Below are 57671 nucleotides of genomic sequence, written 5' to 3'. Positions count from 1 at the left end.
GCACCGTCGGTGGCCGCCGAGCGCGGCATGTGGAAGGAGGTCGGCAACGTCGTCTTCCACCTGGCCCTGCTGGGCGTGCTGGTGTCCGTGGCCGTCGGCTCCCTCTTCGGCTACAAGGGCCAAAAAATCCTCGTGGAGGGCGAGTCGTTTGCCAACACCCTGATCAACTACGACTCCTTCACCCCCGGCACCAACTACAACCCCGACTGGCTCGAGCCCTTCTCGATCCGGCTCGACCGCTTCGAGGCCGTGTTCAACCGGGACACCACGAACCCGCGCAGCTACGGGGCACCCCTGGACTTCACCGCGGAGATCACCGTCCAGGAACCGGGTACGGAGCCGCAGCCGGAGACCCTGAAGGTCAATGCACCGGTGAACGTCAACGGCGTGAAGTCTTTCCTCATTGGTAACGGCTACGCCCCGGTGATCCGGGTCACCGACGGCAACGGGGACGTCGCCTTCGAAGGCCCCGTGGTGACCATCCCCTCCGACGGGGTCTACACGTCCTCGCTGGTGCTGAAGGTCCCGGACGCGCGACCTGACCAGCTCGGCTTCACCGGGTTGCTGCTACCCACCGCGGTCACCGGACCGGACGGGATGCCGCGATCAGTGGACCCGGGTCTGGCCAACCCACAACTGATCTTGTCCTCCTACTACGGGGACCTGGGGCTGGACAACGGGGTCCCGCAGAACGTGTACGTCCTCGACGTCGAGGAACTCACCGAGCTCAACGGCATGCTCAGCCAGAGCGGACCGATCGCCATAGACGCCGCGAACCCCGTGCACGAGCTGCCCGAGGGCAAAGGCACGATCGAGTTCCTGGACGTCAAGCGTTACGTGGGCCTGGACATCGTCTACGACCCCGGCCGATTCGGGGCCTTCATCTCCTTCGTCCTGGCGTTCACGGGCCTGCTGATGTCCATGTTCATCTCCCGCCGCCGCGTCTGGGTGCGCGCGGGGCAGGGCGTCGACAGGAACGGCGGGGCCTGCACGGTCCTGGAGTACGGATTGCTGGCCCGCGGCGAGGACCCCCGGCTCGCTACCGAGGCCCAGCGGCTGAGCGAGCTGTTCACCGAGCAATGGGGAACCGCGGATCCGCCGGGGGACCCTGCCGCGCATCGGAGCACGAATCGGGCCTGGAGCGGGCCTAACCACGACTGAGAGGACAGGCATCCATGACCATCAACGAGACCCTGGGCACCTGGAGCGCGCTGTTCATGCTCTTGGCCGCCATGACCTACCTAGTGGCCTTCGTGGCCTTCGCCTGGGACATGGCCTCCCACTCCAGGACCCTGCGCCGAGCCGAGCATCACAGCAGACGGGACGAGCAACTGGTGGGCGCGGTGACCGCCCCTGCTCAGGTGGACAGCACCGCCGGAACCACCAAGGAGGCCGACGACTCTAGGCCCGGACTGGGCGCCAGTGAACGCGGCCGCGGACACCAGCCTTCTACCCGAGCCGTGCTGGCCGAACACGTCGCCGACTCCTCCATGCGCTACACCGGGGAACGCCGCCCCGCGGCGCGGGCGGCTCTGACCATCATGGTCCTGGCCTTCCTCCTCCACACCGCCGCGGTCGCCAGCCGGGCGATCGCCGCCGGCCGGGTGCCGTGGGGCAACATGTACGAATTTGCCACCACCGGGGCCCTGGTCGTGACCGGGGTGTACCTGGCCGCGCTCCTGGCCCGGGATCTGCGCTTCGTGGGGACCCTGGTGTCCGGGCTTGTGGTGATCATGCTGTGCGCAGCCACCATCGGCTTCCCCACCCCGGTGGGTCCGCTCGTCCCCGCGCTGCAGTCCTGGTGGCTGGTGATTCACGTGTCCATCGCGGTAGCGGCCTCCGGGATCTTCACCATCACGTTCGCCATGGCCGTGCTGCAGCTGCTGCAGTCCCGGCGCGAACGAGCGATCCTGTCCGGGGAGGCCCCTGGCATGGGCTTCCTGGCCATGGTCCCCTCCTCCCAGGCGCTGGAGAACCTGTCCTTCCGGCTCAACGCGGTCGGCTTCGCGTTCTGGACCTTTACTCTTGCCGCCGGCGCGATCTGGGCCGAGCAGTCCTGGGGCCGCTACTGGGGCTGGGATCCCAAGGAGGTCTGGACGTTCGTGATCTGGGTGGTCTACGCGGCCTACATGCACGCCCGCGCCACTCGCGGCTGGACCGGCACCCGCTCGGCCTGGCTGTCGATCACCGGCTACCTCTGCGTGATCTTCAACTTCACCGTGGTCAACACGGTGTTCGAGGGTCTGCACTCCTACTCCGGGCTCTGAGCCCCGCCTTCAGATCCGACTCTCGCAGACTGGCAGTCCTTCGACAGCATCGGTGCGTGGTTTCCCACATGTTCTCCGGAAGGCTCTCCCGTAGGAGGGGGTTCATCTTCCGTGTCGGGGTCAGTGGGGATCGAGGCGAGTCCGGTTCCCTACCGCGGCGCGGCCGGCTCCCTTGGCGGCCATGCTGACGAGTCGTTCGAAGGGTCCTTGCCCGAAGGCGCGCTGCCAACCCACCGCGAACAGGGCAGCCAGGAGGAGATAGGCCAGGAACCAGATCTCAGGCTGGTCGTAGTGCAGTTCAAAGGACAGCAGCACCAGCTGAGCCGAGTAGAGGGTCAAGGTCATCGCTCCCATCGCCGACAGAGGTAGCAGCCACGGCCCCATCGTGCGGGCCAGGAGAAGGAAGGTCCCGAGCACGGCCAGCCCGATCCCCAGGCTCCAGGCAATGGCCAGCGGCATGTTCGCGTGCGGGGTGGTGACGGCCAGCCACCACCCGGTGCTGGTGGGCAGCCCCTCGTCGGTTCCCCACACGAGGATCTCATCCACCACTTCCTCGCTCTGTTCCGGGACGCTGGGCAACAACTGGTGGTAGCCCTCGGCAATGTAGAGCAGAACGTAGGAGCTCAGGTAGGCGAATGCGGCGAACCCGGCCCCTATCAACACCAGCGAGGTTTGGACCTGCACATTGCGCAGGTTCAGACGCCCCAGGGCCAGGCCGGTCAGCAGGTACGTCATGTACGGCAGGGCCGGGTACGTGCCGGTCAGCAACAGCTGGGCCGCTGTCGCCCCGGGATCGGTGACCACGTCGTTGAAAGTGGGGTTGTAGGCGGTGGACTCCGGCAACCGGCCCCGCAGGATCTGCATCAGCACCGGTGCCACGACTCCGAAGAGCATCGCGCACATGACCAGGGTCACGGGGCGTAAGTGGAGGAAGGGAATGGTCAGCAGGAAGAACACCCCGTAGTAGACCAAGATGTTGACGGCCGGGGGGTCTTCAGGCATCAGGTACCCGATGGACATGCCCACTGCGGCGATCAGCAGAGCCCGGACCGCCACCCCGACCCGGGCGGCCGTCATCAACTGCCCCTGCCGACGGGTGCGCCCACCCGAGCCGAAAGCCAGCCCCACCCCGGCCAGCAAGGCGAACAACGCTGCCGAGTCCCCGGCGAAGAGGATCCAGGACCAGGTCGGCTCGTGTGTCTCCTCATCGGAGGCGGGCAGGAAATGGATGGCGGTCAACCCAATCAGCGCCAGCCCCCGGGCAGCGTCGATCGCGACCAGCCGCCCCCGCGTGGGGGAATCCTCTGGAGGAGTGGCCCGGTCGGGGGCTTCGGTTCCATGGCGGTCGCTCATCGCTCTCCTCGTCACTGTCCTCGTCGTCTGCAAGGCCGCCACGTCCGTGGCGGAATCCGCTGTTGCTCCGCAGCAAAGGTGCCGGTGTTGCCGGTCACAGCAGTTGCTCGACGGTGTTTCCTCCGTCGGTGATGCCCAGGACGGTGGAGCCAGCCACCAAAAGGGTCTCCACCGCCCCGTCGCCGGTCATGCTCGCCCCCAGGGCGGTGACCTCCCCGAAGGTTTCCCCGGTGGCCGTCCAGGTCTGCCCGGAGTCGTCGCTGATCAGCAAGCGGCCGCCAGGCCCAGCACCCACCACCGTGTGGTCATCGGCCCAGGCCACCAGGGACATCAACTGCGGGGTGTCCACGCTCGTCCAGTTGACCCCGCCGTCGGTGGATCGCAACAAGCCCTCCTCAGTGGTGGCCAGCGTCGCCCCGCCACTCGGGGCGATGGCCAGGGCCATCGGGGCGGAGGGGATCGCGAGGGTTTTCCAGTTGCGCCCATCGGTGCTGGTGCGCAGTTGCCCATCGAAGGCGAGAATCCGATCCGGGCCCGCGGTCAGGGCATGGAAGTCCGACTCCCCGGCCCGCGACAGCACACTCCAGGTCTGGCCCCCGTCGGTGGACTCGACCAGTCCCAGCGGCTCGGGCAACTCCACCCCGGGTCCGGGGTGGCCCGAGGCCAGATAGCGTCCGTCCCCGGTGGAGGTGAAGCCCATCAGGTCCACGGTCGGGCCGACCTGGGTGAGTTCCGTGTTCTCCAGCAGGAACAGGCCTTGGTGGGTGGCCAGCAGGATCACCCCGGTGGCCGTGTCCCGGCTGATGGCGTGCACGTGGGTGATGGCGGTGCCACCGTCGCTACCGGACGAGGACGAGGACTCCGACTGTGGTGACTGTGGTGAGCAGGCGGTGACAGCCCACCCCGTCCCGGCAACCAGGCCCACGGAGAACAAGGTGCGTCGGGTGACAACGGTCATGGGCGGTATCTCAGCTCGGTCGTCATGCCGGCCTCGGCGTGGTAGATGTTGTGGCAGTGGATCAGCCAGTTCCCGGGATTGTCCGCCTGCACGTCGATGGCCATCGACTGCATCGGGGCGATCAGGACGGTGTCCTTGCGCAGGCCGTTGGGCAGCGCGAAAGTGTGCCCGTGCAGGTGCCAGGGATGGGCCATCATCGTGTGGTTGGCCACGTTAAGCCGCACCCGCTGTCCCTCTTGAACCTCCAGTGGGTCGTGCTGCCCGTAAGGGGCCCCGTTGAATCCCCACTCGTAAGGATTCATCTGTCCGGTCATGGCCAGCTCCAGGCGCACATCAGGTTCCCGGGCTTCGAGCCGGGCGCTGTCGGCAGGTTTCAGCTGGGCACCGACCAGCACCGGCTTGTTCAACTCCGCCGGTCGCACGGACGGCGACGGAGCGGCACCGGAACTGGTGCGCACCAGACTCATGGCCTGCCCCTCCTTGCCCAGCGGCACGGCCACGAACGGGAAGACACCCTCGGCCAGGGTGACGGTCGCATCGTAGCGCTCCCCCATGCCCAGATAGAGGGCATCGGTGTCCTGCGGCTGCACGGGGAACCCGTCGGTGTGGGTGACCGTCATCCGGTGCCCGCCCAGGGCGACCGTGAAGATGGTGTCCGCAGCAGCGTTGATGATCCGCAGCCGCACCCGTTGGCCCGGCTTCGCAGTGAGCACCTCCGGGTCAGCCGGCACCCGCCCGTTGACCAGGTAGTGCGGGTAGGCCACGTCCCCGGCGTCATCGCCGTACGGGGAGTCACCGGCGCTCATGTTGCCGTGATCCATGCCAGCCATGCCCTCCGAGGAGCCAGAAGACATGTCCATGCCCTCCATGCCACCCATGCCACCCATGTTTCCGTGGTCCATGCCACCCTCCCCTGAGGAGGTCAGGGTGGTCAGGATGTCGTCGGGGGTCCGGCCCGTGCCGTCGACCCAGTCGTCGAGGACCAGGATCCACTCGTGGTCGTAGTCCCCGGGTTCCTGGGGGTCATCAATGATCAGTGGGGCATACAGGCCGCGGTCCAGCTGCACCCCGACGTGCGGGTGGTAAAAATAGGTGCCCGGATCCGGGACGGTGTAGTCGTAGGTGTAGGTGGCACCGGCTGCGATCGGGTCCTGGGTCACCCCGGGCACCCCATCCGCTGCCGGGTCCAGGGCAATCCCGTGCCAGTGCACGGTGGTCTGCGCCGGCAACTGGTTGTCGACGGTGATCCGCAGGCGGTCCCCGGCGGTTGCGCGGATGAGCGGACCGGGGGCGCTGTCACCGTAGGCCCATGTCGACACGGTCGGCCCGCCCAGGTCCAGGCGCACCGGCCGGGCGGTGAGCGTCTTGGCGACAACGCGCTGACCGGCGCCCGCAGAGGCCGCCCTGGACCCCGTGCCGGCCGCGGAGGAGGTGGAAGGAGCGGAACAGGCCGCCAGGGCACTGGAGCCGAGCAGGCCCAGCCCCCCGACCACCAGGCTTCTACGGGAGAGGGTGTTCATGAATTCCTTTCCGGGTCATCAGGCAAGATGGGGATCCAGAACCATCTTCGGCGGGTCAGGAGCAGGAAAGAGTCCGATTCCCTTGAAGGTTTGACGAAGATTGTGGAGAATCCGGTCCCCGGCGGCGATCTGCCCGAGGCGACGGGGGACACTAAGGGGCATGACTTCCGGCACCGACTCCGCGGCCCCAGCCGGGCGTGTGCTCGTGGTGGACGACGAGAAGCCCCTGGCCCAAATGGTCGCCACCTACCTGACTCGGGCCGGCTTCGACGTCACCGCCGCCCATACCGGCCCCGACGCCCTTCAAGCCGCCCGCACCCGGGAGCCCGACGTCGTCGTCCTGGACCTGGGGCTTCCCGGGCTGGACGGGATCGAGGTGTGCCGCCGACTGCGGGCCTTCTCGGAGTGCTACGTGCTGATGCTCACCGCCCGCGGGGACGAAGAGGACAAGCTGGCCGGGCTGGAGGTCGGGGCCGATGACTACATCACCAAGCCCTTCAGCGTCCGTGAGCTCGTCGCCCGGGTCCAAGCGGTGCTGCGCCGGCCCCGCACCACGATCGCACCACCGGAGCCGGAGCGAGTGGTCGGGGATCTCGTCATCGACCTCGCCACCCACGAGGCCCGGGTGGCCGAGACCCCGGTGGCATTGACCCGCACCGAGTTCGATCTGCTCGCGGCCCTGTCCGCCCGCCCGCACCAACCGCTCTCGCGCCGTCAGCTCATCGACACCGTCTGGGACCCAGCCTGGGTGGGCGATGAGCGGATCGTAGACGTGCACATCGGGCACCTGCGCCGCAAGCTCGGCGCGGACCCAAGCCGTTATATCGACACCGTGCGCGGAGTCGGTTACCGGATGGTGGCCCGATGAGCCCCCGGCGCGAACGCGGGTTGGCCTCTCGGTTTCTGGGCGCCCAGTTGCTGGTGGTGGGCACCAGCCTCGTGGCCGCGATCGTGGTGGCCTCCCTGGTCGGCCCAGCGCTGTTCCACGATCACCTCGTCATGGCCGGGCACCCCGAGAGCTCTCCGGAACTGCTGCACGTGGAGCGGGCCTACCGCGACACCAACCTGATCACTCTGACCGTGGCCCTGGCCACCGCCTTGATCTGTGCGCTACTGGCCACCGTCTGGCTCTCCCGCCGCATCCAAACCCCGCTGGGAAAGCTAACCGAGGCGGCCCAAAGGATGGCCCGCGGCCGCTACGACACCCGGGTCCCGGCCATGGGCGCCGGGGCGGAAGTGGACGCCCTGGCCACTTCGTTCAACACCATGGCCGAGCGGCTGCAGCGTACCGAGGACACTCGACGCCAGATGCTCTCCGACCTGGCCCACGAGATGCGCACCCCCATCTCCGTGCTCACCGTTTACCTCGAGGGCCTCCAGGACGCAGTCATCGACTGGGACACCACCACCAGCGACGTCATGGCCGAGCAGATGGCTCGGCTGACCCGGCTGGTCGAAGACATCAACGACGTCTCCCGCGCTGAGGAAGGCAGGTTCGTGCTCGACCGTGCGGAAGAGTCCGTGACCGATCTGCTCCAGGCCGCCGGCGACGCCGCGAAAGAAGCCTACGCAGCCAAGGGCGTCACCCTGGAGATCGAGGCCACGGAACCGGCGGGGACCGTGGACGTGGACCGGCAACGCCTCGGACAGGTGCTGGGCAACCTGCTCTCCAACGCCCTGCGCCACACCCCGCCCGGCGGTACGGTGACCATCAGCACGGGCGGGCAGGGCTCAGAAGACGTCGCCATCCGCGTCACCGACACGGGCGAAGGCATAAGCCGTGAACAGCTGCCGCACGTCTTCGAGCGCTTCTACCGCGGCGACACCGCCCGGGACCGCGACCACGGCGGCTCCGGAATTGGCCTGACCATCTCGAAAGCCCTGGTCGAGGCCCACGAAGGCGCTCTCACCGCCCACTCCCCCGGGCCCGGACACGGAACCGTGTTCATCGCAACACTGCCACGCCACAGCCACGACAGGGCAGAGCAGGCGATGATCACCACCTGAGCCCAACCGCCTTGATATATACCCCTACGGGGTATATATCTACTTGTTGGGCGCGATCCCCCTTGCCGAAAGGCACTATCCCTATTCGAAGGAGCCCGCCGTGACCGATGCGACCAATCTCAGACTTCCTCTCGTCTCCACCGGTTGCGCCTGCTGCGCACCGCCTGCCGCACAGGACGAACCAGCCTCAACCAACCCTCGGGTGCCCTCCGACGTCAGCACCTCGACGACCTACCAGGTGGAGGGCATGACATGCGGCCACTGCGCTGGGCGAGTGACCGATGCCCTGACCGCCCTGGAGGGCGTCCAAGACGTAGAGATCGACCTCGTAGCCGACGACACCTCCGCCGTCACCGTGACAAGCCAACGACCGATGTCGACGAAGGCCGTCCGATCCGCCATCGAGGAGGCCGGCTACACGCTGGCCACTTCCTGACCGCCCCGGGGCCACCCCGCGCCCCAACCCATCCCCAATGTAAGGACATATTGTGAAGCGTTCCACCACCCTGACCACCCTCGCCCTGACCACCGCCCTGGCCTTGGTCGGCTGCGGCACCGGTGCCGAAGAGAGCACCGAGACCGCCCCGGAAACCGCTGCCCCGGCCACCTCCAGCGCCCAGGCCACGAGCACCACCTCGGCCTCCCCCTCCGGGTCCGCCGAGGCGATCGCCGCCGAGCACAACGACGCCGACGTGATGTTCGCCCAAATGATGATCCCCCACCACCAGCAGGCCGTGGAGATGAGCGAGATGCTGCTGGCCAAGGACAACATCCCGGACAACGTGCGCGATTTCGCCCAAGGTGTGGTCGCGGCCCAGGGCCCGGAGATCGAGCGCATGAATGCCATGCTCACCGCTTGGGACGAGGAACCCCTGATGGAGTCCGACGGCATGGAAGGCATGGACCACGGCTCGAGCATGGACGGGATGATGAGCGAAGAGGACATGCAACAGCTGGAGGACGCCCAGGGCACCGAAGCCGCCCGACTGTACCTGGAGCAGATGACCGTCCACCACGAGGGCGCCGTGGACATGGCCCGCGACGAGGTCGACAACGGCGAGAACCCGCAGGCCGTGGCCCTGGCCCAGCAGGTCATCGAGGACCAGGAGGCCGAGATTCAGGAGATGAAGACCATGCTCCAGGAGTTGCCCGAGCAGTCCTGACCCGCACACACCCGGGGGCCGCCGCGTCCGCGCGGCCCCCGGACACCGAGCCGGCCAAGAAACACCGTCATGGTGTGGCACATGGAATGGGCCTAGCCTTGCTGACTCCTGAGCATGGTGGTGCTGGTAAGGCGTTCACTGGGACCGCAGGCTCCAGCACCCGACAAGGCGGCTCCGTCCCGCCGCCGACCAGCGCGGGACCTCGCCGGGCTCACGAGACCCTCAAGGAGCGCTTCGCCTGCGAGGAGACCACCACCGGGACGCACTATGAACGGCATTGAGCCCTCGAGGAGGGCCATCGGTGAGCCCGCTGACGCGCCGATGGAACCGACCCGGCGATGGATCAGCGATGGCGAGACGGCCCCCGAAGCAGGCAAGGGCCTGGTGGAACCTCAGATGCCGGCTACGCCGAGGCGATCGGTGACGTGGACGCGGCCTCCGCCTCCCGGGTCCTGGACCCCCTCGAGGAGGGTGTGGGGAAGGTGTCCGTGGACTTCACCCAGCACACCGAGGGATTCTACTTCCAGGAGAGCAACCCCGACCTGTCCTTGGCCCGGCAGCTGCCGTATGCGCTGCGGTTGGTCGATGCGGCCATGGCTCGGCCCGAGGCGGCGGTGCGGCTGGGCGCCCAGCGGCTGTCCTCGGCCCTGGAGCAGCTCGGGTCCGAGATCAAGGAGGACTTCGTGGGCACCGGGGAGGACCCCGGGGGCGGTCTTCGCCGCCTATGCGGCCGAGCACGGCCAGAGCACTCGGGCCTGAGTTCGCGTTCTCGGCGTTGCGCACGGGCGGTCCGGGGCGCGGAGTCGCTGCACCTACATGACCAGGGGGCCGTCGATGGCCTCCCACAGGGCACCGGCCAGGACGCCCAGCACCAGGCTTGCGGTCGCGGCGACCCCAGCGGTGGCGGCCGGCCAGGCGGCCGCCCCGCCGCGTCCGGGGAATCCCGCGGTGTGCTGGTCCGGGCGGGCGAAGACGGGGGCGAACCAGCGCAGGTAGTAGAAGAGGCTGAGCACGCTGTTGAGCACCACCACCAGGACCAGCCAGCCGTGCCCGCCGTCCCAGGCGGCGGTGGCGGTGGTGAGCTTGCCGACGAACACGGCCAGCGGCGGGGTGCCCACCAGCCCCAGCAGCGCCACCAGCAGCGCCAGCCCCAGGCCGGGGCGGGAGCGGGCCAGGCCCCGGTAGCCGGCCAGCTCCCGGTGTCCGGGCAGCGCGGCCGTGACGGCGAAGGCGGCGACGTTGGTGACGGCGTAGGCGGCGAGGTAGAACAGCAGCGAGGGCAGGGCCAGGTCGCTGCGCCCGGCCGCGGCCACGGGCACGAGCAGGAACCCGACCTGGGCCACCGTCGACCAGCCCAGCAGCCGTCGCGGGTCGGTCTGCCAGTAGGCGGCGAGGTTGCCCAGGAACATCGAGGCGGTGGCCAGCAGTCCCGCGACGAACAACCAGGAGCCGTCCCCGGCGGCGACCGTGGCCACGAGCCGGTACACGGCCACCAGCGCCCCCACCTTGGGCACAGTGGTGAGGAACGTAGCGGCGGTGGCCCCGGTGCCCTGGGCGGCGTCGGGCACCCAGAAGTGGAAGGGCACCCCACCGGCCTTGAAGAGCAGCCCGGCGAGCACGCCCAGCACACCCGCCCCCACGGCTCCTGCCGGGGCGGCAGGCAGTGTCTCCTGGAGCAGGGCGTAGTCGGTGCCGCCGGCCAGGGCGTAGAGCACGGTGACCCCGGCCATGAGCAGGATCCCGGACAGCGCCCCCATGAGGTAGGTCTTCATGGCGGCCTCGGCCCCGGCGCGGCCGCCGGTGAGCCCGACGATCCCGTACAGGGGGATGCTGGCCAGCAGGAAGCCGGCGATCAGCACGAGCAGGTCGGTGGCCCCGGCCAGGACCATCACCCCGGTGGTGGCGAGGAGCAGCAGCGCGTACGTGTCCGACTCCCGCGGGGACCCGGCGAGCTCCCCGGAGGCCACCCCCAGCACCAGCAGGGTGGTCAGGGCGGCGATCACCCGGGCGGCACCGGTGGCGGTGTCCACGGTGAAGGTGCCGCTGAAGGCGCTCTGCGCGGGTCCGGTCATGGCGAGGACGGCCGCGGCCGCAGCACCCAGCAGGGCCAGGGCGGCGACCACGCGGGCGATCCACTGGCGGTCCCGGGGCAGGAACGATCCGCCCAGCAGCACCACCAGCCCCCCGAGGAAGACGACGATTTCCGGCAGCAGCAGCTCCGGGCGCATCTGCATCGAGGCCTCCACCGGCTACCGCCCGACCAGGCTCACGAGGGCCGCAGAGGCCGGCTCGATCACCTCGAGCAGCACCCGGGGCAGCACGCCGATGAGCAGGGACAGGCCCAGCAGGGGACCGGCGGACCACAGCTCCCGCGCCCGGAGGTCCGCGAACCCGGGGGTGTGCCCGGCCGCGGGGCCGGTGAAGACCCGCTGCAGGGCCCGCAGGAACAGGGCGGCGGTGACCAGGATGCCCAGCAGGGCGACCGCGGTGACCGGGGCAACCGCGATGCTGCCGGCGAAGATCTGGAACTCGGCGATGAACCCGGAGAACCCGGGCAGCCCCAGGGAGGCGAAGGCCCCCACCGCGAACAGCGCCGCGTAGCGCGGGGCGGGAGCGGCCAGCCCGCCGTAGGAGCCCATGTCGTAGGTGCCGGCCCGGTCCTGCATCACCCCGGCGAGCAGGAACAGGGCGGCGGTGATCAGCCCGTGGCTGACCATCTGCACGACCGCGCCGGTGACCGCCACGGAACGGGCCTGGGCGGCGTCCTCGGCCAGGAGCCCGACCGCGCCCAGGGCCAGGACGATGTAGCCCATGTGGTTGACGGAGGTGTAGGCGATCATCCGCTTGAGATCCGTCTGGGCCAGGGCCACGAACGCCCCGTAGAGCACCGAGACGACGCCCACGGCCACGATCACCCAGGCCCACGCCCGCCACGCCTCGGGCAGCATCGGCATGGCGATGCGCACGAACCCGTAGGTGCCCATCTTCAGCAGCACCCCCGCCAGCACGGCCGAGCCGGTGGCCGGGGCGTCGGTGTGGGCCGGGGGGAGCCAGGTGTGGAAGGGCACGGTGGGGGTCTTCACGGCCAGGCCCACCAGGATCGCCGCGAGCACCAGCCCCCCGGTGAGCGGCTCGCCCGCCAGCGGCGTCGTGGCGACGAGCTCGGGGATGTCGAAGGTGTGCGGGTCCGAGGCGACGTAGAGCCCGATGAAGCCCAGCAGCAGGGCCAGGGAGCCCAGGAACGTGTAGAGGAAGAACTTCAGCGCCGAGCGGGCCGCGTTGCCGTGGCCCCACCCGGCGATCACGAAGTACATGCCCACGATGGAGAGATCGAAGAAGACGAAGAACAGGATGAGGTCGGCCGCCACGAACACGCCCATGCTCACGCCCTGCAGGAACAGGAAGAGTGCGGCCTGCGCACGGGGCCGGTCCGCGTCCCGCAGGGCGTAGACGGCACAGGCCAGGAACACCACGGCCGTCATGGCCAGCAGCGGCAGGGAGAGCCCGTCCACGCCCACGTGGTAGCTGCTGTTGACCCCGGGGATCCACGGCACCTGCTCCTCGAACGCCAGCCCGTTGGGACCCGGGTCCTCGTAGCCGGCCCACAGCACGCCCACGAGCAGCAGCTCCACGACGCTCACCGCCACCCACGCCCACCGCGCGGCCGCGGGCCCGATCGCAGGCACCACGGCCAGGACGGCGGCGACCGCCAGGGGCAGGAAGACGATCAGACTCAGCATGCTCATCCCATCACGGCGTAGACGGACCAGGCCACGACGCCGACGGCGAGCACCGCGACGGCCTGGAGGAAGTACTGGTGGACGGCCCCGGTCTGCGGGGCCCGGGCCAGCTGCCCGAGCCGGCGGACCCGGCCGGCGAGGCCCTCGACGGCGCCGTCCACGACCGTGTCGTCGAGCCGGGCCGCGCCCCGGCCGACCACCTCGGCGGCGTGCGCGGTGGCCTCGACCCCGGTGTCGAGGACCCGGTCGTCGAACCGGGCCGCGGCCCGGGCCAGCACCGGGACGGCCCCGGCCGCGGCGGTCACGGCGCGGTCCAGGACGAGGTCGTCGAACCGTGCCAGGGTCTGCGCCAGACCCAGCGCGGGGCGCACGACGACGGCGTGCGCGGCGGCCTCCAGCCCCAGCCACCCCGCGGCCCAGCCCGGCTCGGGGGCGCGCAGGCGCAACATCAGCAGCAGGACGATCAGGGCGATCGCGGCCGAGACCAGCAGCTCCACGGGCGAGACCGCACCGTGCCCGCCCAAGGCCTCGGCCAGGGTCCAACTGACCGGGGGCAGGGCCAGGACCCCCAGCACGGCCGCCCCGGCGGCGAGCACGACCAGCGGGGCCTGCTCCAGCACCCCCACCTTCCCGGTGCCCCCTTCCGCGGCCTCCGTACGGACACCTCGGCGCCAGATCGTCCACAGGACCTTGCCCGCGTAGGCCGCCGACAGGGCCGCCGCCACGAGCCCGGCGGCGTAGAGCCACACCGAGGCCTCGAGGGCCCCGGCCAGCACCGCGTCCTTGGTCGCCCACAAAGACAGCGGGGCGATCCCGGCCAGGGCCAGTGCCCCCACGGTCGCGGTCACGCCCACCACCCGCCACCGGCGGCCCGACCCGCGCAGTGCCGCGAGCTCCTCGGTGCCCAGTGCTGTCAGCCACGCCCCGGCGGCCAGGAACAGCAGCGCCTTGGTGGAGGCGTGGGCCACCAGGTGGGCCGCCCCGCCGCTGACCGCGCCCACCCCGGCGGCCAGCACCACGAAACCCAGCTGCGCCACCGTGGAGGCCGCCAGCAGCTGCTTGAGCTCCCGCTGGGCCAGCGCCACGATCCCCATCAGCACCGCGGTGACCACCCCGATCCACGCCGCGGCCGGGCCCGCCCACCCGGTAGAGGCCAGCAGCGGCTCCACGCGCAGCAGCAGGTAGCCGCCCATGGCCACCATCGCCGCCGAATGCAGCAGCGCACTCACCGGGCTGGGGCCCTTCATCGCCCCCGACAGCCAGAACGAGAACGGCAGCTGCGCCGCCTTGCCCAGCGCCGCCACCAGGATCCCAGCCGCGACCACGTGCCGCCACGGGCCCTCCGCCGCCGGCAGGGCAGACAGCGCCATCCCGGCCCCGCCCGCCAGGGCGGCCCCGGCGGCGACGTAGAGCCCCAGGTCCGCGGTGCGGGTGGTGACGAAGGCGGTGAGCCCAGCCGAGACGCGATCGGCGTCCCGCCACCAGAACCCGATCAGCGCGTAGGAGGTCGCGCCCATCAGCTCCCAGGCGAACAGCAGCGCCGGCAGGCTCGCGGCCGTGACCGTGGCCAGGGCCGCGGCGGCGAAGACCAGCATCAGCCCGTGGAACCGCGGTCGTCCCTCTCGAATGCTGCCGGCCGCGAAGACCAGCACCAACAGGGTCACTCCCGCGACCATCGGGAGGGTCAGTGCCGCGAGGGCGTCGACCTCCAGCGCGAAGTCGGCCCCGGCCACGAACGGATACGCCAGGGCCGGCCGCGTCAGGGCGGCGGCGGCCGCCAGCACCGTGGTCAGCGCAGCGGTCGACATCGCGACCGGGGCCGCGGCCCGCTCCGCCCGGGTGAGGGCGAGCACCGCCCCCACGGTGGCCGGGAGCACCACCACGGCCAGCAGCACGGACTGGGCCGCGGTCATCGGGAGAGCTCCTCGGCCATGTCGGTCATGTCGGTCTGCCGCCTGCGGTGCAGCAGCGTGGCCACGGCGAAGCCCATGGCCATCTCCACGGTCATGGCCGCCAGGACCACCAGCAGCAGCACCTGCCCGGAGGGGTCCGGGGCCAGGAACCACCAGAACCCTGCCGCGGCCAGGAGCACCCCGTTGATCATCAGCTCCAGGCCCATCATCACCATCACCACCACCTGCTGGGACAGGGCCCCGTAGAGCCCCACCGCGAACAGCGCGGAGGCCACGACCAGCACCGCTTCCAGGGTCACCGGCCCACACCTCCCGGCTGCGGGTCCTCGGCCGGGCGGCGGCGCAGATCGTCACCGAACCGGTCGTAACGGGTGCGGTGGGCGGCCAAGACCACCCCGGCCACGATGGTGGCCACCATGACCGGGCCCACCACGGCCATGACCAGCATCTTCTCGCCCATGATCTCCAGGCCCAGCGCGTGCGTGAGGTCCTCGGGCGGGGCGCCGCGCCGCTGCGGCCACGGGACGAGCAGGGCGCCGGCGGCCAGCAGCACGAAGACCCCGGCCGAGGCGCCGATCGCGGTCTTCTTCCCGTGGGTCATGTCCATGGGCATCAGCGCCGGGTTCATGCCCATGAACATCACCATGTAGACCGCCATCACCGCCATCTCCATCACCATCATGAGGATCGTGATGATCCCCAGGTAGCTCTGGCCCAGCAACAGGATCTGCACCCCCACGGCGATGAAGGACAGCGCCAGGGCATAGGTGGCCCGGGCCATGGAGTCCACCACGAACACGGCCACTCCCGCGGCCACCGCCACCACGGCGAACACCCAGAACACGATTCCGACCAGCACGGCTCAGCCCTTCCACACGACGACGAGGGACACGACCAGGTCCTGAACCACGGCGGCCGGGAGCAGGACCACCCACCCGACCTCCATAAACCGGTCCGGGCGCAGCAGCGGAACCTTCCGCCGCAACCACACAAGCACCGCCAGCACTGCCACGGTCTTCACCAGCACCCACGCCCAGCCAGGCAGGACCGGCCCGGCCCCACCCCCGAGGAACAGCGGCACCGAGAAGGCGGCACCGGCGGCCAGGAACAGGTAGCGCCCGGCCTGGAAGACGAGACGGTCGACCCCCGAGAGCTCGGCCAATACCCCACCGGTGATGTCCGCGGCCAGCGCCGGGGCGAACGGGCCCCACACGGAGAAGCCCGTCACGCCGATGAGGAAGACGAGGAACGCCACCGGCATCCACACCACGAACCACACCCCGTCCTGCGCGGCCGCCACATCCCCCACGGCCAGACTGCCGGCGGCGATCGCCGGGGCCACCAGCGCGAACATCAACGGCAGCTCGTAGGCCAGCCCGTGGGCCAGGAAGCGGTAGCCGCCCACCAAGCCGTGGGCGGAGTTCGCGCCCCACCCCACCAGCCAGACCAGCGCCCAGACCATGACGTCCACGGTGTTGAACCACACGACACCGACGTCCAGGTCCGCCAGCGTCCACTCCCCCAGCGGGAGCACCGCGATCATCAGGAACGCCCCGACCAGCATGCCCGCGCCACCGACCCGCCACAGCAGCGTGTCCGCGGCCACGGTGACCCGGCACCGCTGCCGCAGCAGCCTCACCGTGCGGCTCAGCGGCGCCGACCAGCCCCCGCTGCTGCCCTGCGCCCGCGCCGAGAGCACCGCATCCAGCGCCACCGCGAAGAAGGCCAGCCCGCACAGGAGAATCCCCGCCAGCACCGCCCACCCGCCGGGAACGGTCGTCACCACGCTCTCAGCCATGCCCCACCTCCTGGACGGCAGGATGCGGCTCGAGATCCAGGCTCGCCACGGCCAACCGCACGGCGCCCAGCTCCAGTCCGGTCACCAGCTCCGGCAGCACCGCCCACGGCACCGCGCCGCCCTCCACCGGGACCGGCTCCGCGCCACCGGCCTCGGCCCGGATCCGTTCCACCCGGGACAGCAGCCGGTCGTGGGCGTCCCCGAGGCAGTGCCGCGGCAACCCGTGGCGCTCCGGAGCGGACGGGTCGAGCGGCAGCACGCCCCGCAGCGACCAGCGGAGCAGTCGTGATCTCCGGACCGTCCGGTGCAGCCGCTCGGCGGCGGTCCGGGCGGCGTCTTGATCACCGTGCAGGAGGGCGTCCCGGGCGCGGCGGGCGCCGGCCGCCGCGTCCTCGGCCCCGGCCAGGGCCAGCAGCGCCACGACCTGGTCGCACCACACCACCGCCGCCGGCGCGGGACCAGGACACGGGCCGGCCGCTCCGGGGCCGTGGTCCTCGGCGTCGACCACGGAGGCTTCGGCGTCGACCACGACATCCCCCTGCAACGAACAGCGCAGCACGAGCCCGGCCGGCCAGAACGGCAGCACGGGACCGAGCGGAAGATGGAGCACGTCCATCTCCAGTCCGTCACGGTCCTCCCCGCCCTGCGCCAAGGGGATGCCCCCCGGAGCCATGTCCATCCCACCGTGGCCGCCGTGCCCGCTGTGGTCCATGCCGCCATGACCCCCGTGGTCCATCCCGCCGTGGTCCATCCCGCCGTGGTCCATCCCGCCGTGGTCCATCCCGCCGTGGTCCATCCCGCCGTGGTCCATCCCGCCGTGGTCCATCCCGCCGTGGTCCATCTCGCCGTGGTCCATCTCGCCGTGGTCCATCTCGCCGTGGTCCATCTCGCCGTGGTCCATCTCGCCGTGGTCCATCTCGCCGTGGTCCATGCCCCCGTGACCCCCATGATCCGCGTCGTCGGGGATCTCGGGCTCCTGCGCCCGCTCCTGGGCGTCGGTCCGGTGCTGCGGGGTGTCGAGCAGGAGCGCTGCGGCGTCGTCGAGGGCGGAGCCCACAGTTCCGGGCGAGGTGATGTCGGCGCGGACGCGGGGACCGGGCATCTGCTCCCAGAGGCGGTCCACCAGCTCCGAGAGCTCAGGACCGGGCACACCGCACACCGCGAGCACGTCCGCATCCGCCGGTGTCCACGCCGGCCGCCACCCGCGGCGGAGCAGCTGGTGCTCGAGCTCCATCCGAGTCGCCCACTGACCCGGGACCTCGACGACGAGGACCTGGGCGGCCCGGACCGCGAGCCGGGCGAGAGCACCGCTCAGGCCCATCGGAAGGCTCCTTCCCGCCAGGCCCAGGCCACGGCGACGAGCAGGGCCCCGAGGAACAGGAACATCTCCACCACCGCGGAGATCCCCTTCTCGATCACTACCACCGCCCACGGATACATGAAGAGCATCTCGACGTCGAAGGCCAGGAACACGATCGAGGCGAGGTACCAGCGGGCGTGGAATCGGGACAGCGCGTGCTCCTGCGGCATCCACCCGGACTGGGTGGGCAGAACCGTCAGCGGGTCGGCGGCGATGGCGGCAACGCGGTGGAGTGCATAGAGGAGAACGACGACCGACAGCGCCACCAGGGCCATGGCCACGATCCCGGAGTACACGACGGTCTCCCCTTTCGCGCGGTCGGAACATCGAAGTCTGTCGTTGATCAGTGGGGGCCACCCTAACGGATCACCCCCCACCGATCGCGCCGCTTCAGCTCGGTGATCAGCCGCGGCCGGCGAGCCAGGTGCGGAAATCAGCGACCTGGGCCTGTTGGGCGGTGATCCCCGCGGTGGCCGCCACCCGCAGCTGCGGGTGCACGGCGCGCGACTGCGGCTCCAGGAACTCGATGATCCCGCTTTGGTGGTGCGGGATCATCTTTTGCACGAAGGCGATGTCGAAGTCCTCGCCAGCCTCCACGGCCGACAGCTTCTCGACCATCATCTGGGTCTCCTCCTCCAGGATCTTCATCTCCTCCTGGGCTTCTGCCGGGGCCTGGGCCATGGCTTCCTCGGGGGTCAGCCCGTACCACTCGTCGAGCCACCGGGTGAACTGGTCGATCTGGTGCTGCTGGTTGGCGATGATGTTCTCCGCGTGGGTGCGGATGTCCGGGCTGGCCCCGCGCTCGAGCTCCAGCTGGGCCATCTCGATGGCGGTCCTGTGGTGGCCGATGATCTCGGCCAGGAAGGTGATCTCCAATTCCTCGCCTTCCAGGGTCGCCAAGGTCTCGCCGAACTCGTAGGCGGTCGGTGAGGTCGGGTCCGGCTGGAGCATCTCTGGTTGGCTGTCGGTGGAGATCGCAGTGACGGCGCTCCACTGGTGGGCGGAGGCTGGAACGGTTGCTCCCCCCAGCAAGGTTGCAGCGAGGGCGAGGCTGGAAGCAGCTGCGGTGATACGGCGGCCGCGACTCGGGGTGTGAGGCATGGTCAGGTCTCTCTTTCGGTGCGAACAGGCCCGGAGGATGAAACCGGTTCAACCACCAGCTGGGCGGCCTCGGGCGGACCATGGTTCGCCATGATGAAAGGCACGAGCCCGTCTGCGGTGCCGGAGACGGGGGAGAGGAAACCAGGCGGGGCGCTCGGGCCGGGCGCCCGACCAAGTTCCCTCTTGCACCGGGGGATGCCGCTCCGCGGCCTCCCCCGGTCAGCGGTTCACATCAGGTACCGGCGACCCGTGGTCCAGCCCAGGACGGCACCTCCGCTCGGCGGATCATTCGTAGCGCTTGAGGATCTCCTGCATCTGGGCGATCTCCTCCTGCTGGGTCTCCACGATGGTGGCGCACAGGTCCTGGATCTCCGGGTCGGTGATGTTCGATTCCTGGCAGACCAGGATGGCCCGGGAGTGGTGCGGGATCATCGATTTCAAGAACCCCTCGTTACCCACTCCAGCCTCGGCACGCCCGAGGAGCAGCGTCGCGATGAACAGGGCGAGGAAGCCGACGAGCAGGGCGATGTTGATCTTGGTGTTCTTGAACATCGACCACATGCCGATGACCATGAGCACGGCCATCGCGGTGACCATGATGAACGCCATGTAGAGGTTGCTGGGATTGAAGTAGAAGTGGTCCCAGGTACGGATCATCGACATCGTCAGGACCCACATCAACCCCAGGTTGACCAGCAGGATGGCCGCGAAGATCCAGTACATCCGGTTCGATGTGCCGTGGTGGCCGGCCTTGTCTTCGTGGCTCCGGTTGCGAGCACCCGCGTTCGTCGTCATTGTCCTCGTTCCTCTGGTGACTTCCTCGTGCATTGGGTGCATCACCCGGGCGGCAGGTGCGTCATGGCGGTGCCCTGACCCCTAAGACCTGGTCTCAAAACCTGATCGGTCGTTGCCCACCTGCCTGGGAACGGTCCACAGTGCCTGCATGACGACGAGGACGCAGTCGTGGATGGTCGATGACCGTCTGTGGGAGCTGATCGCCCCGCTGATCCCACCCCAGCCACCACCTCGAGGGCCCGGTGGGCGACCCCGGATCGAGGACCGGGCGGCACTGGAGGGGATCCTGTTCGTGCTGCACACCGGGTGCCGTTGGCGGGACCTGCCCCCGGCCCTGGGCTGCGGGTCCGGGCACACCGCCTGGCGCCGGCTCAGGCAGTGGCAGGGGGCCGGGGTGTGGGAGAAGCTGCACCGGGCAGTGCTCGAGGAGCTCTCCGAGCAGGAGATCCTCGACTGGTCGCGGGCCAGTATCGACGCGGTGTCCGTACGTGCCAAAAGGGGGGCGAGCTGACCGGCCCGAACCCCACCGACCGCGGGAAACCGGGGACGAAGTACCACCTGCTCACCGACGCGGCCGGGCTGCCCCTGCATGTGCTGGCCTCAGCCGCAAACGTCCACGACAGCAAACTCTTCGAGCCGTTGCTGGAGACCAACCCGAGTGTGCGTGGCCGGCGAAGGCGTCCGGGGCGGCCCCGCCGCCGGCCGGAGAAGCTGCACGCGGACAAGGGCTACGACTACCCGAGGTGCCGCCGCTACCTGCACCGGCGAGGCATCAAGGTCCGGATCGCCCGGCGCGGAATCGAGGCCAAGACCCACCTGGGCCGGCACCGCTGGGTCGTGGAGCGCACCATCTCCTGGGTCCTGCGGTTCAAGCGTCTCGGGATCCGTTACGACCGCACTGCAGCCACGCTGCTCCCGCTGCTCTTGCTCGCCGTCACGCTCATCAACTTCCGCCGACTGCGTCAGGTAGAAGAGTTACGAGACCAGGTCTAAAGGTCTGGGATCCCACCCGTGGCGCCGATCCCAGCCGGCCACGGGCCTTCTCACCGCCTCCGCCGCCCGGGTGATGGGTCAGCGCAGGTTCTGCTCAGCCCAGGGAGGCGACCAGCTCGGCGCAGGCGGCCTCGCAGCGCCGGCAGGCCTCAGCACAGATCCGGCAGTGCTCGTGCATGTCCGCGTGCTTCTCGCACTCATCGGCGCACGCCTTGCAGGCCATCTGGCAGGCCCGGATCGTATCCAGGGTGATGTTGGCGTCGTAGCCGGTGTGCCGGGAGAGCACCCGCCCGGTGACCTCGCACAGATCCGCGCAGTCCAGGTTGGTGCGGATGCACTTGGTCAGCTCCGCGACCATGTCCTCGGACAGGCACGCATCGGCGCAGGCGGTGCAGGTCTGGGCGCACTCGAAACAGGCCTCGATGCAGGCGGCCAGCTTCTCCTTGTCCACCCCACCGAGGTCCTTCGGGTAGGTCTCCAGCATCGCGCTCACGTGATGAGTCATGACTTGCTCCTTCATCGGTTCAGCAGGAGACGAACCGGCCGGAGCCAGCCCGCCATGTCATCGACCGTAGACTGCCGTTTCCGTGTGACGCGCCCCGAAAGTTTGAAGATTTGATGAAGATCAACACCTCAGTGGTGCGCAACTGCATCCCATCGACTGACTTGCACATCGGTGCAGCGGGCCGAATATAGAGATTCCGTGAAGAAATCCCGCCGTGCACCTCGAAAAGGCGCCCCGAGACCTTCCCAAACTGTGAGCCACCTCGAAGATTCCCTCACGGAACCTTGGTACTTGCCCAAGCAACGCTGGAGACTACGCGTAGTCCTAGGCCCCTTGTCGTCGTCGACTGTGTCCAGCGAAATGCGCGCCACGATGCCATTTTGCCTAGTCATCCGGTCCCGGGTCGGCCAATAGCTGGGTGACGAGGTCCACTGGGCGACGAACCTATCTCTTCCGGAACGAGCCTTCCCGGGGCCGGGAGTCCGGCTTCTCAGCCCCGGCCGAGGGAAGAATCCAGGCCGTGACCTAAACGTGACACTTTCGTTATGGATGGGCTACTGTCCACTGCGTGCCGATGATCGATCTGGTCGGCGCCCTCGTGCACATCGCCGAATTCTGCCGGTGCCCGGGGTCCTTGAAGAGATATCGCTTGGCAGAAGCGGGGGAACCATTTTCGGTCCCGGTGATCCGGGCCTTGGGGTTAAGTCGCCCAGGACGCATGCGTCCGGGGTGGCCGGGTGTCTCCCACCCGCATCCGACAGCTCACCTCGTAGGCAAAGGGAGGAACTCACCCATGTCGCTTTTCAAGCAGAACACTGCCCGCCACCGCGCCGGAATCACCTCGAGTGCGGTGCGCAACACCACGATCGCCGCCGCCGCCGGTGCGGCACTCATCGGCTCCATCGCCCCGGCCCAGGCCTACGCCGAGATCCCCGTAGCCTCCAGCACCACCTCGTGGGCGCCCGTCGCTTCTTCGGCGGCCAACTTCGCCACCAATACCTACCAGGCTCCGGCCGCTGCCCAGCCCGTGGCCACCCCGGCGTCCCAGGCCTCGGCGCCCGAGCAGACCGCCACCACCGCGAGCCTGTCGACCCAGTCCGCGGACATCACCCCCCTTGGGGCCGATTCCTCCTCCGCCGGCCTGGTGGCCACTGCCATGCAGGGCGAGGGCACCGGCTACGTCTGGGGTGGCACTGCCTTCGGCGCCTGGGACTGCTCCGGGTTCACCCAGTGGGTCTACGCCCAGAACGGCATTGACATCCCCCGCACCAGCTACCAGCAGATCGCCGCAGCCACCCCGACCGCCAACCCCCAGCCCGGGGACCTGGTCTCCATGCGTGGCGGCGGGCACATTGGGATCTACATCGGTGGTGGCAAGATAATTTCGGCGCTCAACCCCATCCAGGGCACCTTCGTCCACTCCGTGGACGCCATGCCGGTGGACGGCTACTACACCTACCGCTGACCCGGCTCGCCCTCCGCAACGACCGGGGTCGTCGCGGAGGGCCCTGGGCACTCCGTCTGCTGCGCATGAGAGTCCCAGCCTCTCCGCACGAGCTTCTCGTCCTTTACGGACACCGCACCTCTCCTCCACTCATCCGCCGTGCACGGTACTCCTGATCCGGATCGCCGCACTGCCGGCCACCGTGACACCTCGCACCCCTGCCCGGGGTAATCCGTGCTGTCACCGCACCGTTCCGGTAGATCTGCCCGGCCCTCCAGAAAGCCTCCTGAATCCCCATGACTCGTGACGTGAACTCCTCCAACGGCATCGGCTCGTTGTTCACCGGCAAGGCCCGCACCGTGGCCGCCGTCGCGGCCTTCTCGGGCCTGGCCCTGGCCACCACCGTCTCCGTGCAGGCCGCCCCGGCCCAGGAGGGCGCCGCTACCGACGCCCCGCTGTCGGCCGTCGCCGCAGCCACCCCGTCGGCCGCCCCCACCGTGTCCCTCGAACCGGTCGCCCACGTGACCAAGACCGAGCAGAAGACCGCGAAGGTAGAGCCCAAGGCCGAGGCCCCGAAGCCCGTGGTCGCCCCGCAGCCGGCCGTGCAGGCGGCCTCTGTGGTGCAGGCAGCTCCCGCCGTGGCCCAGGCGGCTCCCGCGGCCCAGGCCGCCCCTGCGCCGAAGCCCGTCGTCACCCCGGTACCCGCCCCGGTGGTTCAGGCCGCACCCGTCGTCGAGGCCCCGAAGCCGGTCCCGACCCCGGTTACCGCCCCGGCGCCCAAGCCCGCCCCGGCGCCGGCGGCCGAGCGCACCCTCGCCCCGCAGAGCTCCGCCTCCGGCAAGGGGGCCACCATTGCCTCTGCGGCCATGGGCCAGCTCGGGGTAGGACAGGACTGCACCGCAGCGGTGAACAATGCCCTGCGGGCCGCTGGCATCACCTTCCGGGGCTGGCCGGCTGATTACTTCACGCTGGGCACGCAGGTCTCCGCCGGCCAGGCGCAGCCCGGCGACCTCGTCTACTACGCCGACGGCGGCATGGGCACGGCCCACATCGGCGTGTACATCGGTGGCGGCAAGGCCGTCCACGGGGGCTGGAACGGCGGCAGCACCGTCGTCGACAGCGTCAACGTGGGTTCCGGGCCCACCTACATCCGCGTGCGCTGAACCCGGACGAACACAGTCTCCGGGTGTGCGGTTCCTGATCGGCCAGACAGGTTCCGCGCACCCGGTCTTTCACTATCTTGGTGGGGCGGCTGACACCTGTCCCGGTGACTCACTGCAGGAGCGCGGCATGCTGGCCTTGCGATGGCCCTGCGGTGGCTGTGCTGGGCACCATCACTTGGCCCAGTGGTGAGGGGACATGCCTGGCTTGGTGGCTGGAACGAGAAGTAAAATCGAGGGGCAAGCCTGGCGTATTCCCAAGATGGATCGGGCAAGGATCCAGAGCGAAATTGCTCCCGCTCAAGGGCAACGTCAGGAGTTGGGGACAACCACCCTGCACGCACCGCAGACTGCGCGGTGGAGTGCTCCTCGACTGAGGGCGCGCCGACCCTCCTCGCAGAGGGGCGCGCCCTCCTTGTGGTCAAGCCCCCGCGAGTGGTGTAGCGATCCTTCGTGTAAGGGTCAGGCGGTGAGTGCGGTCAGGGGGTCGGTGGCCACCTCGCTTCCGGTGTCGGCGACGGTGGTGAGCCGGCAGCGGGTGAGGACCTCGAGGCCGAGGTAGCGGCGGCCCTCGGCCCACTCGTCGGTCTGCTCGGCCAGCACGGCCCCCACGAGGCGGACGATGGCTTGCCGGTTGGGGAAGATCCCGACCGCATCCGTGCGGCGCCGGATCTCCCGGTTCAACCGCTCGGCGGGGTTGTTGGACCAGATCTGGGCCCAGACGTCCTTGGGGAAGCTCGTGAACGCGAGGATGTCCTCACGGGCCTGCCCCAGGTGCTCGGCCACCGCTGGCAGCTTCTCGGTGACGTAGTCGATCAGGCGGTCGAACTGGGCGTGCACGGCTGCGGCGTCGGGCTGGTCGTAGACGCTGTGCAGCATGGCCTTCACGGCCGGCCACATGCTCTTCGGGCAGATCGACATGAGGTTGGCCGCGTAGTGGGTGCGGCACCGCTGCCAGGCGGCACCGGGCAGGTTGGCCGCGATCGCGTCCTTGAGCCCGGCGTGGGCATCGCTGGTGAGCAGGCGGACTCCGCCCAGGCCGCGGGCCACGAGGTCGGCGAAGAACTCGTTCCAGGCCGCCCCGGTCTCGGCCGTGGCCACCCGCATGCCCAGGACCTCGCGGTGCCCGTCGCCGTTGACCCCGGTGGCCAGGAGCACGACCGCGTTGACCACGCGCCCGCCCTCACGGACTTTCATGGTCAGCGCGTCGGCGGCCACGAAGGTGAACGGGCCGGCCGTATCGAGGGGCCGGTGGCGGAAGGACTCCACGTGCTCGTCGAGGTCACCGGCCATCCGGGAGACCTGGGACTTCGACAGGGAGTTGATGCCCAGGGTCTTCACGAGCTTGTCCATCCGGCGGGTCGAGACCCCGGCGAGGTAGCAGTCGGCGACCACGGTGATCAGCGCGGACTCGGCCCGCTTGCGCCGCTCGAGCAACCAGTCGGGGAAGTACGTGCCGGTGCGCAGCTTCGGGACGGCGACGTCGATGGTGCCGACGCGGGTGTCGAGCTCGCGGTGGCGGTAGCCGTTGCGCTGGGCCGCCCGGGTCGGGGTGGGCTTGCCCCACTCGGCGCCGACCACCGCCTCGGCGTCGGCGGAGAGCAGCGCGTTGATCATCGTCTGTAGCAGGGACCGCATCAGATCCGGGGACGCTTCGGACAGGGCTTCGCCGAGCAGGCCGGCAGGGTCGACAATATGAGGAGCGGTCATCGTGATGACTCCGTTCGAGAGTGCTGTGAGAGGTTCACTCGAAGGATCACACGGTGGCCGCGTCATCGTTGACGACGAACTGGGCCACCGAGCGTTACACCATCATGCGGGGCTCAACCCTCCTTGTTTCCCTGCCGGTCAATCCGTGCTCTCGGGTGGGGATCGGCTCACTCGGTCAGGCACCTAGCGAAGCGCTTTCCCCACGAAGCGCCCGCCGCCGGGAGCGATGCTCAATCCATGAGCACCAATCCAGCAGCACCTGCCTGGGTGCCCATGACGTGTACCTGCTTCTCTTCGCCTACGGCGCTGCAAACGGTCTGCGTGAGTGGAGCCTTTCAAGCCGCGGGGGCACCGTCACCCGCTGCGGTGCCCATGTGGGCGGCAGAAGATTTTCGGGCAGTGTTCAGGGTGCGCGGTGGGCACATCCGTCGGTGGGAGAATTCCTGCAGATGTCCAGACGTGCCCATCGTGAGGACCCCGGTGCCGTAGCGGGGCCCCTACGGCACCGGCGACCCGCTGGGTCTGAGGACAACCTGGAAGGGTATTGGTACGGGAAGATGAGCACCGTGAACACGATGAGTGAGCCACGCCCCAGCGCTCCGGCGCGGAAGACCCGCGTTGATCTGATGAAGGGGATCTGATGTCCTCCTCTGCGACTGGGCGGGTGCTGGTGGTCGACGACGAAGTCGATCTGGCGCAGTTGATCGAGGGGTATCTGCGCAAAGCCGGGCTGGAGGTCGCTGTGCGTCACGACGGGGTCCAGGCCGTGGCCGCGGTGCGGGAGTTCTCCCCGGACGTGCTGGTGTTGGACCTGGGGTTGCCCGGCATCGACGGGATCGAGGTGTGCCGTCAGGTGCGGACCTTTTCGGACTGCCATGTGCTGATGCTCACCGCCCGTGACGATGAGATCGACAAAATTGTGGGCCTGTCGGTAGGGGCCGATGACTATGTGACCAAGCCCTTCAGCCCGCGCGAGCTAGTGGCCCGGGTGCAGGCCATGCTGCGCCGGGCCCGGACCCCCACCGTGGAGACGCCTGCGGGGTGGGAGGCTCAGAGGCCGGGCTTGGTGATTGGGGACCTGGTGGTGGATGAGTCCGCCCGTGAGGTCTACCTGGCCGGGGAACCGGTGGGGCTGACGCGGATCGAGTTCGATCTGCTGGCGGCTCTGGCTACCCGCCCTCAGTTAGTGCTCTCCCGCCGACAACTGGTGGAAACGGTCTGGGACACCTCCTGGACCGGGGATGAGCATCTGGTGGATGTGCACATCGGGAGGATCCGCAAGAAGCTCGGCGATGAGGCCGCCAATCCGCGGTTCATCCACACCATTCGTGGAATCGGCTACCGGATGGGCACCGGGCGATGAGCGCCACCGCCTCCACCCAGACCTGGTCCTGGAGTCCGTTGACCGTGCGGTTGATGCTGGCCCAGGCCGCGGTGCTGCTGGTCGGGCTGATCATTGTGGTGATCACCGCGGTGCTGGTCGGGCCGTCCATGTTCTACCACGAGCTCATCCAGGCCGGCCACGCCGATGAGGCCACCGGGCTGGTCCACCTAGAGGACGCTTTCCGTTCGGTGAGCCTCACCGCCTTGGCCATCGGCGGGCTGCCGGCCCTCTACATCGCCGGGGTGCTCAGCTTCTATCTGCACCGCACGATCGGGAAGTCCCTGGCCTCCTTCACCACAGCCGCCGGCCAGGTAGCCTCAGGCAACTACGACGTGCGCGTCACCTCCACGAAACTGGGCCCGGAGTTCGACTCCCTGGCCGGTTCCTTCAATGAAATGGCCGCCAAGCTCAGCGCGGTGGACACCACCCGGCGCCAGCTGCTGGCCGATCTGGCGCATGAGATGCGCACCCCGCTGGCCAGCCTCAAAGGCCACCTCGAGGGCATTGAGGACGGGGTGGTCGAACTCGACGAGCACACCACCGGGATTCTCTACGCCCAAATTGCCCGATTAGAGCGGTTGGCCCGTGACATTCGGCAGCTCACCGCCGCCGAAGAGGGTATGACCCACCTTCAGCTCACTCCCCAGGACCCCCAGCGCCTGGCTACCCAGGCGGTCGCGGCCATCGAACCCGACGCTGCCGGCAAGGGGGTCTCGATCACGTCCATCAGCACAGGTATGGACATCACTCCGGTGCTGCTGGATCGGGAGCGGATGGGTCAGGTGCTGGGCAACCTGCTGGAGAACGCCCTGCGCCACACCCCGCCCGGTGGGTCCATCACCGTGCACACCGATCACGCCCCGGAAGCGGTCACGTTCACGGTCACCGACACCGGGGAAGGCATCAGCGCTGAGAATCTCCCGCACGTCTTCGAACGCTTCTACCGGGCCAACACCGGCCGAGAAGCCCACCGCGGGGGCTCGGGCCTGGGCCTGGCCATCAGCAAAGCCCTGGTGGAGGCCCAGGGCGGGTCCCTGGAGGCCACCAGCGACGGGCTCGGGCAAGGCGCCCGCTTCCGGATCCGTCTGCCCCGCCACCGGCCCACCACCTGAGTCCGCGGTGCGCGCTTAGAGGCCTCTCGATGATTACCGAAGGCACCCACCGCAGGAAACCGTCTGCTCTCCTGCGGTGGGTGCCTCCGGTAGTGTCACGGCAGTTATCCGCGCCTGTCGCCGGGAGATCCACCCAGCACCAGCCGGCGGCTGCCCTTCACGCTGGTGCTGACCACCCGCTCCAGGGGGCCCTGTCCCAGCCCCCGTTGCCAGGCCACCGCGAACAGGGCCGCCAAGGCCAGATTGATCACGAACCACAGGTAAGGCTGGTCGTAGTGGAGCTCGAAGGACAGCCCCACCAGATGGGCGGTGTACAAAGTCAGGGTCATCGCGCCCATCGCCGCCAGCGGCAGCAACCACGACCCGGCCTTCTGTCCAATCAGCAGGAACACACCCAGCACCGCCAGGCTCATTCCCAGGCTCGCCGCGATCGCCAACGGGGTGTTGGTGTGCGGAGTGGCGATCGTCAACCACCACCCCGTGGTCGTCGGCAGCACATCCGGTCCCCAGATCAAGGCTTCCTCCAAATCGTGCTCACTCATCGAAGAGGCATCAAGCAGCCGCTCGTAGCCACCGAAGGCATAGAGCAAGAAATACGACGTGGCTCGAGCGAAGATCGTCACCCCGACGCCGATGACCAGCATCCGGATTTGCACCTCGGTCTTGCGCAGGTTCAACCGCCCCAGCCCCAGCCCCACCAGCAGGTAGGTCATGTACGGCAGCGCCGGGTAGCTACCGGTCAGCAACAGCTGAGCCGTGGTCCCCCCCGGCTCGGTGAACAGATCCGTGAACGTCGGGTTATAGGAGACGAACTCAGGCAATGCATCCCGCAACCCTTGCATCAGGACCGGAGCCAGGATCCCGAAGACCGCCGCCGAGACGAACAACGCCTTCGCACCCAGATGCAGGAAGGGAATGGCCAAGAGGAAGAACACCCCGTAGTAGATCAAGATGTTGTACGCCGGCGGATCCTCCGGCATCAAGGTCCCGATCCACAACCCCACTACGGCGATCAGCACGGCCCGCACCACCAGACCCACCCGGTCGGCGGTCATCGCCCTGCCCAGATGCGGGTGACGGCCCCCGGAGGTCAACGCCAGCCCCACCCCGGCCAGCAGGGCGAACAAGGCCGCCGAATCCCCCGAAAACAGGATCCACGACCAGCTCGCCCCCCCGGTCTCCTCGTCATAGGCCGGCAGCAGGTGGATGGCCATCAACCCGATCAGCGCCAACCCCCGGGCCGCGTCGATGCCCACCAACCGGCGCGTAGGCCGCACCAATGCCCCATCCAGTGCTGATTGGGCGGTTTTTTCCGCCCGCGACATCCCACTCATCACTCCCCCTGATCGTGCTGGCCCCGTTAGGGCCCTTGTAGCCTGCGGCTAACGGCCGTATCCCAGGCCCCAGGCCCCGGGGACCCGGGACCCTACTGCCTCCAGGTTCTCGGAGGCACGTGGCGGCCAGGTCGCGGGATTCTCAAGATTCCATGAAGACCTGCCCAGCCTTCGCCTGCGGTGGCCGTGCACCACATCAAGTTCCGCGTCGTGCCGATCGGCAGTGATGATGGCGCCGTGATCACCACATGATCCGTCCCACCACCGCCGTCCCGGGGGCGCTTAGCGCCCACGAAGCGCTCCTCGAAGGCGTCACAATGACCGATAAACGCCTCCCGCCCTGACCAGGGTTTGCCCAGTGCGCAGCTGGCTCCCACGATGGAACTACGGGGATCACCGGGCCCCATGGAGGGTCTTCCTCGAACAGGGCAGCGCACAGTGGGGGGACCAATGAGCGATACCGCCAAGGACCAAGCCACGGGTGGCGGGGGTGAGCCGATGAGCCAGTGGGCCGTCGAGGCGTCGATCAGGGCCACACACCGTGTGGACGAGCGCTTCATCGCGGCTGTGGCGGCGCCCCTCAGCGCCTATCACGGTGTTGCCCGCAGAACGGGCGCGCCCGGTGTATCGCTGCGCCTGCAGCTGGAGGCTGACACCCCTGTCGCCGCCTACGGCGCGGCCCTGGATCTGCTGGCGAGGAAGGTGCTGCCCTTGCTGGAAGGATCCACGCTGCTGGACCTGAAAGTCACCCCTGATGAGCAGCACCCCGGACGCACCGACCTTCCCCCACCACCCACATTGGTAGAAACGGCTCCCTGAATCGTGTCCGCAGCCGGGCGCCCGCTCCAGATGATTCTGCCCAGACGGGTCACCCTTGACGAGACTTACCGACTCGCTCTTGGTCTGCGCACCTGCTGCATATGCCCATGAGGAGAGCCAGGTGAGAAACCGGCTCACGCCTGCCGATGCCTGCCCAGGACGAGCCAGCGGACGATACGCACGATACGGGCGACCACCCGCTCCAGCGGCCCTTGCCCGAAGGCCTGGTGCCAGAAAAGAGCGAAGACCATGGCCATACCCACGTGGATCAGGAACCACACCGGCTGGCCGTAGTGCACCTCCGCGGCCAGGGCCAGCAGATGGGCGGAGTACACGGTCAGCGTCATCGAACCCATCACGCTCAGCGGCAGCAGCCACCTCTCGACCCCGCGGGCCAGCAGCAGGAAGAGAGCCAGTACTGCCATCGCCCAGCCCAGGCCCAAACCCAGGGCCAGGGGCGTGTTGGTGTACGGGCCGGCCACGGCCAGCCACCACCCGGTGGTCGTGGGCAGCACCGGGTCGGGGCCCCACACGATGATGTCGTTGACCAGCTCCTCGTCCAGTCCCGGGGTGCGGGCCACGAGCTGCTCGAAGCCGCCGGCCTGCTGAATCAGCGCCCAGGAGGCGAACCACGCGGTCACGGCCAGTATCACCCCGAACGACAGCATCGCCACCTGGATCTGGACCTCGGCCAGATCCAGCCGGCCGATCGCCAGCCCGGCCAGCAGATAGGCTAGATACGGCAGGGCGGGGAAGGTCCCGGTCAGCAGCAACTGGGCGGCCGTGGCCCCGGGGTTGCCTGCCAGGTCGGTCAGCGCCGGATTGTACCGCTCGACAGCCGGCAGCACGTCCCGCAACAGGTGCATCAGCACCGGCCCGGCCAGGGCGAAGAACCCTGCCCAGACGAACAGCATCTTCGCGGACAGGGACAAAAACGGGATCGCCAGCAGGAAAAACGCCCCGTAGTAGACCAGAATGTTCACCGCCGGGACCTCGGCGATGGTGTTGCCCGGCATCACCTCGTTGATCGCCAGCCCCAGACCTGCGATGAGCAGCGCGCGCACCGCCACCCCCACTCGATCGGCGGTCATCGCCCGTCCGGTATGCCGGGTGCCGCCGCCGGTGCTGAAGGCCAGGCCGACCCCGGCCAACAGCGCGAACAGCGCCGCGGAGCGGCCGGCGAAGACCGTCCACTGCGCGGTGGACTCGAAGGTCTCCGGATCCCAGGCCGGCAGGATGTGGATCGAGATCATCCCGATCAGGGCCAGCCCGCGGGCGGCGTCCACCCCGACCAGGCGACGCCTGCGCGACCCAGTACCCGGAACGCTGGAACCGTGGGTCGCAGGTTCTCCCGGACGATGCGGGGCGGGCACACGTGCGCCGCTGCTCCCTGTCCACGGGGCGCTGCGCGCCGAGCGTCCTTGGAAATCTGTCATGACGAATCGCCCCCCTGTGCCGCACCAGAGGGCCCCCTGCCCCCGCCCCGGACCACGGTGTCCGGTACAGGTCTCACTTGACCAGAGGCAGATAAGGCTGGGGTATTTGTTTTCTGAGACCTACATGTGAAGGCCACCCCGGGTGCCCAGAGCACCTCGCACGGGGACCTCAGCAGAACAGATCACCCCAGGCCCGCACATGCTTTCTTGGTGGCCCGTAGTGGATCAAAATGTTGTAGGCCCATGGGTCCTCCGATATCAAGGTTTCGATTCCCGGGCCCACCACGGCGGTCAGTACCGCTCGCACCACCAGTCCGATCCGGTCGGCGGCCATCGTCCTGCCCTCGTGCGGGTACCGCCCGCCAGAGGCCAGTGCCAACCCCACTCCGGCCAGCAAAGCGAACAAGGCCGCCGAGTCCTCAGAAAATGCCCTTTAGGACCAATCCGCGCCACCCTTCGAGCCGCGTCGATCCCCACCAGTCTGCTCGTGGGCCGCACCACCGCGTCTCCGAGACCGGCAGGGAGGTGCCCTCCCGTTCTCGGTCGGATGCTCGTGATTTCCCTGTTGACCGTGAAGTCCCGATGCGTCCGGGACCGTCCTGTCCCCAGGGTGACCGTCCCACTCGGATTCCCCGTCGCGGGTTTCTAAATTTCTATGAAAACTCCAGGGTTCGTAGGCGATAGAGGCGCCCATCCGTACGACCAAAGCTCGAAATGAGAAGAAGGAACCACAGCGCAGGATCCTCGTAGCAGTCCATGGTCCGTCGGATCCTCCGATCCGAGCCACGTCACTCCTTGACCTTAAACGACGGGTGCCCCAGCCTCTGGGGAGCAGAGCCGGGGCACCTGTCGCCCGTGTGCACGGGCTGATGAGAAAGTTGCGTCCTGCATGGTGGTGTACGGGTAGCCCGGTGAGCGCGTCGTCATAGACGAGGGCGGTCACCGCGTGATCCTTCGAGTGAACCTTCCACAGCACTCTCGAAGAGGAACATCACGATGACCGCTCCTTCCAGTATCGACCCTGCCCAGTTCCTGCACGAGCACCTCGCCCAGGCCTCCCCGGACCTGCTCCGGGAAATGCTCACGACCTTTGTGAACACGCTGCTCTCGGCCGAGGCCGACACGGTGTGCGGAGCCGCCTACGGGGCCTCTTCCCCGGAGCGGGTCAATCAGCGCAACGGCTACCGTCACCGCGACTTCGACACCCGCGCCGGCACCCTCGACGTAGCCATCCCGAAGCTGCGCACCGGCACCTACTTCCCCGATTGGTTGCTCGAGCGCCGCCGGCGGGCCGAGTCCGCGCTGACGTCGGTGGTGGCCACCTGCTACCTGCTGGGGGTCTCGACCCGCCGGATGGACAAGCTCGTGCAGTCGTTGGGCATCACCGGGCTGTCTCGCTCCCAGGTCTCGACCATGGCCGCCGACCTCGACGAGCACGTGGAGTCCTTCCGCACCCGCCCCCTGGATGCCGGGCCGTACACGTTTGTGGCCGCCGATGCGCTGGTGATGAAGGTCCGCGAGGGAGGTCGGGTGGTGAAGGTCGCCGTCATGGTCGCCACCGGCGTCAACGCCGACGGCCACCGGGAGATCCTCGGGGTGCAGGTGGCCACGGCCGAGTCCGGGGCCGGATGGTTGGGCTTCTTCCGCGACCTCGTGGCCCGTGGATTGAGTGGTGTGCGCCTGGTGACCAGCGATGCCCACGCCGGGCTGGTAGAGGCCATCGGGGCGACCCTGCCCGGAGCCTCCTGGCAGCGGTGCCGCACCCACTACGCGGCCAACCTCATGGCGACCACCCCGAAGAGCAGTTGGCCGGCGGTGAAGGCGATGCTGCACTCGGTCTACGACCAGCCCGACACGGCTTCCGTCGAGGCGCAGTTCGACAAGCTCCTTGAGATGGTCGAGCCCCAGCTGCCGGCCGTGCACGCCCACCTGGACGAGGCCAGGTCCGACATCCTGGCCTTCACCACTTTCCCGAAGGGACTGTGGCGCCAAATCTGGTCGAACAACCCCAACGAGCGGCTCAACCGTGAGATCCGCCGGCGCACCGACGTGGTCGGGATATTCCCGGACCGGACCTCCCTGATCCGCCTGATCGGGGCCGTGCTGGCCGAGCAGCACGACGAGTGGGCCGAAGGACGGCGCTATCTGGGACTGGACGTACTCGCCAAGTCTCGCCTGAGCCTCGTCAGCACCACTGACACCGGGAAGGAGGACACCACCGCCCTCGGCGCACTCAGCGCCTGACCCCACGAGGATCACGCCGATCCTGTACACCACTCAAGAGGACTTGACCGATGAGAACGGGGGGTTCTCATCTGCAATCTAAGTCCTCACTGACCCGGGAGAACAGCCCGTAGAGCCGCCAGAGAGCAAGCTTCAGGGAATCTTCACGTGGTCTTGAGGAAAGCTCAACAAGCACCTTCGATGTCACTGCGGAGAATCGGAACTGAGCATGGGGAACACTGTCGCGCCTCAACTGCTGGTGACATCACATCTTGGATGGAACGCTGAGCTCTATTCCTGAAATGAACGGCCCGGGTGTGGGGGTCCGCACCGTCCGTCCGTGGCGCCGGAAAGCACACCGGATCAGGCCCAAGCGGTGTCCACCCGCGCAGGTGCGGCTGGATAGAGCGCGACGGAACCTGCCGCGACCATACCGCCTCGCACCCGACCCACCACCGCCTTCTCCCTCCGGCACCACTTGACACCTGTACCCCCAGGGGGTAAATCTGTACTTGCACAGATACCCCTCAGGGGTAACATATTGGGAAGGACGAGACCATGACGACCACTCAGTTCCAGGTGACCGGGATGACCTGCGGGCACTGCGAGATGTCCGTGCGCGAGGAGGTCCAGGAGGTCGCGGGCGTGACCGGTGTTCAGGTCAGCCACCAGAGCGGCCAGCTCACCGTCACCAGCGCCGAGCCGGTGGACGAGGCGGCGGTCATCGCCGCGGTCGAGGAGGCCGGCTACCAGGCGGCGCGGTCGGCGTGAACGCCGCCGCACGGCTGGGGGCCTACGCGGCGGGGCTGGCGGTGGTGTTCACCGGGGCCTTCGCTGCGGCCGGGGCCGTAGTGCCGGAGGCGACAGTGTCGGCTTGGACACAGCAGGCAGAAGGAACCCAGCTGACCCAGCACACCGACAGCGGTCAGGACCCGGTCGAGACCACCGCCGGCAGCCCTGCGGGGCCCACCCCCCAGGGGGTGAGCATGGAGCAGAACGGCTACCTCCTCCAGGAGGTCACCGCGCCAGGAACCACCGGGGACGCCGGGGAGCTGTCGTTGACGATCACCGGCCCCGACGGGGCCCCGGTGACTGAGTTCGAGACCTCCCACGAGAAGGACCTGCACCTGATCGTGGTGCGCACCGATGGCACCGGGTTCCGTCACGTGCACCCAGTGATGGACGCCACCGGGCGCTGGTCGCTGCCGTGGCAGTGGGAGACTGCCGGCACCTACCGGGTCTACGCCGATGTCGTGCCGGCCGGGGTCGGGGAGAACCTGACGTTGACCCGCACCGTGGACGTGGCCGGTTCCTTCGATCCGGCCGCACCGGAGGTGGCCGTCACCGACGAGGTCGACGGTTACCAAGTAACCCTGGAAGGCGACCTGTCGGCCGGGTCTCAGTCGCAGCTGAGTGTGAATGTGACCCGTGACGGACAGCCGGTCACCACCCTGGAACCCTACCTGGGTGCCTACGGGCACCTGGTCGCGTTGCGCGCCGGGGACCTGGCCTACCTGCACGTCCACCCCGAAGGAACTGAGCCGGTCGCCGGTGAGGTCTCCGGGCCGGAAGTCGACTTCGCCACCACGGCCCCGACCCCGGGCCGGTACTACCTCTACTTCGACTTCCAGGTCGACGGGCAGGTTCACACCGCCCAGTTCGCCCTCGACACCACCGGGTCCACCGACACCACCAATTCCTCCGCTGACACCGCAGCCGACGACCACGGCGAGCACTGACCCGCCTTCGACCTATCGCTGAGAGAGTCGCGGCCGGGTCGGTTGCGTCCATATCAAGAGAAAGAAGCACCGCATGTCTGCATCCTCGGCCCCGCCGCAGGCGCTGGGCACCGACGTCGAGCTCGAGATCGGTGGGATGACCTGCGCCTCGTGCGCCAACCGGATCGAGCGCAAGCTCAACAAGCTCGAGGGCGTGAGCGCCAGCGTCAACTACGCCACGGAGAAGGCCCGCGTCAGTGCCCCGGCCGGGTACGACCCGCAGAACCTGATCGCCGAGGTGGAGAAAACCGGCTACACCGCAGCGCTACCAGCACCTCCGCAGGCCGACCCGGGTGCGGCAACAAGTGAGGGGGCAACGGCAGAAGACGCCGAGCTGCGTACCCTGCGGCAGCGTCTGATCGGTGCGGCAGTTCTCTCGGTGCCGGTCATCGCGATGGCGATGATTCCCGCCCTACAGTTCGACTACTGGGGCTTCGCCTCCCTCGTGCTCGCCGCACCCGTGGTGGTGTGGGCCGGCTGGCCCTTCCACCGGGCCGCGTGGCTGAACCTGCGCCACGGCACGGCGACGATGGACACCCTGATCTCGATAGGCACCACCGCGGCCCTGCTGTGGTCGATCGTGGCACTGTTCTTCGGCACTGCCGGCCAACCCGGAATGGTGCACCCCTTCGAACTGACCATCTCCCCCTCCCACGGGCTGAGCAACATCTACCTCGAGGTCGCCGCAGGCGTGATCACCTTCATCCTGCTCGGCCGCTACTTCGAGAAGCGCTCCAAGCGCCGGGCTGGGGCGGCCCTTCGCGCCCTGTTGGAGCTCGGGGCGAAAGAGGTCGCCGTTCTGCGCGAGGGGCGCGAGCAGCGCATCCCCATCGAGGACCTGGCCGTGGGCGATGAGTTCCTCGTGCGCCCCGGGGAGAAGATCGCCACCGATGGGGTCATCGTCTCCGGCACGAGCGCTATCGACGCCTCCATGCTCACCGGTGAGTCGGTACCGGTCGAGGTCGCCGAGGGGGACGCGGTCACCGGCGCCACCGTCAACGCCGGCGGCCGGCTCGTCGTGGCCGCCACAAGGGTCGGTGCGGATACGCAGTTGGCGCAGATGGCCCAACTGGTCGAGGACGCACAGTCAGGAAAGGCCGAGATCCAACGTCTGGCCGACCGGGTCTCGGCCGTCTTCGTGCCCATCGCCATCGCGATCGCCGTGGCCACCCTCGGTGCGTGGATCGGCGCCGGGTTCCCCCTCTCGGCAGGCTTCACGGCCGCGGTGGCGGTGCTGATCATCGCCTGCCCCTGCGCCCTGGGCCTGGCCACCCCGACCGCGCTGTTGGTCGGCACCGGTCGGGGCGCCCAGATGGGCGTGCTGATCAAGGGACCTGAGGTGCTGGAGTCCACTCGGCGGATCGACACGATCGTGCTGGACAAGACCGGCACCGTCACCACCGGCAAGATGACCCTGGCCGATGCGATCCCCGCCCCCGGTGTGGACCGGGCCGAGCTGCTGCGTCTGGCCGGTGCCGTGGAGGACGCCTCCGAGCACCCCATCGCCCAGGCCATCGCCACCGGTGCGACCACGGAGGTGGGAGACCTGCCGGCACCGGAGTCCTTCGAGAACATCGAAGGCCGCGGGGTCCAGGGCGTCGTCGATGGACACGCGGTGCTGGTCGGCCGTGAGGCCCTGCTGGCCGAGTGGGCCCAGTACCTCGACGACGATCTGCGCCAGGCCAAGCAGGCCGCTGAGGCCCAGGGCAAAACCGCTGTGGCGGTCGGCTGGGACGGGCAAGCGCGCGGCGTCCTCGTGGTCGCCGATGAGGTCAAGCCCACCAGCGCCCAGGCCATCGCCCAATTCAAGGAGCTAGGCCTGACCCCGGTGCTGCTCACCGGTGACAACCAAGCCGTGGCCGCCCAGGTCGCCGCAGAGGTCGGCATCGAGGAGGTCATCGCCGAGGTGCTTCCCAAGGACAAGGTCGATGTCGTCGCGAAGCTCCAGGGGCAGGGCAAGACCGTGGCGATGGTCGGTGACGGCGTCAACGACGCTCCCGCCCTGGCCCAGGCCGATCTCGGCCTGGCCATGGGCACCGGCACCGATGTGGCCATCGAGGCCGCCGACATCACGCTGGTGCGCGGGGATCTGCGGGCTGCCGCGGACGCGATCCGGCTCTCCCGACGCACGTTGAGGACGATCAAGACGAACCTGTTCTGGGCCTTCGCCTACAACACAGCTGCTATCCCCCTGGCCGCCTTCGGACTGCTCAACCCCATGCTCGCCGGGGCCGCGATGGCCTTCTCGTCCGTCTTCGTCGTCAGCAACAGCCTGCGCCTGCGCTCCTTCACCAGCCAGGCGGTGGACCCCCAGCCGTCATCGGCGACCCCGCGCCCGAGGGCGCGACAGCCGATCGACGCCTGAACCACCCCACCGATTGAAAGGAACACCATCATGTGCCACCACGACCACCACGACGAGCACGGTCATCACCATGGGCTCGCCGACCGCCACCTGGCCGGTGTCTCCAGCGACGAGACTGCCGAGTGCCCGGTGATGCCCGGCAACCAGGTCGTCAAGGCCGATGCCGAGGCCGCAGGGCTCGTCCGCGACTACCAGGGCCAGCGATACTGGCTCTGCTGCGCCGGTTGCGGCCCGGCCTTCGACGCCAACCCCGCCAAGTACGTGGCGGCCTGATCCCACCCAACACCCCGTGAACCGGCGGCCCCGGGCCAACTCCACAGCTGGCCCAGGGCCGCCGGTCCACACGAAATCGACCGAAAGACGATGACACCACCATGGACGCCACCCCTGTCCCAGAGACCACCGCCACCCCCGACACCGAGTGCCACACCACGCACGGGTACATCAGCGACAAGGCCCGGTATCTGGCCCGCCTCAAGCGGATCGAGGGCCAGGCCCGCGGCATCCACCGGATGGTCGACGAGGAACAGTACTGCATCGATATCCTCACCCAGATCTCGGCCCTGACCTCCGCGCTGCGCAACGTCGGCCTCGGGTTGCTCGATGACCACCTGAAGCACTGCGTCGTGGACGCCGCCCAACTCGGCGGCGAAGACGCCGAAGCCAAGATCAAGGAAGCCTCCGACGCCATAGCTCGCCTCGTCCGTTCCTGACACAGCGCCGCTCCGTCCGTAGGCGCCCAGGGGCACGACCAGGACCGCGACCGCGCAACCGATCCTCGACTCGCTCAAACCCGTGGGCGCGTTCGGCTTCGTCCACGCCGGTGAGCACGGCGCGGGCCACTTCGCGAAGATGGCCCACAACGGCATCGAGGACGCGATCATGCAGACCTATGCCGAGGGGTGGGAAATGCAAGGCCGCCCCCGGGGGAGGAATCGGCCCATCCCGCGGAGCAGTGAGCCCCGTCATCCCCGACGGGTCGGCGGGAGGCGCGCACCACGATATAGCCACGGCCGCAGCCCTGCAGGCACGACCAGGCCGAGCCGACCCCGCGACGCCCCGTACCCCGTCTCCCAAACGACCGGAGAAGGCCACAACCCAACACATTGCGCCCCCGTCTGCCTCCGATGAGGTGTCCGAAGCCATGGTTCCCGAGCCCGGCTCTGCCATGACCCCACCGTATCTACGGCGTCGCCGGTGGACAGGCCCCACCCGGTAACCATGACTGCGCACTCCGTTATCATCTGCACACTGTCCTTCACCCACTGAATACCCCTGCACACCCGCACTGACCGACAGGAGAACCACCATGACCACCGCTCCCGCGCTCCGCCGCCGCGCCACCGCACCCGCCCTGGGTGCCGCCCTGCTGCTGGGCCTGACCGCCTGCGGAGGAGGCGGCGACCCCCTCGCCGGAGACGGGGGGTCCGAGGACGGCGCCACCGAGACCGTGACCGTGGGCTCCGCCGACTTCCCGGAGAGCCAGATCGTGGCCGAGATCTACGCCGGAGCGCTCGAGTCCGCCGGGGTCAGCACGGAGACGTCCCTGGGCATCGGGGCCCGCGAGGCCTACGTGGGGGCGGTGCAGGACGGGTCCGTGGACGTGGTCCCCGACTACTCCGGCAACCTGCTGCTCTTCGCGGACCCCGAGGCCACGGCGAGCTCCGCCGAGGAGATCATGGACGCCCTGTCGGAAGCGCTGCCGGAGGGCCTGACCGTGCTGGAGCCCTCCTCTGCGGAGAACAAGGACGCCATGGTGGTCACCCCGGAGACCGCCGAGCAGTACGGGTTGACGAGCATCGCGGACATGGCGGAGGTGTGCGGGGAGCTGGTGATCGCGGGCCCGCCTGAGTTCGCCGAGCGCGCCTACGGGCTCGAGGGCCTCGAGGAGAACTACGGGTGCGTGCCGGAGTCCTTCGAGCCGATCAACGACGGCGCGGGCCCCCTGACCGTCGAGGCCCTGCTCAACGGGGACGTGGACGTCGCCGACATCTTCACCACCACTCCGGCGATCGCCGACAACGACCTCGTGGTCCTGGAGGACCCGGAGAACAACTTCATCGCCCAGCAGGTCCTGCCGCTGGCCGCGACGGACCGGCTGCCCCAGGAGGCGGTGGACGCCCTGAACGAGCTGTCCGGCAAGCTCACCACGGAGGACCTCATCGACCTGAACCGCAAGGTCAGCGGCGACCAGCCGATCAGCCCGGCCGACGCCGCGCAGGAGTGGCTCTCCGCCAACGGCTACTGAGCCCAACCCCGGGCTATTAACCGGTTCAGCGACGCGACACTGACCACCACGATGCACCGTCCTACAACCCCGCGGACCCGTGCCCCCTTTGACCCGCTCGCTAAGGATGCTCGCACACGGGCGGCATATGCATCACCACCTCGGGGCCAGACGGCCTCAGAACGTCGGTTGCGGGATCTCCCGGATCCGCCCCTGTAGAGAGTGGCCTTGGACATCCCCAGATTGCGTGCCACCTGGGTGGCCGGCTGTCCTGCCTCGATCAGTCACCCCGCGGCACGGATTTGGGAGGCAGTGAAGGTCGGGCGCCGCCCACCCAGGTCCTTGGCCGCCCGGGGTTTGGCCACAGAGTCGGTGGTCCGCTCGTATTTGATCCCAGTTCCATCTGGGCGAGGGCTGCCATGACGGTGAAGACCATCGACCGCATCAGGGTGTGCGTGTCGCACGTTTCCCGCCACCGAGGTTCAGCACCCGCAGACCAGCGTCCCAGCCCCGCAGGGGACTCGGCGAAGGCCGGCATGTTCTGCGTCGACCGCCCCTGGGGGTTCAGCGTGGTGATCATCAAGGTGTCGTCCTCTTCTCTGTGAACCAGTCTGGGCTGCAGGTTCATCTCAAGCCGGTGAGTCGAGAGAGAACCGCCTCTGGCGCCCCGGTGGCGTCCACGACGATCCAGCCCCGGACACCGGCGAACTCCAGATAGGCCGCCCGGGCCGCGCGCAGATACTCCAGCGACTCGTCATCCTGCCCGCGGGCAAGAATCCGTGCATGGGCGGTCTTGGCCGGGACGTCGAGCACGACCACGACAACCCCGTCCAGCACGGTGACCGCCAACCACGGCAGCACCCGGCCCGGCGGCAGACCCCGAACCCGTCGCAGCACCAGTTGGCACACCAGATGGCGGTCGATCACCACCAGACCGTCCCGGCGTGCGGCACGCACCTGGCAGACCAGAACGTTGGTGGAGCGCACCACGGTTTCGAACCGGTCCGCCCACCGCACCGGTACCTCCACCCCGACGCGTGCCGAGGTGCGTGCCAGCCAGCGGCGACCGGACCGGTTGCGCAGCACGACCCCCGGCCGCCCCGCCTCCTGCTCCGCCGCCACCAGCGCCGCGGCTGTCGTCGTCTTCCCCGCCCCGTCGATGCCCAGCAGCACGACGGTCCGAGCTCGGTGAGCCGGCCGAGCCCCGGGCCACCTCCCTCGTCCCGCCGCAGCAAGACGCCCCCGGATGCCCGTCACCGGACTGCTCCTGGCACTGTTCGACAAGACACTATTCACGGCCTTTCCGACCGTCAGAGACTTCGCGGACGATTCATGACGCGGGGCGGGGACAGAAGCCTGGAAATCCCCCCCCCCCCCCAACCAGTCCGGGCAACCGGTGGCCGGGTCGATGCCCGCGAGGGGATCCTCCTCCGCAACCCAGACCGGTAACCGGCCATATGTAAATCGGAAGACGTCGTGTCCTGGACACGCGACCTCGCCGGGGACAGCTCGGGGACCTTGCCAGACACAGGGCCTCTCAGTGTTGCGCGGTGGCCATGGAGTTGACTGACGGTGACGCCTCGAGTGTCGCGACGGGCCTACCACGTGGTGAGCAGATGACCAGGAGGCCGGGACTCAGCTGTCGTCGGCCGGTGAGCCGTGCCGTGTTCGCCGGGGGTTTCCCCCTTCAAGGGGCGGTGTCGGTGGGCCGGCTCGTGGTGGTGGGTTTCACCCGGCGATAAGAGGGGCCGTGTCGGCTTCGTGGCTCAGGCGCGCCCGGTGAGATTCATTGAGTCCGTCACCCGTCGCGGTCCGCGCCTATAGCGCGGTAGTTGTGCGGGGCGCCTGCCGGGGCGGCACCGGTGATGTGCTCGGCATGGGAAAGCGCCTCGGCCAGCAGGCGGTGCACGTGGGTGTCGGTCGCCCAGTAGTAGGCGAAGGTGCCCTGCCGCCGGCTCTCGACCAGCCCGGCCAGGCGCAGCTTGGCCAGGTGCTGGCTCACCGCCGTGGGCGCGGCGCCGACCAGCTCGGCCAGGGCGTTGACGCTGGACTCGCCCTGGAACAACGCCCACAGGATTTTCACCCGCGTCGCATCGGAGAGCATGCGGAAGGTCTCCGCGGCAATCCGGGCATGCTCGTCATCGGGGGCGGGGTGGACCAGCTCGTCGTGCACGGCATCATGCTACCCGCGCCTTTGTATCTGCGTATCTACGTAGATACGCTTCTAGTGTGAAATCAGTCCGGCACACCCACGAACACGGCGGCACCCGCGCCCACTCTCATGGCCACGACCATGGCCACGGCGAGGGGCATGAGCATCACGGCGCCTGGGGCCGGCTCAAGCACGCCCTGGTCCCGCACAGCCATGACCACACCGAGGCCATCCAGACCGCCGAGCAGGCCAGCTCCATCGGCATCCGCGCCGCCTGGGTCAGCCTGGCCGGGATGGGGGCCACGGCACTGCTGCAGATCGTCATCGTCTGGGTCAGCGGGTCGGTGGCCCTGCTCGCCGATACCCTGCACAACCTGGGGCACCTGGCCACGACGATCCCGCTGATCATCGCCTTCCGTCTCGGCCGCCGGGCTCCCACCCGGCGCTACAGTTACGGGTTCCGGCGGGCCGAGGACCTGGTGGGCCTGCTCATCGGGGCCGTGATCGCCCTTTCGGCCGCGCTGATCATTTGGGAGTCGGTCCGGGCGCTGACCATCCAGCGGGACATGACCCACCTGGGCTGGGTCCTGGCTGCTGCCATCGTCGGGGCTGCCGGCAACGAGGTCGTGGCCCGCTATCGCATCCGGGCCGGGCGGCGCATCGGCTCGGTGGCCCTGATCGCGGAGGGCCAGCACGCCCGCACTGATGCCCTGACCTCCCTGGCGGTGGTGCTCGGGGTCATCGGCGCCTGGCTCGGGCTTGCGTGGGTGGACCCGGTCATCGGTTTGGTCATTGCCGCGGTGATCATTGCGGTGTTGGTCGGCTCGATGCGCACGGTCGTGCGCCGGCTCATGGACGGCGTCGAGGACGGAACCTTGGACTTGATCGAGCGCACGGCCGCCGCCGTGCCGGGAGTGGAATCGGTGGGCCAGGTGCGGGCCCGGTGGAGCGGGCACCGCCTGGAGGCCGATGTAGACATTGCCGTTGAGAACACCCTGAGCGTCGAGGCCGGCCACGACCTCGCCCACGCCGTCGAGGAGAACCTGCGCCGACACGTCCCCCATCTGCAGCAGGCCACCATCCCCGTCACCCCCGCCCAGGCAGGCACCACTTCCCGGAGGACCCCCTGACGCATCGGACTCAGATGGTCGTCGCTTGCGGCAGCTCCCGAATCCGCCGGTAGAGGGTGGCCCGCGACATCCCGAGGTCGCGGGCGACCTGGGTGGCCGGCTCCCCGGACTCGATCAGCCGCAGCGCGTTGCGGATCTGGGAGTCGGTGAAGGTCTGGCGCCGCCCGCCGAGGTCCTTGCCGGCGGCCCGGCGCTTGGCCACCGAGTCGGTGATGCGTTCCCGCTTGATTTCAAGTTCCATCTGCGCCAAGGCAGCCATGACGGTGAAGACCATCGAGCCCATCGGGGTGTGGGTGTCCACGTCTCCCCCACCGAGGTTCAGCACCCGCAGCCCGGCACCTCTCCCCCGCAGTGCTTCGGCGAAGGCCAACATGTTCTGCGTCGACCGGCCCAGACGGTCCAGCGTGGTGATGACCAACGTGTCGCCCTCCTCGAGCGCAGCCACCGCCCGGTCGAACTGCGGACGCGTGGCACGGCCTCCAGAGACTCCATGGTCCACGTAGAGGTCATCGCGCCGCACACCTGCATGCAGGAGGTCAGACACTTGGCGGTCTGCATCCTGCTGCCGCGTCGACACCCGGGCGTACCCAATCATTTTCCCCACGTCAACCCCATCTGTCTCGCAACTAACGTTGAGTAGCTGATTTTAGGTGCTCGTATAAAGCACATAGATGCGAGACACGCCCCACCGCGGAAACATGCGGGCGAAAATTCTTTGGACGAGACGTCTCGCATCCCATGACCTGCGAGACGAGGCAACGCGCCGAAAGCTCCTAAGACTTAGTCTCACCCACCGACGATCCCCACTAGATGCAGTGTCAGTCGGTGAACCGTTCATAGGCGCTCTGCCGGGAGGTGTTCAGCGCCCAGCCAACCCCGGCCCAGGATGCTCCGCTCCCCCGGGCATCATTCACAGCATCGTGGAGCGCCACGCCGGCCCCGCTCTCAAGCAGGCGCAGGAACCTCACCCGCTCCAAAGCACGGTCGGTGGCTTCCTCGGTCTTCGCGGCCGCCCACGCATCAGCAGCCATACGCAGGAACTGGGCTACAGCCACACCGTCACGGTCGTCGACCGGCACGGAATGGTCAGCCAGGGCCGCCCCAAGCTCCCACGCCGCGTGCGGCGCCGTCACACCTTGCTTTCCATCGTGCTCGATCACATCCACCTCCGAAGTGTCATGAAACCCTGACACTGTCAGGATTCCCCGACATCACCATGAGGTCAAGCCCCTACGCCGGCGCCAGAGCACGCATTACTTCGTACCGACTCGCGTCTTGCAACCAAGTCGTCGAGCAACCCTTGGGATACGGGCCAAATTGTCATGGGAAAACTGAGCCCGTCGATACTTCGCTGCGTCTTTGAACTAGATCGCACAGGTGAGGTCAAAGCTCCTAGCGCGTCACAGTCGACCCGATCGCCGAGGGGTCTCGACGATCAATGCATGCCGGCCCGCGTGGCGACGTTCCCTGCAGGATTGCAGATGCCACCATGCGTGCATGGCCATTCGCATCCGTAGTAGTGAAAACCCTGAGATGGATAGGACCTTCAGGGGTCACTGGCACACCCGAGATCAGCCGGACCCTATTCCGGGAAGCCTGACTTTTTCTCAGGAGAATGGAATTTTGCTTGACCTCAGTGGATCCCTTTTAGGTCAAGATCAGACCCAGTTCGGACCCAAGCAGGTACTTGGACGCGCATTCGATGGGACTTTTCTTACCATTGATCGCGGTCACTACGAAGGACAAATAGCACCATGGTTTGAAGATCAGAGCAGGGCTGCACCGATAGTCGCCGCCGAAGAGTGGGGTGGATGGGCGCTAATAGTCGGCGCCCAATTGCCGCAAGGAGGTCGTACTACTATCCGGCAACTGCGCTTTCGTTCCCCCATGCTACGCGCATGGACGACATGGCATCGACCTAAATACACGCGCCTTTATGAGGAAGGTGTGGCTGGCGGGCAGATCGAACTCAAATCACCAGTTACAGCACAGATATCAGGTGGAACTATTGACTTCAACTGGCATATCATGGAATCGGGTTCACAGTTCAGCTCAGACATTCGATTCGTTCCCGAATTTCATGTCAAGTTTGATGAGGATATTAAAATTGATGATGCATGGACCAAGATCGTAATTCCTCTACTCCAATTTTTAACCTTTTGTGTGGGGGCAGGTGATTCCGCTGAGGGTGTCGTAATGAACCAAAGCATGGAGGAGGATCCAACTTCACACACAATGGCGCAGGATAGCCACGGAGGGCCCCTCTGGGGTGGATGGTTCGAATGGTGCTCCACATCCTGGATGGCGCGCCCAGGCTCGCAGAAAGCGCCCCATGAAGCTCAGTTGGTTTGTCGAGCCCCACAGGACGATGCAGAGTTTGCACGACTGCTGTCGAAGTGGTTCGAGTCATACGATCATCTAAAGCCAGCTTTATTCGACTTTTTGTCAATAAACATGTGGGCGCAGATGACTATCGAAGAAAGCTTTTATCGGGCTGTCCGCTCACTTGAAGTGGTGCACGGCATTTTGAATCCTGCCCCTCATATCCCTAGAGAAGATTTTAAGCGCATCAAACAAAAAATAAAGTTGGCAGTCGAGGGCGAACCTTACGGGGAATTCGTAAGAAATAGATTGTCCCACGCCGATGCACCAACCTTGCGGGAACGCCTGGAGGATCTAGTTGAGAACGCAGGACCGCGGCTGCGCAACCGACTGCGATTTGACGACGTGATACCCAAAGTTGTCCGAGCCAGAAATGAGTTAACTCATGCTGGCGCTTTGGAATCGTCGGCCGAGGAAGAGTTGCATGAATTATTTCATTTAATGATCATGCTGATGAATACCACTCTTCTCCGTGAGTTGGGTTACGACCCCCTCGACACCGAGGACCAGCTGTGGCACACCCCCAACGCGCTGGCGGTCGACCCAACACGGAGACTTCCTATGGGTGACGACTAGTTATTCGGTGTGGGCATGGCAATCAAGGGGTGGACTGAAGTAATTGAGACGCGAAAATTGGTGAGACCATTTCCAGTAGGCTAAGTTCACGTCTGCACCTCCCTGCATTTTCCCCCGCATCCGGGGATCGCTCCATGTGCTCCGGGCAGCAAATTATTCCCGCCCCCTCCCAACGGGGAATTCTCGTAGTAAGGCCCCGCTGCGATATAGGCAAGCATTTCGAATCGCGCTTCATCATTGGCAGGCAGTTTCTCCAAAATTGAGGCCGCCTTTTTCGCCCGGTTTAAAAGTTGCTGGTCGCTGCGCCGGTCAGAGATGCTTGTGGTGAAGTTGAAGACCCGCTCGATCACCAAGTAGAGAATTACAATGAATAGCAGTAGCGTGACCCAGGGTGTGTTGGGAAGCAGCTTCAGCAAGGCGTCGAGCGTCATGGGTACCTCTCGTCGGAGATAGATGCCACCTTACCTGGCCGAGTACGGCACATCGTCCATGTAGCGGGGGTTGCCAAACTCGTCGTAGCTTAAGTAGGTGAACACATGGGAAATGTGAGTGCCATCGCTGAACTCCGTGATTTCAATGGTGTTTACAAGGTTAGTTATCTGCATCGACCAAATGCTGAGTAGATAATATACGGCGACCGGGGCCGTCAAAATAGATACGGTTAGGGCTACAGCGCCTTTGTCCCTATCCTTTCTGGAGCGGCGCCTAGCGAGCATGGCAAAGACTATCGTCATAGCGACGAACAGAAAGAGCCACCAGTAATCGCTAGTGATACGGTCCTGCTGAACTTTGTAGTCAACCTTCTTATAAATGGCTATGGAAAGTACGAATGTCGCCCCCATAGCGATAATGGCGGCGGAAACCACGTTGACAGCGACACTTTTCCAGAACGACCGGTTGAGGAACCAGTTGATGACCTTGACATCTAGTGGCTCTTTCCACGGCAGTGCTCGCTTTCTACGCTTCCACATCCCCATGCCTGCAACCCTATCCAGCTAGCCTGGCACCATGACTGAACCCCCCGGTGTCACTGACATCGCCAACCTACTGGTCGCTGCCACAGCGTTGGTCGTCGCCCTCATCAGTGGCACCTACACCTGGCGAGCCTTCGCGTTGCAGCGTCAGTCGACTTCTACCGCCGGCTTGGACTTCCTACATGCGGAGCGGCATGAGGAGATCAGGGAGGTCTTGCCTAATGAGGAAAATCCAACCAGGCCGCTGACCAAGGTGAGCCCTCGGCCGTACTACGTGTCGGTCATCTTGTCTCGGGGTCCGGGCGTTCGCTACGGCGCGCAGGGAGCTGTGTGGGGTAAGGGCGCATTCAAGGTCTTGACGCCGCAGGTACAGGTCTGGGGTCCTGACCACTCTGGCATCGAGTTCGAGTTGAAGCGCGGTGCCAAAGAGGAGTGGGAAAACGTGTACTGCGGTGTGGTGTGGGAAACGCCGCGGATGTTCAAAAAGGGCTTCACCACAGACGGGTACCGTATGAAGCTGCCGTCGCCGACTGAACCTTTCAAGTCGTTCGATGCTGAGCAGTGGAACGCCAGAAAGCAACAGTGGGTCCCGATCAAGAAGGACGCGAAAACCAACGAACCCGATCCTCTAGTAGGCGCTGCCGATACTGGGCGATCCTTCAATGGACAACTTACCGATCGACATCCGGATTATGACCCAATAGAAGCGCTGAAGAACGCGTTTCGTAATCGAAACACGGGCAATGAGTAACTCATTTGACAACACTATTGTGTGAATAAGTGTTGCTTTTATGTCCGAATGGGCACATACTCCCAATGTCTATAAGACGAAGCGCATCAAAAATTAAGCGTAGTAGGTGCTGACAGTAGTTCAAAAGACCCGTGGTGCAACCATAGCGGATAAGAACCCAGTGTGAGTCGTGCAAGAGATTAGTGGGCATTCACAGTTGAGTGTGGGTGAGGGTCTTTCTCCAGGGGCTGTGACCGCCGGCGGCGAGGAGCGCGCGTAGCCGGTAATTCTCGAAGTTGTGGAATCTCCGTGCGACCCGACGCATGGTCTCGATCACCCCGTTCACGGCCTCGGTGGGGCCGTTTGAGGCGCCGTCCGTGTCGAAGTAGGCCAGGATCACCGCTCGCCACCGGCGCAACGTCCGGCCGAGGCGGGCGATCTCCGGGATCCGGCAGGACGGGAACGAGTCGAGGATCTCGGCGACCAGCCCGGTCCCTTGCTCGGCCAACCAGTCACCGTAGGCCGCCCCCGTGCGGCCGGGCACCAGATCCAGCAACCTCGCCCGGGGCCGGCCGTGCTCGTCGCGGGAGTGGTCCACGATCCGAAGTGACCAGCCCGGTCCCCGGCGGGCCCACATGGCGCCAGACGTGCTCGTCGACCCCCAGTGCGTTCACCCCGGCCAGCCGGTCCTCGGCGGCCACCTGGCCCCTGATGACAGGGGCGATAGCGTTCCACACGGTGTTCCAGGCGACCCCGAGCGTCTCGGCCAGAGCCGAGACGGCGATGTCGTGGGAGCGCAGCTGCGCCACGGCCCAGGCGATCGCGCGGGTGGTGAGCTTGGCCCGCGGGGCAGCCAACTCGTGGACCTCACTGAAGGTCCTCACCTCGCAGACATCCTCGTGGCAGCGGTAGTGGCGCTTGCTCCACACCACGCGCACGGGCACCCCTGCGCAGGGCAGATCGTGCGACAGCACCGGCACCCGGCCATGACCGACTGCGAGCACCCCGCAGGAAGGGCAGCCCACCACCAACGGCACGGTCATGTCTGACTGCAACCTCCCCCGCAGGTCGACTACACGCTCGTACCCGCAAACGGTCATTACGCCCTGCCCACCGCTTACGCTCTGCCCACCGAAGGGCACAACAGGAAACGCCGGCGGGTACAGGAGCATGCCTAGCGACGTCGCCGTCAGCAGGCTGGGGCCCAGCAGCGCCAGCAGGGCGTCATGGATCCACCGACGGCAGCAACCCGATCCTTCCCCATGCCAGGCCTGGACGCCGGATGCCGTCCGCCCTCGGACCTCTCCGGCACACACCACCATGGGTTCGACGCGGGGGCCGGGCCACCTACCCGCACTGGGACAGGGTGTACTCAGTGAGCAAAGTCCCAGAAAGCGGGTTTCAAGTAGAGCTGCTTTACGTGTTGCCCGCGGCTATGGACCCTCAACTTAATTTTGGATCGCTACCCACGTCAGGAGGCGAATGTCGTTTAATTCGACAGGAGGTAGCGGATCGACTGGTTTGGGAACCTTGAGACGCAGCTGTTTTGCTTTCTCTTGGAGGGCGCGGACTGCCAACTGAGCATTGCCGTTCTGCTGGACGGCCAGGATTCCTCGAATCTCCTTCTCGGCCCGAGGGTTGGCGACCTGGTTCAGCCGTTCAACTAATCTGTCTTGCTCGTCGCCGAGTACGGCGCCGTGCTTGCGGACGAGGGCTGCTGCATCGCGCATGGCCTTGGGTACTTGGGGTTCGAATTCTGCAGGATCGGTGCGCCGCGTCCAATCCTCGTAGATGTCGGCCTGAGCGATCTCCCACGTCGTGTATAGCTTTTCTCGCAGGTCTGCTGAGGGGTCGCCGGCGGGCGTATTGGGGTCCCGGGGGTCAGCCTGCTCGAGGCTGGTCAGCAATTCGCCGATGACCTCCGGCTTGCCGTCGACAGTGCGGACCTTTCCGTCCTCGATGGGGACATAGCGGAATTCGGGGCGGGGGTGGTCGGCGATCTTGGCGCAGAAGACAAACCCTTCCTGTGTTCCTGGTCGATCCATCACCGATCCCGCACCCCAGGGCAGGTCGAGCACTTTTTTCTTCGTTTGTGCCGACTTGAACGCGTTGGCCAAGCGCCGTTGGAACTCCTCACTGGAGGCGGCGGCTGCGGTGCGCTCATTGAAGATGTCGGCTTCCTCGTCCCGCAGGCGTTGGATCTCTTCACGGGTTTCCGCGATGACTCGCTCGGTGGCCTCAATGCCAGGGAGGACCCCTTCCCCGACTCCGAAGGCGACGGAAGCATGGTGGAGTTTGAGTTTCAGACGCCCTTCCAGTTGGAGGAGCTCTTCGAGCTGGTCGTCTGGGAAGAAGCACCGCAGGTGGATCGCTTTGTGCGTGGATCCGATGCGGTCGACGCGGCCGTGGCGCTGCACCAGGCGCATCGGGTTCCAGGGCAGGTCGTAGTTGATGATGTGGCCAGCTTGCTGGAGGTTGACGCCTTCGGAGAGGACGTCCGTGGCGATCGCCAGGTCGTATTTGTCCTCATCATCGGCGGTGCCCGCGGTTTTGGGTGCGAAGCCTACGATGGCGTCCTGGCGGCCGTGTCGGTCGCCGCCGGTGGCCAGCACAATTCGCTCGTGGTAGTCCGCCAAACGAGGATCACCCTTTTCAGCTAGGGCGGTCAAAGCTTCTTCGATGTAGCGGGCCGTGTCGGTGAAGTAGGTGAAAAGTAGGACCTTGCGGCGGTTCCGTGTGTTCTCAAGACCGATACCGTCTTGCCGTGCTTCCTCAGCGATTCGACCGATCTCATCGGCGAGCTGGGCGATTTTTGGATCGTCCGTCCAGTCCACCGAGGCTACTTCCTGTGCCATCTGCTCGAGCAGTGCGCGGTCGGCCTCGATCGCCCCTTGCAGGGCTGGGATGTTGTAGAGGGAGGCGGCGTCAACGTTGTTGGCGGATGTGTCCGGGTCCAGGGAGCTGACGATGTCGTCGATATCGTCGGAGTCGGAGGCTGCCCATGCGCGTAATGCATCCCCGGTGAGGACCTTGCCCTGGGACAGGGCGCTGAGGAAGTAGTCGTGCGAGCCGATCATTTTCCGCACGGTCGCTTCGAACGCGGCTGCGCTGGACTCGAACCGCTTGAGCAGAGCTGATCGCAGCAGCCCGGCATTTTGGACCTCGAACTGTTCGACCTCCTCGTGTCCGAGAAGGAATCGAGAAGGCACGTAGCGGGCCATGGTGAGGACGGTGCCGGGTTCTTGCAAGGTCACGCCCGTGGCGTCCAAATCTTCGTCGTCGGTGTGAGCTCCGAGGGCCCGCGCAAGTCGATCGAAGAATCCGGGCAGCACAGCCTCCAAGTGGTAGTCCACCCGGTGAACCTTCGCCTGGGGGAAGACCATCTGGACCCCGTTGATTTTCTCGTGCGGGTACTGGGTCTTGATGAATCGGCGAGTGCGTTTGACCGAGATGGCGTCCAGGAGTTCGAACAAGTGCTTACCGGATAGCTCCTCCGGGTCCATCGCCATGGCCTTGCCGATGTACTTCCGCACGCTAGGGATGCCGATGTCCGTAAACGCGCCATCCGAAGGGTCGATGTAGCTCACCAGGTTCTGCAAGTCTGCGAGTGAGTTGTTCACCGGGGTGGCGGTCAGCAGTACCAGCTTTTTGGCCACCACTCCGGAGAGCAGGAGCCGGAAAGCGTCCGCCCGTTGAGTGCTGGGGTTGCGGAGGTTGTGGGCCTCATCCACGACCACCAGGGCGTAGGAATCCAAAGCCTGGACATGGGCCCCGACCTTGCCGACCCGATCATTCTGGATGTCGCCGACGAGTTCCTCATAGGAGACGACGTCGGCGTTGATGTTCTTCTCTTTCAGGAACGGTTTCCAGGTCGAGTCACGCAGGGTGGCTGGGCCCACCACAAGGACCTTTTGCCGGTTCTCAATCACGGCCTCACGGATCAGTTCGCCGGCCACGAAGGTCTTTCCCAACCCCACCTCGTCGGCGACGATCACTCCCCCGCGTTTGGCGAGGATACGCTTGGCACGGTGGACGCCGTCGGCTTGGAACTCGGTCAGGCCGAGCTCGTTGTCGAACTCGGTGTCCTCCTCGAACGTGTCACCGTAAAGCTCATAAAGCATGCGCAGGAACACCGTCCACGGTTGGTGGAGCTCCGTGCGCGCCGCATAGAGACTTGCCAGGTCATACGGAACGGCCTCCTCCCATTGCTCCTCGAACCAACCCTGGGTGCGTTCCACCGTGGTGGTCTGATACACCCCAAGGTTCAGTTCCCGATTTCGGGCCAGACCGGCGTAGGTCATGTTTGAGGACCCCACCATCACACCGGGCCCACCGTCCTTGATGATGAAGGCCTTACCGTGGAGGAAGGCCTTCTCCAGGCGGCGGACCTGGACGTCATGGCTATCCAGCCAAGCCAAGAGTCTTTCGACGGCGGCGTCTCCTTCGCGGGTGACGCCGACGAGATTACGGTCTTCGGCCAATGCGTGGGCGTGTTCTTCCAGGGCCTGTTGCAACCTCGGATTCCCTCGGCGCGCGCCCCGCACGCTCAAAGGGGTGATGGTTGATCTAACCTCGAAATCAGCCGGCTCCGCACCCAACAACAACCGCACCGGGCCGGCGGCCTCCAAGGCGTCTGCTAGGAGGCTGAACCCGCCGACATTGAAGTACGCCGTGGCGATGTCCACGCTCGTTGGCTCGACCCGACCATCGGAGCTGTACGCAATCATCTGACTGATCGCGTCCGCCACCCGTTGGGGGAGGTCTCCAATTTTGTTGGTGGCAAATTCGGGGCGGCCTACCGACAGTGACACGCTCACTGGTTTTCCCAACGGTCGAAGTGTTCCAGGACAACGTCCAAACGAGGCTGGTAGTTCCAGCCACGGTGGAACGTTCTATAAACGTGAATTAGTTCTTCGCGAGCCAGTCCGTACAAATGGGCAACGACCGCATCGAGCTCACAAATCAAGTCGTTTTTGACGCCTTCACCATGGGTGCTTCCCACCGGGACCCCCACCTCAGCCGCCCACTCGGCATATCGGCCGTCCACGGCAGCAAGACGGCCCGCAATTTCCACGACTCGCAAACGACGCACATCTTCAGGTGCGGGCCGCGGAACGGGGAAAGCATTGGCTATGTGGAGATTCATCCCTATCTCGACATATCGACGCGTATACCAATCCAACGGGATGGACGAGAGGATGCCCAAAACGTAGGCCTCATCAGCTGGACACCCTTTGCGCTGAAGAAGATATGGAGCCTTGTTCGTCAGCACCACATTGCCCGGCACAAGACATGCAAGCATTGTCCTGGTATCTGTGGCTCGAGCGATGTCGCGAAAAGCGATGCGAGGTCTAAGGCACGGAAGGGTGTGAATATCGTTCACAATCTCGGGCTCCAGCCCGAGGAACGCAGAGGACTTCAAGCGCGACTGTCGTTTGCGTTTGTCGAACAGTGCCTTCGTAACGGTTCCCGGGTCGGCGTAGGCATAGGGGTCACCAAAGTCCGGGTCCCACAGGTTAAAGGTGGCCCCGGTGTAGACGGGCCATCGGCCAGGGGCATCAGATCCGGCGTCGAACGTTTTTCGATCGTTCGTAGCGTCAAATTCCCGAACCGGTTTGAATAACCACTGTTCCCCCGAGTCCAGTCGTGGGTGCGAACGCAGGGCTTTGAAGACCTGAACCGAGTAGGTGTCCGGCAGAAGAGGGAAGGTGGCTCCGCTGGCCCACTCTCCTAATCCGGATGCAGGCAGTGCTCCCAGCTGCCGATGTCCTTTTTGATAGTCATTGAGGGAATGGAACGGCCCGGCCAGGCCCACTTGTGGTTCGTCAAGTCGTTCCTTTTTGATTGTCAGCAGATTTACCGAGTACCGCGGGTCGACATCGTCGAAAACCCATTCCCTCGTATTGACCATGGAAACAACAGAGGTGAACTGACCGCACAAAAGAATTTCCTCACGCCACTTGGCGGAGCCTGCGGCATTCAGCACGGAACGTGGGAAGACGACACCGAATCGACCTCCGTCCCGAAGAAGTTGCCAGAATCTCCAGGAGAATGCCTTGTACAGATCTACATCTCCCGTTCCTAAGCCCGGGTACGGTCCGGCGAGCAACGCTTTGCGGTACTTTTCTGCTTGCTTCCGCTCTGTTTCGAGCAACGGCAGCAGGTCAGGGCGTTCAGTCCGATACTGTTGGATCGCCTTCTTCTGGGCCGACGGGGCCATCCCCATGACTCCGGGGTAGTACCGCTGCCAGAACTTCGGTTCCTCGACCATCACCTCGTCCCAGGGAGGATTGCCGAGGATGACGTGGAATCCTCCAGGGCTCCCGTCGCTGTTGATGAAGACTTCTGGGAAGGCATGGACGAAATGCAGGGCATCCAGCTCGTGCGTCTTCGCCTGCACTTCAACGCCTCGCCCCGCCCGAATGATGGTGTCGGTATCAAAGACACCATCGAGGTTGATCGTGCCGAGTCGGGTAGCCACGGCGGCGTCGAGGATGGCTTTGGCGGGTTCTGATTGGTGGACGGCCTCGGCGTAGGCCTCGGCAGCTTCCTTGGTCTCCTCGGCGGTGGCCTCGGAGGTCAACCCCACCCTTCGCAGCTGCTTTGCGGAGTCCTCCAGCTCTTCCTCGAGTCGATCGGCCAAGAACGACCGCGTCCATTTGTAGTTCGGTTTGAATGCGTTGACCGTGAAGACTTCTTCCAGGGTGCCGATGCCGGTCAGCGAGTTACCTCGAACTAGACCGTGGTCCAGGGAGGACATCGGAAGTCCCGGGATGAAGGTATGGATCCATAAGGCCAGGCGAGCGAGGTCGACGGCGACCGTGTTGATGTCGATGCCGTAGATGCAGCGTTTGGCCACCTGGCGGCGCACCAAGGTCATTTGGTCGATTTCGGGAACGGTCTCGCTCTTTGCCTCGGTCAGCTTCTCCAGCGCTGTGGCACGCAAGCGGTCGAGTTCGGCCATGACTGTCGGTATGGGGTGGTCGGTGAGGAACGCGGTGAAGGCGGAGGCTACGTGGTCGACGGCGCCGACGAGGAAGTGTCCGGATCCCATGGAGATGTCGGCGACCCGGAAGTCCCAAAATTTGGCGTGGGCCCCAGTGTCGTTTCCGGTGTCCAGAAGGGCAGCCACCTGGGCGAGGTGCTCTTCCACGGCGGGGTCCAGAGCAGTTTCGAGCAGGTGCTCGACCGCGAACTGCTTGGTGAAGTAGCTGCCGGTGGCCTTTCGCTTTCCCGAAGCGTTGTGGAAGTAGACCCTGCCGGCTGCGACAACGACATTGTCACTGAGCTTGGCAGGCACGTAGGTGCCCTTGTCGTCCAGGGTGAGGTCGGATGGTGCGATAGATAGCGACGACTCGAGCAGTCCCTCGTAAATGGTGCCGAACTCGCGCACGCTCAGGGTCTGAAAATCTACGGGGCCGTCGGTGGCGTCCCGTCCGGTGTCGACCAACAGCTTCACGAGAGCGGGGCCCACCTGCGCATTGGTCAGCCGCATAGCGGAGATTGTTGCCCCGACCTCCCCTTGGGGGTCGAACAGCGAGCCCCCGTAGGCAGGGATACCCCATTCCGTGTGGCCGGCATAGACGCCGTGCCAGATGTTGAGGAGGGTGTCCCACAGGTCCTCAGCGTGCGGATCGAAGCGCAGTCCATCGCCACCATGGGCTTGGGTGGCGTAGTACCGGGCACGTCCCTTCAGCGACACGTGCGTATAGGCCTCATTCGTCCGATAGGGCAACAGGCCACGGTCTTCGGCGTAGGCCACGAAGAGCAGGCGGAACAGGACCACCAAGGTGATGTGGTACGCCTCGCGCAGTTCAGCCTCGGTGGTGGCCTTCAACTGCTGGGCCACGGCCGTGGCCAGGTCAGGGACCACATCGACGTAGACCCTTTCACGCAGGCGCTCTCCCAGTGCGGTGGCGTGATCCATGGAACGACCGAGGATTTCATCGGCGGTACCGCCCTCGCACAGCGCCTCTGGGGTCATCAGCAACGTCGCATACGCGGCGTGCTCGTCATCGATCGTGGCGAGGTTGATTTCGGTGTAGGTGTCGCTGCCCTTACGAGCAACACCAGTGTCAGGATCGGCGGTGTATAGCCGCATACGTGTGCCTTGAACAGCGAGCACCCATCGCAGCCGGGCATTACGCGCTGCGGCGATCGCGTGCTGGACGGGTGAAACCGTGCCGAACCGCGTAGCTGGACGGTCGAACAGCTCCTCGCCCTCAAGGAAGACGGCAACTGCCTCTCCTCGCCCATCTTTTGTGAGGAGTGCGTCCGTTCCCTGGTGCACGATCTCCCAGCCCACGGACCGAACGAGGTCTTCGCCTCCATGTCCCCGGAAACTCCGCGCGCACGCACCCGCCGTCTGCCAGTCGCTGCGGTTCGGAACATTGGTCAGCAGCTCGTGGGTGGCGAACAGTCCGGTGTTAACCAACCCCGGGATTTCGTCATCCTCGTGCTCTTCGAACAACGAGGCAAGGATCTCTTCGGCCCGTGCCGTCGTCGGAGCCTCAAGAACTTGCTCAACGACGAGCTCCACAGAACTGAAGGCCAGATCAGCAACGTAAGTGCCTTTGTCTCGCAAGCCCACCACGGCGGCCTTGGGGGCCGCGCCACCGTTTGGGTATGCGGCCACGAGCAGCACCCCGGTTGGGCGTTTGTTCCAGCGGTCGCTCCATAAAGCGCGAGCATCGCTAGCGCTCGGTCGAGCTGAGGAGGTGGCGTATACGACCTCGACCTGCACACCAGGGTTGGCTGGATAAATGTGGTGAGGGGTCAACGCTTCAGGTGCGCCGGGCTGTTTCCATACCCTTCCGTTGAAGTCCGCGAGGAAGGAATCCAACGATGAATCAGAAGACATCAGCACACTCCACGTAAGGCATCACAGGACCAGCACGATCTTTACTATTGTGGGCCATCAAGGCACCCCAACCAGAAACCGGGACTGCTGAAGGTCCCAGTTGATTCGTTGATTCAGGCCGCCAGGGTGACCGCCCGAGCCTCGAAGGTCTTGCACTCGACGGGGGTCCACTTGCCGAGGGCACGCTGTCGATGCCGGCGGTGGTCGGTTTTTCGATTTAGGTACCGAACGGATCGACCCGCGCCTGTCACCCTCCTGCTGTCAGGCTGGCACCGCCCGGCTCACCATGAACCGTCACGGGTTTGATGCCGCTTCCTTTCGATGAAGGATGAGGACATGCCCAAGAAGTACGACGCCGAGTTCAAGGCCCGAGCGGTGCGCATGGTGCGCGAGCACCAGCAG

The 57671-nt window shown here is 66.8% G+C and carries 51 protein-coding genes, 1 pseudogene and 1 riboswitch (1 of these 53 running past the window's edge); of the genes and pseudogenes, 23 read left to right on the top strand and 29 right to left on the bottom strand.

The window, feature by feature from the left end:
- Both resB and ccsB read left to right on the top strand, forming a co-directional pair.
- On the top strand, nucleotides 1-1161 hold the 3' portion of the coding sequence (gene resB, locus PU704_RS15165) for a cytochrome c biogenesis protein ResB (RefSeq protein ID WP_277551918.1). Its footprint begins 465 nt before the window's first position; the window shows 1161 of its 1626 coding nt (coding positions 466-1626); its start codon lies off the left edge, out of view; the stop codon is at nucleotides 1159-1161.
- A gap of 14 nt (nucleotides 1162-1175) precedes the next feature.
- On the top strand, nucleotides 1176-2267 hold the full coding sequence (gene ccsB / locus PU704_RS15160; protein ID WP_277551917.1) for a c-type cytochrome biogenesis protein CcsB: 1092 nt from the start codon (nucleotides 1176-1178) through the stop codon (nucleotides 2265-2267).
- A gap of 120 nt (nucleotides 2268-2387) precedes the next feature.
- Here ccsB and PU704_RS15155 read toward each other — a convergent pair whose 3' ends face one another.
- The 3 genes from PU704_RS15155 to PU704_RS15145 all read right to left on the bottom strand — a co-directional run bounded on the left by PU704_RS15155 (nucleotide 2388) and on the right by PU704_RS15145 (nucleotide 6098).
- Nucleotides 2388-3620: a heparan-alpha-glucosaminide N-acetyltransferase domain-containing protein gene (locus PU704_RS15155; protein ID WP_277551916.1), complete on the bottom strand. Its 1233-nt coding sequence runs from the start codon at nucleotides 3618-3620 to the stop codon at nucleotides 2388-2390.
- 94 nt (nucleotides 3621-3714) lie between these two features.
- Nucleotides 3715-4578, bottom strand: coding sequence for a F510_1955 family glycosylhydrolase (locus PU704_RS15150; protein ID WP_338130236.1), 864 nt, complete (start codon nucleotides 4576-4578; stop codon nucleotides 3715-3717).
- Nucleotides 4575-6098, bottom strand: coding sequence for a multicopper oxidase family protein (locus PU704_RS15145; RefSeq protein WP_277551914.1), 1524 nt, complete (start codon nucleotides 6096-6098; stop codon nucleotides 4575-4577). The genes PU704_RS15150 and PU704_RS15145 overlap by 4 nt, the downstream gene beginning before the upstream one ends.
- Before the next feature lie 160 nt (nucleotides 6099-6258).
- On the opposite strand from PU704_RS15145, the gene PU704_RS15140 reads away from it, so the two are divergent.
- The 4 genes from PU704_RS15140 to PU704_RS15125 all read left to right on the top strand — a co-directional run bounded on the left by PU704_RS15140 (nucleotide 6259) and on the right by PU704_RS15125 (nucleotide 9268).
- Nucleotides 6259-6966: a response regulator transcription factor gene (locus PU704_RS15140; protein WP_277551913.1), complete on the top strand. Its 708-nt coding sequence runs from the start codon at nucleotides 6259-6261 to the stop codon at nucleotides 6964-6966.
- Nucleotides 6963-8105, top strand: coding sequence for a sensor histidine kinase (locus PU704_RS15135; RefSeq protein ID WP_277551912.1), 1143 nt, complete (start codon nucleotides 6963-6965; stop codon nucleotides 8103-8105). Before PU704_RS15140 ends, PU704_RS15135 begins: the two co-directional genes overlap by 4 nt.
- Before the next feature lie 100 nt (nucleotides 8106-8205).
- On the top strand, nucleotides 8206-8541 hold the full coding sequence (locus tag PU704_RS15130) for a heavy-metal-associated domain-containing protein (RefSeq protein ID WP_277551911.1): 336 nt from the start codon (nucleotides 8206-8208) through the stop codon (nucleotides 8539-8541).
- A gap of 52 nt (nucleotides 8542-8593) precedes the next feature.
- On the top strand, nucleotides 8594-9268 hold the full coding sequence (locus PU704_RS15125) for a DUF305 domain-containing protein (RefSeq protein ID WP_277551910.1): 675 nt from the start codon (nucleotides 8594-8596) through the stop codon (nucleotides 9266-9268).
- Nucleotides 9269-10080: 812 nt separating this feature from the next.
- Here the strand turns inward: PU704_RS15125 and PU704_RS15120 are convergent.
- From PU704_RS15120 to PU704_RS15075, 10 genes are all read right to left on the bottom strand, one after another.
- The gene (locus PU704_RS15120; protein ID WP_277551909.1) at nucleotides 10081-11502 is read right to left on the bottom strand and encodes an NADH-quinone oxidoreductase subunit N; all 1422 of its coding nucleotides are present in this window, start codon (nucleotides 11500-11502) and stop codon (nucleotides 10081-10083) included.
- Between the two features lie 15 nt (nucleotides 11503-11517).
- Nucleotides 11518-13014, bottom strand: a complete 1497-nt coding sequence (locus PU704_RS15115) for a complex I subunit 4 family protein (protein ID WP_277551908.1) — start codon at nucleotides 13012-13014, stop codon at nucleotides 11518-11520.
- Nucleotides 13011-14921, bottom strand: a complete 1911-nt coding sequence (locus PU704_RS15110; RefSeq protein ID WP_277551907.1) for an NADH-quinone oxidoreductase subunit 5 family protein — start codon at nucleotides 14919-14921, stop codon at nucleotides 13011-13013. Before PU704_RS15110 ends, PU704_RS15115 begins: the two co-directional genes overlap by 4 nt.
- Nucleotides 14918-15220 (bottom strand): NADH-quinone oxidoreductase subunit NuoK, encoded by a 303-nt coding sequence (locus tag PU704_RS15105; protein ID WP_138976438.1) that lies wholly within the window; start codon nucleotides 15218-15220, stop codon nucleotides 14918-14920. Before PU704_RS15105 ends, PU704_RS15110 begins: the two co-directional genes overlap by 4 nt.
- Nucleotides 15217-15780, bottom strand: coding sequence for an NADH-quinone oxidoreductase subunit J (locus tag PU704_RS15100; protein WP_277551906.1), 564 nt, complete (start codon nucleotides 15778-15780; stop codon nucleotides 15217-15219). Before PU704_RS15100 ends, PU704_RS15105 begins: the two co-directional genes overlap by 4 nt.
- 3 nt (nucleotides 15781-15783) lie before the next feature.
- On the bottom strand, nucleotides 15784-16719 hold the full coding sequence (locus PU704_RS15095; RefSeq protein WP_277551905.1) for a complex I subunit 1 family protein: 936 nt from the start codon (nucleotides 16717-16719) through the stop codon (nucleotides 15784-15786).
- A complete protein-coding gene (locus PU704_RS15090) occupies nucleotides 16712-18040 on the bottom strand; it encodes a hypothetical protein (RefSeq protein WP_277551904.1) in 1329 nt (442 codons plus the stop codon). The genes PU704_RS15095 and PU704_RS15090 overlap by 8 nt, the downstream gene beginning before the upstream one ends.
- A complete protein-coding gene (locus tag PU704_RS15085) occupies nucleotides 18031-18375 on the bottom strand; it encodes an NADH-quinone oxidoreductase subunit A (protein ID WP_277551903.1) in 345 nt (114 codons plus the stop codon). The genes PU704_RS15090 and PU704_RS15085 overlap by 10 nt, the downstream gene beginning before the upstream one ends.
- Nucleotides 18376-18481: 106 nt before the next feature.
- A complete protein-coding gene (locus PU704_RS15080; protein WP_277551902.1) occupies nucleotides 18482-19030 on the bottom strand; it encodes a DUF305 domain-containing protein in 549 nt (182 codons plus the stop codon).
- Nucleotides 19031-19465: 435 nt separating this feature from the next.
- Complete coding sequence (locus PU704_RS15075; protein ID WP_277551901.1) at nucleotides 19466-19975, bottom strand: DUF305 domain-containing protein; 510 nt, start codon at nucleotides 19973-19975, stop codon at nucleotides 19466-19468.
- Nucleotides 19976-20147: 172 nt separating this feature from the next.
- Here PU704_RS15075 and PU704_RS15070 point away from each other — a divergent pair.
- Nucleotides 20148-20968, top strand: a protein-coding gene (locus tag PU704_RS15070; protein ID WP_380113362.1) for an IS5 family transposase whose coding sequence is annotated in 2 segments (ribosomal slippage) — nucleotides 20148-20469 and nucleotides 20469-20968 — 822 coding nt in all. Because the reading frame shifts where the segments join, the coding sequence is not laid out codon by codon here.
- A gap of 94 nt (nucleotides 20969-21062) precedes the next feature.
- On the opposite strand, the gene PU704_RS15065 is transcribed toward PU704_RS15070, so the two are convergent.
- The gene (locus PU704_RS15065; protein ID WP_277551899.1) at nucleotides 21063-21473 is read right to left on the bottom strand and encodes a four-helix bundle copper-binding protein; all 411 of its coding nucleotides are present in this window, start codon (nucleotides 21471-21473) and stop codon (nucleotides 21063-21065) included.
- A gap of 596 nt (nucleotides 21474-22069) precedes the next feature.
- A riboswitch (cyclic di-AMP (ydaO/yuaA leader) is annotated at nucleotides 22070-22261 on the top strand.
- Between the two features lie 5 nt (nucleotides 22262-22266).
- On the opposite strand from PU704_RS15065, the gene PU704_RS15060 reads away from it, so the two are divergent.
- Together PU704_RS15060 and PU704_RS15055 are read left to right on the top strand one after the other, a co-directional pair.
- A complete protein-coding gene (locus PU704_RS15060) occupies nucleotides 22267-22938 on the top strand; it encodes a C40 family peptidase (protein ID WP_277551898.1) in 672 nt (223 codons plus the stop codon).
- 275 nt (nucleotides 22939-23213) lie between these two features.
- On the top strand, nucleotides 23214-24080 hold the full coding sequence (locus PU704_RS15055) for a C40 family peptidase (protein WP_277551897.1): 867 nt from the start codon (nucleotides 23214-23216) through the stop codon (nucleotides 24078-24080).
- A gap of 459 nt (nucleotides 24081-24539) precedes the next feature.
- On the opposite strand, the gene PU704_RS15050 is transcribed toward PU704_RS15055, so the two are convergent.
- Nucleotides 24540-25787: an IS256 family transposase gene (locus PU704_RS15050; RefSeq protein WP_277551896.1), complete on the bottom strand. Its 1248-nt coding sequence runs from the start codon at nucleotides 25785-25787 to the stop codon at nucleotides 24540-24542.
- 664 nt (nucleotides 25788-26451) lie between these two features.
- Here PU704_RS15050 and PU704_RS15045 point away from each other — a divergent pair.
- Nucleotides 26452-27150: a response regulator transcription factor gene (locus PU704_RS15045; RefSeq protein ID WP_277551895.1), complete on the top strand. Its 699-nt coding sequence runs from the start codon at nucleotides 26452-26454 to the stop codon at nucleotides 27148-27150.
- Entirely contained in the window at nucleotides 27147-28283 is a 1137-nt protein-coding gene (locus PU704_RS15040; RefSeq protein WP_277551894.1) for a sensor histidine kinase, read from the top strand. Before PU704_RS15045 ends, PU704_RS15040 begins: the two co-directional genes overlap by 4 nt.
- Nucleotides 28284-28387: 104 nt before the next feature.
- Here PU704_RS15040 and PU704_RS15035 read toward each other — a convergent pair whose 3' ends face one another.
- The gene (locus tag PU704_RS15035) at nucleotides 28388-29539 is read right to left on the bottom strand and encodes a heparan-alpha-glucosaminide N-acetyltransferase domain-containing protein (protein WP_277551893.1); all 1152 of its coding nucleotides are present in this window, start codon (nucleotides 29537-29539) and stop codon (nucleotides 28388-28390) included.
- A 528-nt stretch (nucleotides 29540-30067) separates the two neighbouring features.
- Between PU704_RS15035 and PU704_RS15030 the strand changes: the two genes are divergently transcribed.
- Nucleotides 30068-30436: a hypothetical protein gene (locus PU704_RS15030; protein ID WP_277551892.1), complete on the top strand. Its 369-nt coding sequence runs from the start codon at nucleotides 30068-30070 to the stop codon at nucleotides 30434-30436.
- Nucleotides 30437-30570: 134 nt separating this feature from the next.
- Here PU704_RS15030 and PU704_RS15025 read toward each other — a convergent pair whose 3' ends face one another.
- Nucleotides 30571-31722: a heparan-alpha-glucosaminide N-acetyltransferase domain-containing protein gene (locus tag PU704_RS15025; RefSeq protein WP_277551891.1), complete on the bottom strand. Its 1152-nt coding sequence runs from the start codon at nucleotides 31720-31722 to the stop codon at nucleotides 30571-30573.
- Between the two features lie 319 nt (nucleotides 31723-32041).
- Complete coding sequence (locus tag PU704_RS15020) at nucleotides 32042-32278, bottom strand: hypothetical protein (protein WP_277551890.1); 237 nt, start codon at nucleotides 32276-32278, stop codon at nucleotides 32042-32044.
- 590 nt (nucleotides 32279-32868) lie between these two features.
- Between PU704_RS15020 and PU704_RS15015 the strand changes: the two genes are divergently transcribed.
- From PU704_RS15015 to PU704_RS14980, 8 genes and pseudogenes are all read left to right on the top strand, one after another.
- Nucleotides 32869-34116: an IS256 family transposase gene (locus tag PU704_RS15015; protein WP_277551889.1), complete on the top strand. Its 1248-nt coding sequence runs from the start codon at nucleotides 32869-32871 to the stop codon at nucleotides 34114-34116.
- 537 nt (nucleotides 34117-34653) lie between these two features.
- Complete coding sequence (locus PU704_RS15010; protein WP_277551888.1) at nucleotides 34654-34866, top strand: heavy-metal-associated domain-containing protein; 213 nt, start codon at nucleotides 34654-34656, stop codon at nucleotides 34864-34866.
- Entirely contained in the window at nucleotides 34863-35834 is a 972-nt protein-coding gene (locus tag PU704_RS15005) for a heavy-metal-associated domain-containing protein (protein WP_277551887.1), read from the top strand. Before PU704_RS15010 ends, PU704_RS15005 begins: the two co-directional genes overlap by 4 nt.
- A gap of 73 nt (nucleotides 35835-35907) precedes the next feature.
- Nucleotides 35908-38238: a heavy metal translocating P-type ATPase gene (locus PU704_RS15000; RefSeq protein ID WP_277551886.1), complete on the top strand. Its 2331-nt coding sequence runs from the start codon at nucleotides 35908-35910 to the stop codon at nucleotides 38236-38238.
- A gap of 30 nt (nucleotides 38239-38268) precedes the next feature.
- A complete protein-coding gene (locus tag PU704_RS14995; RefSeq protein WP_277551885.1) occupies nucleotides 38269-38511 on the top strand; it encodes a hypothetical protein in 243 nt (80 codons plus the stop codon).
- Between the two features lie 101 nt (nucleotides 38512-38612).
- Nucleotides 38613-38951, top strand: a complete 339-nt coding sequence (locus PU704_RS14990) for a metal-sensitive transcriptional regulator (protein WP_277551884.1) — start codon at nucleotides 38613-38615, stop codon at nucleotides 38949-38951.
- Between the two features lie 52 nt (nucleotides 38952-39003).
- Nucleotides 39004-39150: pseudogene (locus PU704_RS14985) on the top strand (6-phosphogluconate dehydrogenase); the annotation flags it as partial.
- Nucleotides 39151-39547: 397 nt separating this feature from the next.
- Entirely contained in the window at nucleotides 39548-40486 is a 939-nt protein-coding gene (locus PU704_RS14980; protein ID WP_277551883.1) for an ABC transporter substrate-binding protein, read from the top strand.
- On the opposite strand, the gene PU704_RS20005 is transcribed toward PU704_RS14980, so the two are convergent.
- The 3 genes from PU704_RS20005 to PU704_RS14965 all read right to left on the bottom strand — a co-directional run bounded on the left by PU704_RS20005 (nucleotide 40480) and on the right by PU704_RS14965 (nucleotide 42638).
- Nucleotides 40480-40719 carry a hypothetical protein gene (locus PU704_RS20005; RefSeq protein WP_338130235.1) on the bottom strand — a complete coding sequence of 80 codons (240 nt, stop codon included), beginning with the start codon at nucleotides 40717-40719 and terminating at the stop codon, nucleotides 40480-40482. The two genes, PU704_RS14980 and PU704_RS20005, sit on opposite strands and share 7 nt — an antisense overlap.
- 370 nt (nucleotides 40720-41089) lie before the next feature.
- Nucleotides 41090-41638, bottom strand: a complete 549-nt coding sequence (locus tag PU704_RS14970; protein WP_277551882.1) for a nucleoside/nucleotide kinase family protein — start codon at nucleotides 41636-41638, stop codon at nucleotides 41090-41092.
- A gap of 625 nt (nucleotides 41639-42263) precedes the next feature.
- Complete coding sequence (locus PU704_RS14965) at nucleotides 42264-42638, bottom strand: ArsR/SmtB family transcription factor (RefSeq protein WP_277551881.1); 375 nt, start codon at nucleotides 42636-42638, stop codon at nucleotides 42264-42266.
- 56 nt (nucleotides 42639-42694) lie between these two features.
- Here PU704_RS14965 and PU704_RS14960 point away from each other — a divergent pair, with 56 nt between their 5' ends.
- Nucleotides 42695-43747: a cation diffusion facilitator family transporter gene (locus PU704_RS14960; protein WP_277551880.1), complete on the top strand. Its 1053-nt coding sequence runs from the start codon at nucleotides 42695-42697 to the stop codon at nucleotides 43745-43747.
- Between the two features lie 10 nt (nucleotides 43748-43757).
- Here the strand turns inward: PU704_RS14960 and PU704_RS14955 are convergent, their stop codons facing one another.
- Both PU704_RS14955 and PU704_RS14950 read right to left on the bottom strand, forming a co-directional pair.
- Nucleotides 43758-44351 (bottom strand): recombinase family protein, encoded by a 594-nt coding sequence (locus tag PU704_RS14955; protein WP_277551879.1) that lies wholly within the window; start codon nucleotides 44349-44351, stop codon nucleotides 43758-43760.
- A 214-nt stretch (nucleotides 44352-44565) separates the two neighbouring features.
- Nucleotides 44566-44907: a hypothetical protein gene (locus tag PU704_RS14950; RefSeq protein ID WP_277551878.1), complete on the bottom strand. Its 342-nt coding sequence runs from the start codon at nucleotides 44905-44907 to the stop codon at nucleotides 44566-44568.
- 337 nt (nucleotides 44908-45244) lie between these two features.
- Between PU704_RS14950 and PU704_RS14945 the strand changes: the two genes are divergently transcribed.
- Nucleotides 45245-46705, top strand: a complete 1461-nt coding sequence (locus PU704_RS14945) for an ApeA N-terminal domain 1-containing protein (RefSeq protein WP_277551877.1) — start codon at nucleotides 45245-45247, stop codon at nucleotides 46703-46705.
- Between the two features lie 86 nt (nucleotides 46706-46791).
- Here the strand turns inward: PU704_RS14945 and PU704_RS14940 are convergent, their stop codons facing one another.
- Complete coding sequence (locus PU704_RS14940; protein WP_277551876.1) at nucleotides 46792-47136, bottom strand: hypothetical protein; 345 nt, start codon at nucleotides 47134-47136, stop codon at nucleotides 46792-46794.
- Nucleotides 47137-47166: 30 nt separating this feature from the next.
- On the bottom strand, nucleotides 47167-47682 hold the full coding sequence (locus PU704_RS14935; protein WP_277551875.1) for a hypothetical protein: 516 nt from the start codon (nucleotides 47680-47682) through the stop codon (nucleotides 47167-47169).
- Between the two features lie 31 nt (nucleotides 47683-47713).
- Here PU704_RS14935 and PU704_RS14930 point away from each other — a divergent pair, with 31 nt between their 5' ends.
- On the top strand, nucleotides 47714-48430 hold the full coding sequence (locus tag PU704_RS14930) for a hypothetical protein (RefSeq protein WP_277551874.1): 717 nt from the start codon (nucleotides 47714-47716) through the stop codon (nucleotides 48428-48430).
- 190 nt (nucleotides 48431-48620) lie between these two features.
- Here PU704_RS14930 and PU704_RS14925 read toward each other — a convergent pair whose 3' ends face one another.
- The 4 genes from PU704_RS14925 to PU704_RS14910 all read right to left on the bottom strand — a co-directional run bounded on the left by PU704_RS14925 (nucleotide 48621) and on the right by PU704_RS14910 (nucleotide 57269).
- Nucleotides 48621-48917 (bottom strand): transposase, encoded by a 297-nt coding sequence (locus PU704_RS14925; protein ID WP_277551873.1) that lies wholly within the window; start codon nucleotides 48915-48917, stop codon nucleotides 48621-48623.
- 4 nt (nucleotides 48918-48921) lie between these two features.
- Entirely contained in the window at nucleotides 48922-49452 is a 531-nt protein-coding gene (locus PU704_RS14920; RefSeq protein ID WP_277551872.1) for a helix-turn-helix domain-containing protein, read from the bottom strand.
- A 405-nt stretch (nucleotides 49453-49857) separates the two neighbouring features.
- Complete coding sequence (locus PU704_RS14915) at nucleotides 49858-53226, bottom strand: helicase-related protein (RefSeq protein WP_277551871.1); 3369 nt, start codon at nucleotides 53224-53226, stop codon at nucleotides 49858-49860.
- Nucleotides 53223-57269, bottom strand: coding sequence for an Eco57I restriction-modification methylase domain-containing protein (locus PU704_RS14910; protein WP_277551870.1), 4047 nt, complete (start codon nucleotides 57267-57269; stop codon nucleotides 53223-53225). The genes PU704_RS14915 and PU704_RS14910 overlap by 4 nt, the downstream gene beginning before the upstream one ends.
- Nucleotides 57270-57671: the final 402 nt, after the last annotated feature.

This window comes from Kocuria oceani (assembly GCF_029524215.1).
Lineage (GTDB): Bacteria > Actinomycetota > Actinomycetes > Actinomycetales > Micrococcaceae > Kocuria > Kocuria oceani.
Note: the sequence above shows the minus strand (reverse complement) of the source record. Positions and strands in the feature narration are given on the sequence as shown.

Coding starts and splice junctions, on each gene's coding strand:
- ccsB (WP_277551917.1), top strand. CDS start 1,176: ATGACCATCAACGAGACCCTGGGCACCTGGAGCGCGCTGTTCATGCTC.
- PU704_RS15155 (WP_277551916.1), bottom strand. CDS start 3,620: ATGAGCGACCGCCATGGAACCGAAGCCCCCGACCGGGCCACTCCTCCA.
- PU704_RS15150 (WP_338130236.1), bottom strand. CDS start 4,578: ATGACCGTTGTCACCCGACGCACCTTGTTCTCCGTGGGCCTGGTTGCC.
- PU704_RS15145 (WP_277551914.1), bottom strand. CDS start 6,098: ATGAACACCCTCTCCCGTAGAAGCCTGGTGGTCGGGGGGCTGGGCCTG.
- PU704_RS15140 (WP_277551913.1), top strand. CDS start 6,259: ATGACTTCCGGCACCGACTCCGCGGCCCCAGCCGGGCGTGTGCTCGTG.
- PU704_RS15135 (WP_277551912.1), top strand. CDS start 6,963: ATGAGCCCCCGGCGCGAACGCGGGTTGGCCTCTCGGTTTCTGGGCGCC.
- PU704_RS15120 (WP_277551909.1), bottom strand. CDS start 11,502: ATGCAGATGCGCCCGGAGCTGCTGCTGCCGGAAATCGTCGTCTTCCTC.
- PU704_RS15115 (WP_277551908.1), bottom strand. CDS start 13,014: ATGAGCATGCTGAGTCTGATCGTCTTCCTGCCCCTGGCGGTCGCCGCC.
- PU704_RS15110 (WP_277551907.1), bottom strand. CDS start 14,921: ATGACCGCGGCCCAGTCCGTGCTGCTGGCCGTGGTGGTGCTCCCGGCC.
- PU704_RS15095 (WP_277551905.1), bottom strand. CDS start 16,719: ATGGCTGAGAGCGTGGTGACGACCGTTCCCGGCGGGTGGGCGGTGCTG.
- PU704_RS15090 (WP_277551904.1), bottom strand. CDS start 18,040: ATGGGCCTGAGCGGTGCTCTCGCCCGGCTCGCGGTCCGGGCCGCCCAG.
- PU704_RS15080 (WP_277551902.1), bottom strand. CDS start 19,030: ATGCTCCAGCCGGACCCGACCTCACCGACCGCCTACGAGTTCGGCGAG.
- PU704_RS15075 (WP_277551901.1), bottom strand. CDS start 19,975: ATGACGACGAACGCGGGTGCTCGCAACCGGAGCCACGAAGACAAGGCC.
- PU704_RS15065 (WP_277551899.1), bottom strand. CDS start 21,473: ATGACTCATCACGTGAGCGCGATGCTGGAGACCTACCCGAAGGACCTC.
- PU704_RS15060 (WP_277551898.1), top strand. CDS start 22,267: ATGTCGCTTTTCAAGCAGAACACTGCCCGCCACCGCGCCGGAATCACC.
- PU704_RS15055 (WP_277551897.1), top strand. CDS start 23,214: ATGACTCGTGACGTGAACTCCTCCAACGGCATCGGCTCGTTGTTCACC.
- PU704_RS15050 (WP_277551896.1), bottom strand. CDS start 25,787: ATGACCGCTCCTCATATTGTCGACCCTGCCGGCCTGCTCGGCGAAGCC.
- PU704_RS15040 (WP_277551894.1), top strand. CDS start 27,147: ATGAGCGCCACCGCCTCCACCCAGACCTGGTCCTGGAGTCCGTTGACC.
- PU704_RS15030 (WP_277551892.1), top strand. CDS start 30,068: ATGAGCGATACCGCCAAGGACCAAGCCACGGGTGGCGGGGGTGAGCCG.
- PU704_RS15015 (WP_277551889.1), top strand. CDS start 32,869: ATGACCGCTCCTTCCAGTATCGACCCTGCCCAGTTCCTGCACGAGCAC.
- PU704_RS15010 (WP_277551888.1), top strand. CDS start 34,654: ATGACGACCACTCAGTTCCAGGTGACCGGGATGACCTGCGGGCACTGC.
- PU704_RS15000 (WP_277551886.1), top strand. CDS start 35,908: ATGTCTGCATCCTCGGCCCCGCCGCAGGCGCTGGGCACCGACGTCGAG.
- PU704_RS14995 (WP_277551885.1), top strand. CDS start 38,269: ATGTGCCACCACGACCACCACGACGAGCACGGTCATCACCATGGGCTC.
- PU704_RS14990 (WP_277551884.1), top strand. CDS start 38,613: ATGGACGCCACCCCTGTCCCAGAGACCACCGCCACCCCCGACACCGAG.
- PU704_RS14980 (WP_277551883.1), top strand. CDS start 39,548: ATGACCACCGCTCCCGCGCTCCGCCGCCGCGCCACCGCACCCGCCCTG.
- PU704_RS14945 (WP_277551877.1), top strand. CDS start 45,245: ATGGCCATTCGCATCCGTAGTAGTGAAAACCCTGAGATGGATAGGACC.
- PU704_RS14940 (WP_277551876.1), bottom strand. CDS start 47,136: ATGACGCTCGACGCCTTGCTGAAGCTGCTTCCCAACACACCCTGGGTC.
- PU704_RS14935 (WP_277551875.1), bottom strand. CDS start 47,682: ATGGGGATGTGGAAGCGTAGAAAGCGAGCACTGCCGTGGAAAGAGCCA.
- PU704_RS14930 (WP_277551874.1), top strand. CDS start 47,714: ATGACTGAACCCCCCGGTGTCACTGACATCGCCAACCTACTGGTCGCT.
- PU704_RS14920 (WP_277551872.1), bottom strand. CDS start 49,452: ATGACCGTGCCGTTGGTGGTGGGCTGCCCTTCCTGCGGGGTGCTCGCA.
- PU704_RS14910 (WP_277551870.1), bottom strand. CDS start 57,269: ATGTCTTCTGATTCATCGTTGGATTCCTTCCTCGCGGACTTCAACGGA.